The organism is Roseococcus sp. SDR (assembly GCF_019083995.1).
GTDB lineage: Bacteria > Pseudomonadota > Alphaproteobacteria > Acetobacterales > Acetobacteraceae > Roseococcus.
In genome coordinates, this window is the sequence record NZ_JAHRCU010000007.1 from 1 (window position 1) to 54,047 (window position 54,047).

General features: G+C 69.2%; 55 protein-coding genes and 1 tRNA gene (1 of these 56 running past the window's edge). 18 read left to right on the plus strand and 38 right to left on the minus strand.

Going from position 1 to position 54,047, the window contains the following annotated elements; genetic code table 11:
- Positions 1-292: 292 nt before the first annotated feature.
- From ctaD to KTR66_RS09415, 3 genes are all read right to left on the minus strand, one after another.
- Positions 293-1,879, minus strand: a complete 1,587-nt coding sequence (gene ctaD / locus KTR66_RS09405) for a cytochrome c oxidase subunit I (RefSeq protein ID WP_213612335.1) — start codon at positions 1,877-1,879, stop codon at positions 293-295.
- 36 nt (positions 1,880-1,915) lie between these two features.
- On the minus strand, positions 1,916-2,767 hold the full coding sequence (gene coxB / locus KTR66_RS09410; protein ID WP_213612336.1) for a cytochrome c oxidase subunit II: 852 nt from the start codon (positions 2,765-2,767) through the stop codon (positions 1,916-1,918).
- A 253-nt stretch (positions 2,768-3,020) separates the two neighbouring features.
- A complete protein-coding gene (locus KTR66_RS09415) occupies positions 3,021-3,350 on the minus strand; it encodes a helix-turn-helix transcriptional regulator (protein WP_213612337.1) in 330 nt (109 codons plus the stop codon).
- Positions 3,351-3,476: 126 nt separating this feature from the next.
- Between KTR66_RS09415 and KTR66_RS09420 the strand changes: the two genes are divergently transcribed.
- The 9 genes from KTR66_RS09420 to KTR66_RS09460 all read left to right on the plus strand — a co-directional run bounded on the left by KTR66_RS09420 (position 3,477) and on the right by KTR66_RS09460 (position 15,777).
- Positions 3,477-4,436 (plus strand): metal ABC transporter solute-binding protein, Zn/Mn family, encoded by a 960-nt coding sequence (locus tag KTR66_RS09420; protein WP_371819073.1) that lies wholly within the window; start codon positions 3,477-3,479, stop codon positions 4,434-4,436.
- On the plus strand, positions 4,433-5,152 hold the full coding sequence (locus KTR66_RS09425; RefSeq protein ID WP_213612338.1) for a metal ABC transporter ATP-binding protein: 720 nt from the start codon (positions 4,433-4,435) through the stop codon (positions 5,150-5,152). Before KTR66_RS09420 ends, KTR66_RS09425 begins: the two co-directional genes overlap by 4 nt.
- Complete coding sequence (locus tag KTR66_RS09430) at positions 5,149-5,979, plus strand: metal ABC transporter permease (RefSeq protein WP_213612339.1); 831 nt, start codon at positions 5,149-5,151, stop codon at positions 5,977-5,979. Before KTR66_RS09425 ends, KTR66_RS09430 begins: the two co-directional genes overlap by 4 nt.
- Entirely contained in the window at positions 5,976-6,875 is a 900-nt protein-coding gene (locus KTR66_RS09435) for a metal ABC transporter permease (protein WP_213612340.1), read from the plus strand. Before KTR66_RS09430 ends, KTR66_RS09435 begins: the two co-directional genes overlap by 4 nt.
- A 75-nt stretch (positions 6,876-6,950) precedes the next feature.
- Positions 6,951-9,275, plus strand: a complete 2,325-nt coding sequence (locus KTR66_RS09440) for a xanthine dehydrogenase family protein molybdopterin-binding subunit (protein ID WP_213612341.1) — start codon at positions 6,951-6,953, stop codon at positions 9,273-9,275.
- 317 nt (positions 9,276-9,592) lie between these two features.
- Positions 9,593-11,200 (plus strand): ABC transporter substrate-binding protein, encoded by a 1,608-nt coding sequence (locus KTR66_RS09445; protein WP_213612342.1) that lies wholly within the window; start codon positions 9,593-9,595, stop codon positions 11,198-11,200.
- A gap of 93 nt (positions 11,201-11,293) precedes the next feature.
- The gene (locus KTR66_RS09450; protein ID WP_213612343.1) at positions 11,294-13,378 is read left to right on the plus strand and encodes a 3-hydroxyacyl-CoA dehydrogenase NAD-binding domain-containing protein; all 2,085 of its coding nucleotides are present in this window, start codon (positions 11,294-11,296) and stop codon (positions 13,376-13,378) included.
- A gap of 11 nt (positions 13,379-13,389) precedes the next feature.
- Entirely contained in the window at positions 13,390-14,592 is a 1,203-nt protein-coding gene (locus tag KTR66_RS09455; RefSeq protein ID WP_213612344.1) for an acyl-CoA dehydrogenase family protein, read from the plus strand.
- A gap of 39 nt (positions 14,593-14,631) precedes the next feature.
- Positions 14,632-15,777, plus strand: a complete 1,146-nt coding sequence (locus KTR66_RS09460; RefSeq protein WP_213612345.1) for an acyl-CoA dehydrogenase family protein — start codon at positions 14,632-14,634, stop codon at positions 15,775-15,777.
- 18 nt (positions 15,778-15,795) lie between these two features.
- Here the strand turns inward: KTR66_RS09460 and KTR66_RS09465 are convergent, their stop codons facing one another.
- The 3 genes from KTR66_RS09465 to KTR66_RS09475 are packed head-to-tail and all read right to left on the minus strand — an operon-like array spanning position 15,796 to position 20,676.
- Entirely contained in the window at positions 15,796-16,143 is a 348-nt protein-coding gene (locus tag KTR66_RS09465) for a hypothetical protein (RefSeq protein WP_213612346.1), read from the minus strand.
- A 50-nt stretch (positions 16,144-16,193) separates the two neighbouring features.
- A complete protein-coding gene (locus KTR66_RS09470) occupies positions 16,194-17,330 on the minus strand; it encodes an acyl-CoA dehydrogenase family protein (RefSeq protein WP_213612347.1) in 1,137 nt (378 codons plus the stop codon).
- Positions 17,323-20,676: an indolepyruvate ferredoxin oxidoreductase family protein gene (locus tag KTR66_RS09475; protein WP_213612348.1), complete on the minus strand. Its 3,354-nt coding sequence runs from the start codon at positions 20,674-20,676 to the stop codon at positions 17,323-17,325. The genes KTR66_RS09470 and KTR66_RS09475 overlap by 8 nt, the downstream gene beginning before the upstream one ends.
- Before the next feature lie 112 nt (positions 20,677-20,788).
- Here KTR66_RS09475 and KTR66_RS09480 point away from each other — a divergent pair, with 112 nt between their 5' ends.
- On the plus strand, positions 20,789-21,244 hold the full coding sequence (locus KTR66_RS09480) for an Lrp/AsnC family transcriptional regulator (protein ID WP_213612349.1): 456 nt from the start codon (positions 20,789-20,791) through the stop codon (positions 21,242-21,244).
- Between the two features lie 55 nt (positions 21,245-21,299).
- On the opposite strand, the gene KTR66_RS09485 is transcribed toward KTR66_RS09480, so the two are convergent.
- From KTR66_RS09485 to KTR66_RS09515, 7 genes are all read right to left on the minus strand, one after another.
- Complete coding sequence (locus KTR66_RS09485) at positions 21,300-21,974, minus strand: hypothetical protein (RefSeq protein ID WP_213612350.1); 675 nt, start codon at positions 21,972-21,974, stop codon at positions 21,300-21,302.
- A 15-nt stretch (positions 21,975-21,989) separates the two neighbouring features.
- On the minus strand, positions 21,990-23,084 hold the full coding sequence (locus KTR66_RS09490) for a malate/lactate/ureidoglycolate dehydrogenase (protein WP_213612351.1): 1,095 nt from the start codon (positions 23,082-23,084) through the stop codon (positions 21,990-21,992).
- A 75-nt stretch (positions 23,085-23,159) separates the two neighbouring features.
- Entirely contained in the window at positions 23,160-23,948 is a 789-nt protein-coding gene (locus KTR66_RS09495) for a DUF4239 domain-containing protein (RefSeq protein ID WP_213612352.1), read from the minus strand.
- 89 nt (positions 23,949-24,037) lie between these two features.
- Entirely contained in the window at positions 24,038-25,126 is a 1,089-nt protein-coding gene (locus KTR66_RS09500; protein ID WP_213612353.1) for an ABC transporter ATP-binding protein, read from the minus strand.
- 143 nt (positions 25,127-25,269) lie between these two features.
- The gene (locus KTR66_RS09505) at positions 25,270-26,163 is read right to left on the minus strand and encodes a carbohydrate ABC transporter permease (RefSeq protein ID WP_213612354.1); all 894 of its coding nucleotides are present in this window, start codon (positions 26,161-26,163) and stop codon (positions 25,270-25,272) included.
- A complete protein-coding gene (locus KTR66_RS09510; RefSeq protein WP_213612355.1) occupies positions 26,163-27,101 on the minus strand; it encodes a carbohydrate ABC transporter permease in 939 nt (312 codons plus the stop codon). Before KTR66_RS09510 ends, KTR66_RS09505 begins: the two co-directional genes overlap by 1 nt.
- A gap of 60 nt (positions 27,102-27,161) precedes the next feature.
- Positions 27,162-28,520: an ABC transporter substrate-binding protein gene (locus KTR66_RS09515; RefSeq protein ID WP_213612356.1), complete on the minus strand. Its 1,359-nt coding sequence runs from the start codon at positions 28,518-28,520 to the stop codon at positions 27,162-27,164.
- 119 nt (positions 28,521-28,639) lie between these two features.
- Here KTR66_RS09515 and KTR66_RS09520 point away from each other — a divergent pair, with 119 nt between their 5' ends.
- Genes KTR66_RS09520 through KTR66_RS09530 form a run of 3 tightly spaced genes read left to right on the plus strand, consistent with a single transcriptional unit; the run spans position 28,640 to position 31,343 of the window.
- Entirely contained in the window at positions 28,640-29,758 is a 1,119-nt protein-coding gene (locus tag KTR66_RS09520; protein ID WP_213612357.1) for an FAD-binding oxidoreductase, read from the plus strand.
- Entirely contained in the window at positions 29,755-30,726 is a 972-nt protein-coding gene (locus tag KTR66_RS09525; RefSeq protein WP_213612358.1) for a threonine/serine dehydratase, read from the plus strand. Before KTR66_RS09520 ends, KTR66_RS09525 begins: the two co-directional genes overlap by 4 nt.
- Positions 30,727-30,731: 5 nt before the next feature.
- Positions 30,732-31,343 (plus strand): DUF1345 domain-containing protein, encoded by a 612-nt coding sequence (locus tag KTR66_RS09530; RefSeq protein ID WP_213612359.1) that lies wholly within the window; start codon positions 30,732-30,734, stop codon positions 31,341-31,343.
- A 7-nt stretch (positions 31,344-31,350) separates the two neighbouring features.
- On the opposite strand, the gene KTR66_RS09535 is transcribed toward KTR66_RS09530, so the two are convergent.
- On the minus strand, positions 31,351-32,334 hold the full coding sequence (locus tag KTR66_RS09535) for a tripartite tricarboxylate transporter substrate binding protein (RefSeq protein WP_213612360.1): 984 nt from the start codon (positions 32,332-32,334) through the stop codon (positions 31,351-31,353).
- Positions 32,335-32,459: 125 nt separating this feature from the next.
- On the opposite strand from KTR66_RS09535, the gene KTR66_RS09540 reads away from it, so the two are divergent.
- From KTR66_RS09540 to KTR66_RS09550, 3 genes are read left to right on the plus strand one after another with little or no spacing between them, the layout of a single operon-like run.
- The gene (locus tag KTR66_RS09540) at positions 32,460-33,104 is read left to right on the plus strand and encodes a hypothetical protein (protein ID WP_213612361.1); all 645 of its coding nucleotides are present in this window, start codon (positions 32,460-32,462) and stop codon (positions 33,102-33,104) included.
- Positions 33,105-33,118: 14 nt separating this feature from the next.
- Positions 33,119-33,700, plus strand: coding sequence for a hypothetical protein (locus KTR66_RS09545; protein ID WP_213612362.1), 582 nt, complete (start codon positions 33,119-33,121; stop codon positions 33,698-33,700).
- Complete coding sequence (locus KTR66_RS09550; RefSeq protein ID WP_213612363.1) at positions 33,697-34,716, plus strand: hypothetical protein; 1,020 nt, start codon at positions 33,697-33,699, stop codon at positions 34,714-34,716. Before KTR66_RS09545 ends, KTR66_RS09550 begins: the two co-directional genes overlap by 4 nt.
- A gap of 153 nt (positions 34,717-34,869) precedes the next feature.
- Here KTR66_RS09550 and KTR66_RS09555 read toward each other — a convergent pair whose 3' ends face one another.
- Positions 34,870-35,985: an alginate O-acetyltransferase AlgX-related protein gene (locus tag KTR66_RS09555; RefSeq protein ID WP_213612364.1), complete on the minus strand. Its 1,116-nt coding sequence runs from the start codon at positions 35,983-35,985 to the stop codon at positions 34,870-34,872.
- 10 nt (positions 35,986-35,995) lie between these two features.
- Positions 35,996-37,417, minus strand: coding sequence for an MBOAT family protein (locus KTR66_RS09560; protein WP_213612365.1), 1,422 nt, complete (start codon positions 37,415-37,417; stop codon positions 35,996-35,998).
- A gap of 242 nt (positions 37,418-37,659) precedes the next feature.
- On the opposite strand from KTR66_RS09560, the gene bcsD reads away from it, so the two are divergent.
- Positions 37,660-38,136 (plus strand): cellulose biosynthesis protein BcsD, encoded by a 477-nt coding sequence (gene bcsD, locus KTR66_RS09565; RefSeq protein WP_213612366.1) that lies wholly within the window; start codon positions 37,660-37,662, stop codon positions 38,134-38,136.
- 1 nt (position 38,137) lies between these two features.
- On the opposite strand, the gene KTR66_RS09570 is transcribed toward bcsD, so the two are convergent.
- The 5 genes from KTR66_RS09570 to KTR66_RS09590 form a co-directional block, all read right to left on the minus strand.
- Positions 38,138-39,445 (minus strand): NtaA/DmoA family FMN-dependent monooxygenase, encoded by a 1,308-nt coding sequence (locus tag KTR66_RS09570; RefSeq protein WP_213612367.1) that lies wholly within the window; start codon positions 39,443-39,445, stop codon positions 38,138-38,140.
- Positions 39,442-40,185: a hypothetical protein gene (locus tag KTR66_RS09575; protein WP_213612368.1), complete on the minus strand. Its 744-nt coding sequence runs from the start codon at positions 40,183-40,185 to the stop codon at positions 39,442-39,444. Before KTR66_RS09575 ends, KTR66_RS09570 begins: the two co-directional genes overlap by 4 nt.
- Positions 40,186-40,187: 2 nt before the next feature.
- Positions 40,188-41,198: an ornithine cyclodeaminase family protein gene (locus tag KTR66_RS09580; RefSeq protein WP_213612369.1), complete on the minus strand. Its 1,011-nt coding sequence runs from the start codon at positions 41,196-41,198 to the stop codon at positions 40,188-40,190.
- Positions 41,199-41,203: 5 nt separating this feature from the next.
- Positions 41,204-42,172, minus strand: a complete 969-nt coding sequence (locus tag KTR66_RS09585) for a tripartite tricarboxylate transporter substrate binding protein (protein WP_213612370.1) — start codon at positions 42,170-42,172, stop codon at positions 41,204-41,206.
- A gap of 93 nt (positions 42,173-42,265) precedes the next feature.
- The gene (locus KTR66_RS09590; protein WP_213612371.1) at positions 42,266-45,043 is read right to left on the minus strand and encodes an ATP-dependent DNA helicase; all 2,778 of its coding nucleotides are present in this window, start codon (positions 45,041-45,043) and stop codon (positions 42,266-42,268) included.
- Between the two features lie 96 nt (positions 45,044-45,139).
- Here KTR66_RS09590 and KTR66_RS09595 point away from each other — a divergent pair.
- Positions 45,140-45,216 (plus strand) — tRNA-Arg (locus KTR66_RS09595).
- A gap of 156 nt (positions 45,217-45,372) precedes the next feature.
- Here the strand turns inward: KTR66_RS09595 and KTR66_RS09600 are convergent.
- The 17 genes from KTR66_RS09600 to KTR66_RS09680 form a co-directional block, all read right to left on the minus strand.
- Positions 45,373-45,987, minus strand: coding sequence for a hypothetical protein (locus KTR66_RS09600; protein ID WP_213612372.1), 615 nt, complete (start codon positions 45,985-45,987; stop codon positions 45,373-45,375).
- On the minus strand, positions 45,984-47,018 hold the full coding sequence (gene xerC, locus KTR66_RS09605) for a tyrosine recombinase XerC (RefSeq protein ID WP_213612373.1): 1,035 nt from the start codon (positions 47,016-47,018) through the stop codon (positions 45,984-45,986). The genes KTR66_RS09600 and xerC overlap by 4 nt, the downstream gene beginning before the upstream one ends.
- Positions 47,015-47,263, minus strand: coding sequence for an AlpA family transcriptional regulator (locus KTR66_RS09610; RefSeq protein ID WP_213612374.1), 249 nt, complete (start codon positions 47,261-47,263; stop codon positions 47,015-47,017). Before KTR66_RS09610 ends, xerC begins: the two co-directional genes overlap by 4 nt.
- Positions 47,256-48,164, minus strand: coding sequence for a DNA adenine methylase (locus tag KTR66_RS09615; RefSeq protein ID WP_256437551.1), 909 nt, complete (start codon positions 48,162-48,164; stop codon positions 47,256-47,258). The genes KTR66_RS09610 and KTR66_RS09615 overlap by 8 nt, the downstream gene beginning before the upstream one ends.
- A complete protein-coding gene (locus tag KTR66_RS09620; RefSeq protein ID WP_213612376.1) occupies positions 48,154-48,633 on the minus strand; it encodes a hypothetical protein in 480 nt (159 codons plus the stop codon). Before KTR66_RS09620 ends, KTR66_RS09615 begins: the two co-directional genes overlap by 11 nt.
- Complete coding sequence (locus KTR66_RS09625) at positions 48,630-49,055, minus strand: hypothetical protein (protein WP_213612377.1); 426 nt, start codon at positions 49,053-49,055, stop codon at positions 48,630-48,632. The genes KTR66_RS09620 and KTR66_RS09625 overlap by 4 nt, the downstream gene beginning before the upstream one ends.
- Positions 49,052-49,708 carry a DUF1653 domain-containing protein gene (locus KTR66_RS09630; RefSeq protein ID WP_213612378.1) on the minus strand — a complete coding sequence of 219 codons (657 nt, stop codon included), beginning with the start codon at positions 49,706-49,708 and terminating at the stop codon, positions 49,052-49,054. The genes KTR66_RS09625 and KTR66_RS09630 overlap by 4 nt, the downstream gene beginning before the upstream one ends.
- On the minus strand, positions 49,705-49,908 hold the full coding sequence (locus KTR66_RS09635) for a hypothetical protein (protein ID WP_213612379.1): 204 nt from the start codon (positions 49,906-49,908) through the stop codon (positions 49,705-49,707). The genes KTR66_RS09630 and KTR66_RS09635 overlap by 4 nt, the downstream gene beginning before the upstream one ends.
- Positions 49,905-50,162, minus strand: coding sequence for a hypothetical protein (locus tag KTR66_RS09640; RefSeq protein ID WP_213612380.1), 258 nt, complete (start codon positions 50,160-50,162; stop codon positions 49,905-49,907). Before KTR66_RS09640 ends, KTR66_RS09635 begins: the two co-directional genes overlap by 4 nt.
- The gene (locus tag KTR66_RS09645) at positions 50,159-50,374 is read right to left on the minus strand and encodes a hypothetical protein (RefSeq protein ID WP_213612381.1); all 216 of its coding nucleotides are present in this window, start codon (positions 50,372-50,374) and stop codon (positions 50,159-50,161) included. Before KTR66_RS09645 ends, KTR66_RS09640 begins: the two co-directional genes overlap by 4 nt.
- Positions 50,358-50,600 carry a hypothetical protein gene (locus KTR66_RS09650; RefSeq protein ID WP_213612382.1) on the minus strand — a complete coding sequence of 81 codons (243 nt, stop codon included), beginning with the start codon at positions 50,598-50,600 and terminating at the stop codon, positions 50,358-50,360. Before KTR66_RS09650 ends, KTR66_RS09645 begins: the two co-directional genes overlap by 17 nt.
- Positions 50,597-51,052, minus strand: coding sequence for a hypothetical protein (locus KTR66_RS09655; protein ID WP_213612383.1), 456 nt, complete (start codon positions 51,050-51,052; stop codon positions 50,597-50,599). The genes KTR66_RS09650 and KTR66_RS09655 overlap by 4 nt, the downstream gene beginning before the upstream one ends.
- On the minus strand, positions 51,052-51,699 hold the full coding sequence (locus KTR66_RS09660) for a hypothetical protein (RefSeq protein ID WP_213612384.1): 648 nt from the start codon (positions 51,697-51,699) through the stop codon (positions 51,052-51,054). The genes KTR66_RS09655 and KTR66_RS09660 overlap by 1 nt, the downstream gene beginning before the upstream one ends.
- Positions 51,700-52,223: 524 nt before the next feature.
- Positions 52,224-53,078 (minus strand): hypothetical protein, encoded by an 855-nt coding sequence (locus KTR66_RS09665; RefSeq protein ID WP_213612385.1) that lies wholly within the window; start codon positions 53,076-53,078, stop codon positions 52,224-52,226.
- Entirely contained in the window at positions 53,065-53,457 is a 393-nt protein-coding gene (locus KTR66_RS09670; RefSeq protein WP_213612386.1) for a DUF4326 domain-containing protein, read from the minus strand. The genes KTR66_RS09665 and KTR66_RS09670 overlap by 14 nt, the downstream gene beginning before the upstream one ends.
- Positions 53,454-53,624 carry a hypothetical protein gene (locus KTR66_RS25275; RefSeq protein WP_213612387.1) on the minus strand — a complete coding sequence of 57 codons (171 nt, stop codon included), beginning with the start codon at positions 53,622-53,624 and terminating at the stop codon, positions 53,454-53,456. The genes KTR66_RS09670 and KTR66_RS25275 overlap by 4 nt, the downstream gene beginning before the upstream one ends.
- A gap of 2 nt (positions 53,625-53,626) precedes the next feature.
- Positions 53,627-54,047: the final stretch of a DUF2303 family protein gene (locus KTR66_RS09680; protein WP_213612388.1), read on the minus strand. The gene runs 494 nt beyond the window's last position; the window shows 421 of its 915 coding nt (coding positions 495-915); the start codon falls outside the window, past its right edge; it ends in the stop codon at positions 53,627-53,629.

A 54,047-nucleotide genomic window follows, 5' to 3' on the forward strand; every position in this document is an offset into this window, starting at 1 on the left:
ATGGTCCAGCACTGATAACGCCTTCCAGGGCATCGCCTCTCTCCCGAGAAACCACGCCCAAAAGCGTCAACCATCTCTCCGAACATCCGTCAGGGATGTGTCCGGTCTGAACAAGGCCCCAGACCCCGTTCCTTGGCGCCGGGCTTGCAAGGTTGCGCGGTGAAGGGGTCTGGGGCCAATGGCCCCAGCCGCCGGAGGCTATTTTTCTCTTCTTGCCTGCCTGCACAGCAAAAAAGCCCTGCCAGCGTCCTGGCAGGGCTTTCTCGTTGCAGGCCCGCGGGGCGTGGGCCCCTCAGCGGATCTTCGGCAGCTCGTCGAAGCTGTGGAAGGGCGGCGGGCTGCTGATCTGCCACTCCAGCGTGGTCGCACCCTCGCCCCAGTAGTTGGCGGGCACGGTCGCGCCGCGCTTGAAGGTCACGTACATCACGTAGAAGAAGAAGATGAAGCCGGCGACCGAGATATAGGCGCCCAGCGAGGCCACCAGGTTCCAGCCCCAGAAGGCGTCCGGATAGTCCGGATAGCGACGCGGCATGCCCTGGTTGCCCAGGAAGTGCATCGGGAAGAAGGTCAGGTTCACGCCGACGAAGGTGAGCCAGAAATGGATCTTGCCCAGCTTCTCGGGGTACTGGCGGCCCGACATCTTGCCGATCCAGTAGTAGATGCCGGCGTAGATGCCGAACACCGCGCCCAGGCTCAGCACGTAGTGGAAGTGGGCCACCACGTAGTAGGTGTTGTGCAGGATCTGCGTGATGCCGGCATTGGCCAGCACGACGCCCGTCACGCCACCCATGGTGAAGAGGAAGATGAAGCCGATGGCGAAGAGCATCGGCGTGTCGAACTTCATCGAGCCGCCCCACATGGTGGCGATCCAGGAGAAGATCTTCACGCCGGTCGGCACGGCGATGACCATGGTGGCGGCCATGAAGTAGGCGCGCGTGTCCACGTCCATGCCGGAGGTGTACATGTGGTGCGCCCAGACCACGAAGCCCACCACGCCAATGGCGACCATCGCGTAGGCCATGCCCAGGTAGCCGAAGACCGGCTTCTTGGAGAAGGTCGAGATCACGTGGCTGATGATGCCGAAGGCCGGCAGGATCATGATGTACACTTCGGGGTGGCCGAAGAACCAGAAGAGGTGCTGGAACAGCACCGGGTCACCGCCGCCGGCGGGGTCGAAGAAGGCCGTGCCGAAATTGCGGTCCGTGATCAGCATGGTGATGGCGCCACCCAGCACCGGCACCGCCAGCAGCAGCAGGAAGGCGGTGACGAGCATGGACCAGACGAAGAGCGGCATCTTGTGCAGCGTCATGCCCGGGGCGCGCATGTTGAAGATGGTGGTGATGAAGTTGGCCGCACCCAGGATCGAGGAGGCGCCGGCCAGGTGAAGGGCGAAGAGCGCCATGTCCATGGCGGGGCCCGACTGGTAGGTGTCGTCCGAGAGCGGCGGATAGATCGTCCAGCCCGCGCCCGCGCCGCCGCCCACGAAGAGCGAGGCGCCGAGCAGGATGAAGGCCGGCACCAGCAGCCAGAAGGAGATGTTGTTCAGGCGCGGGAAGGCCATGTCCGGCGCGCCGATCATGATGGGCACGAACCAGTTGCCGAAGCCGCCGATCAGCGCCGGCATGATCACGAAGAACACCATGATCAGGCCATGGGCCGAGACATAGGCGTTCCACATCTGGCCATCGGCGAAGATCTGCAGGCCAGGCTGCTGCAGCTCGAGGCGCATCAGCACGGAGAGGCCGATGCCGATGATCGCCGCGAACAGCGAGAAGATGATGTAGAGGGTGCCGATATCCTTGTGGTTCGTGCTGAACAGCCAGCGGCTCACGAAGCCTGGCTTGTGGTCGTCATGCCCATGCGCATCCGCGTGTGCCATGTCCCGGTGCCTTTCCTTAACCCTGCGCGGCCGGCGTCACTGACGCGCCGCAGCGATTCGAATGGTGTCGCCCGCGGCTTCCGCAAGGGCGGGGGCCTGCTCGTCCTGGCGGGCGAAGCGCGTGCGGGCGCTGGCCACCCAGGCGTCGAACTCGGCCTGCGGCACGGCCTTCACCACGATCGGCATGAACCAGTGGTTCACCCCGCAGATCTGGTTGCACTGGCCGTAGAAGGTGCCCACGCGGTCGGCGCGCATCCAGGTCTCCAGCGTACGGCCGGGAATGGTGTAGCGCTGCACGCCGAGGCTCGGCACGAAGAAGCTGTGGATCACGTCCACGCCCTGGGTCATGACGCGGACGGTGCGGCCGACCGGGATCAGCAGCGGCTCATCCACTTCCAGGCTGCGCATCTGGCCGGCCTTGATGTCCTCGTCCTGGATCGGGCGGCTGTCGAAGGCGAAGTTGCCGTGGTCGGGGAAGCGGTAGTTCCAGTACCACTGATGGCCGGTCACGTTGATCGTGAGGTCGGCGTCACGCGCGCGGTCCTGGTAGTAGATGAGGCGGAAGGACGGCACCGCGATGACCAGCAGGATCAGCACCGGGATGACGGTCCAGGCGATCTCGAGCGGAGTGTTGTGGCTGTTCTGCGAGGGGACGGGATTCGCCTTCTCGTTGTAGCGCCACATCACCCAGGCCAGCAGGATCGCCACGAAGATCGTGATGACCACGATGATCCAGAAGACCAGCTCGTTGAAGCTGGAGATGGCGTCCTTGATGGGACCGCCCGAGGCCTGAAGCCCCATGCCCCAGGGGATGGGCGCACCCACCATCGGCGCCTGGTCCTGCGCGACGGCCATGCCGCCCGCGGCCACCAGGCCCAGGAATGCCATTCCGAGAATTCGTCCGATACGCCCGATCACGCGCCGCACCTTGCCTCAAAACCTGAAGCGACGGCCCTGGGCCATCGCCCGGCGGCCCCATCGGCCACCTGCGGGCGCAGCATGGCATGCCCTCTTCGAGGGGCCGGCCCGGCGCCGCGCGCGGACCATAGGCGGCGGGCGGCGGGCCGACAAGCCTCGCGGCGCTGCAACAATGGGGTTTTTTGCCCCCCGGGGAGCGACAAGGGGAGGGTGCGGGAGGCGATCAGCCGCCCTCGATGATCTCGCTCTCTCCGCCCTCGGCCACGTGGTCCACCATGTCGGTCAGCATCGAGCGGATATGCGGGTCGCCCACCACGTAGAAGACCTGGCGACCCCGCCGGTCGGCCATCAGGAGCCGCGCGGCGCGCAGCAGGCGCAGATGGTGGGAGACGAGGCTGGGCGAGATGGCCAGCATCTCGGCCGTGGCACCGACCGAGACCGGCTGGTCGAGGCAGGCCAGGATGATCTTGAGGCGCGTCGGGTCGCTCATCAGGCGGAACATCTCCGCCAGCTCGAACACCTCGTCCTCGTTGATGCGCACGCCGGTTGCCATCGTTGCAGCTTCGGCCGGGCCGGAGCGCAACACAAGAGATGATGTGCGGGCGTGACGCCTTGACGTCGCCCGAAGCCGGGACAAGGTTGTGGGACAAGTCCCTGATTTAACTGGATGAATGAACAGGTGAACAGCTATTCACGCATCCCCCGCCGGGCGCTGCTGGCCCTGCCGGCGCTGGCTGGCGCCAGCCCCATGCATGCGCGGGCGCAAGCCGCACGACCCACCGCGCTGGCCACCACCGGCATGATCGCCGACCTTGTGCGCGGCGTCGGTGGCACCGCCATCACCACCGAGACGCTGATCGGCGAGGGCGTGGACCCGCACCTGTTCCGCCCGACGCGCAACGACATCGCCCGCATCCTTCGCGCCGACGCCCTTTTCTACAACGGCCACCGCCTGGAAGGCCGGATGCATGAGGTGCTGGACCGCGCCGCCGCCCAGGGCAAGCCCTCGCTGGCCGTCGCGGAGGCCATCCCGCGCTCCCGCCTGCGCCAACATGACGATTATCCGGACGCGGCGGACCCCCATGTCTGGATGGACCCCATGCTCTGGGCCGAGGCGCTGCCCGCCATCGCCGCCACGCTGGGCCGCCTGCCGCGCCTGCCCAGTCTGGACGCCGGCGTCGCCAGCACCCGGGCGCAGCTGCACCGCCTGGATGCCTATGCGCGGGATGTGCTGGCGCCGATCCCGGCCGAGCGCCGCGTGCTGGTCACGGCGCATGACGCCTTCGCCTATTTCGGGCTGCGCTATCAGTTCCAGGTCGAATCCATCCAGGGCCTCTCGACCGAGGCGGAGGCGAGCCTCGCGCGCATCGAGGCCATGGTCCGCCTCATCGTCGAGCGGCGAATCCCCGCCATCTTCACCGAAAGCTCCGTGCCCGATCGCGCGGTGCGGGCGCTCATCCAGGGTGTCGCGGCACGCGGCCACCAGGTGCGGCTGGGCGGCACGCTCTTCTCCGACTCGATGGGGCGGCCGGGCACCTACCGGGGCACCTATGAGGGGATGATGGACCACAACATCACCACCATCGCCCGCGCGCTGGGCGGTTCGGCGCCCGAGCGCGGCATGAACGGGCGGCTGTGACCCCACCCTTCTCCGTCACCGGGCTGAATGTGAGCTATGCCGGGCGCCCCGCGCTGCGGGACGTGACCTGGCAGGCCGCCCCCGGCCTCACCGCCATCCTCGGCCCCAATGGCGCGGGGAAATCCACCCTGCTGAAGGCGGCGCTGGGCCTGATCCCGGCCGATTCGGGGGAGGCGCGCTTCCTCGGCCTGCCGCTCGATCAGGCCCGCGCCCGCGTCGCCTATCTGCCGCAGCGGGCCAGCGTGGACTGGGATTTCCCGGCGAGCGCGCTTGATATCGTCGCCATGGCGCGGGTGCCGCACATGCGCTGGTGGGGGCCGGTGCCGCGCGCCGAGCGCGAGGCGGCGCGGGCGGCACTGGCTGCCGTGGGCCTCGCCGATTTCGCCGAGCGCCAGATCGGCCGCCTCTCCGGCGGGCAGCAGCAGCGCGTCTTTCTGGCCCGCGCGCTGGCCCAGGGCGCCGACCTCTTCCTGATGGACGAGCCCATGGCCGCGGTGGATGCGGTGACGGAGCAGACCATCCTCGCCGTGCTGCATGGCCTCGCGCGCGAGGGGAAGTCGGTGCTGATGGTGCATCACGACCTCTCCCTCATCACCGCGCATTTCGACCAGGTGCTGATCCTGGCCGGCGAGGTGGTGGCGGCCGGGCCGGTCGCCACCGCCTTCACCGATGCGGCCATCGCCCGCGCCTTCGGCGGGCTGCCGGGCCGTACATGATCGGCCACAACACCTTGATCGTGCTGCTGGGCTGCGCGGCGCTGGGCGCGGCTTCGGGCGTGGTGGGCAGCTTCGCGCTGCTGCGCGGGCGGGCGCTGCTGGCGGATGCGATCGGCCATGCGGCGCTGCCGGGCGTGGTCGCGGCCTCCTTGCTCATGGCGGCGCTGGGCGGGCCGGCGCGCAGCCTGGCGCCGCTGCTGCTGGGCGCCGCGATTTCCGCCTGGCTGGGGCTGCTGGCGCTGCGCGCGCTGACCGCGAGCGGCCGCATCCGGCAGGATGCCGCGATCGGCGTGGTCCTCTCGGCCTTCTATGCGCTGGGCACGGTGGGGCTTTCCATCGCCCAGGCCATGCCGGAGGCGGCGCAGGCCGGCCTCTCCCATTTCATCCTGGGCCAGGCGGCGACGATGACGGAGGGCGATGCCCTGCTGGCGGGCGGCTTGGCACTTTCCTGCATCGCCGTCATCGCGGCATTGTTCCAGCCGCTGCGCGCGCTCTGCTTCGACGAGGGCTTCGCCCGCAGCCAGGGCCTGCCGGTGCGCGCGCTGGACCTGGCTCTGCTGGGCCTGCTGCTCGCGGTCTGCGTGGCCGGACTGCCGGCGGTGGGGCTGCTGCTGGTGGTGGCGCTGCTGATCGTGCCCGCCGCCGCCGCGCGGCTCGTCACGCGCGGGCTGCCTTCCATGGTGGCGCTGGCCGGCGCGCTCGGCGCCGCCGCCGGAGCGAGCGGCGCGCTGATCTCGACGCGCTTCGACCACATCCCGACCGGCGCCGCCGTGGTGCTGGCGGGCCTGCTCGGCTTCGCCGCCGCCGTGGCCTTCCGGCGCCGATGACCGAGTTCCTCCAGCTCGACCTGCCGCCCTTGCTCGCCGCGATCCTGGCCGGCGGCACCTGCGGGCTGCTGGGCAGCTTCCTGGTGCTGCGGCGGGAGAGCCTGCTGGGCGATGCGCTCTCCCACGCCGTGCTGCCCGGCATCGTGGTGGGCTTCGCGCTGACCGGGCTGCGCAGCGCCGGGCCGATGCTGCTGGGCGCGCTGGTGGCGGCGCTGCTGGCGACACTCGCCATCGGCTGGGTACGGCGCGCCGCCCGGCTGGAGGGTGGCGCCGCGACGGGCCTGGTCTTCACCGGCTTCTTCGCGCTCGGCCTCGTGCTGCTGGAACTCACGGGCGCGCGCAGCGCCGATCTCGACGTGGATTGCGTGCTGTTCGGCCAGCTCGAGACGCTGGTCTGGCTGGAGGCGCAGGGCTGGGCCTCCTTCTTCGATCCGGCGGCGCTGGCCGGCATGCCACGGCAATTGGGGCTGCTCGCCGCCGTCGCGCTGGTGGCGGGGCTGGCGGTGGCGCTGTTCTGGCGGCCCTTGCAGCTCATCGCCTTCGACCCGGCCTTTGCCGCCTCGCTCGGGCTGCGCGTCGGCCGCTGGGAGATGGGGCTGAACCTGCTGATCGCGGCGGCCGCCGTCGCCGCCTTCGAATCGGTGGGCAGCATCCTGGTGGTGGCCATGCTGGTCTGCCCCGCCGTGGCGCTGCGGCTGATGACGGATCGTTACGCAATGCAGGTGCTGGGCGGCGCCGCTTTGGGCGCGGGGCTGGGCGCGGCCGGCGTGCTGCTGGCCGGGCCGTTGCCGGCGGCGCTGGGCCTCGCCGTCTCGCTCAACGCGGCGGGGCTGATCGGCACGCTGGCGGGGCTGGTGGTGGCGGGGTGCCTGGTCGCGCGCAGCCGCATGGCCTGATTCGCCACATCCCCCTTCCCCTTTCCCCCCGCATCGTCAGATGATGCCGGGAACACATTCTGAGGGAGATGACCCATGGCGAAGTTCGGCCTGAGCCAATCGGTGCGGCGCGTGGAAGACCCCCGGCTGCTGCTGGGCAACGGGCGCTACACCGACGACATCGCCCTCGAAGGCCAGGCGCATGGCTATGTGCTGCGCAGCCCGCACGCCCATGCGAAGATCGCCTCGGTGGATGCCAGCGCCGCGAAGGCCATGCCGGGCGTGCTGGCGGTGCTGACCGGCGCTGACCTGCTGGCGATGGGCGTGGGCGAGCTGCCCTGCGCCATCCCCATGAAGAACGCCGACGGCTCGGACCGCGCCAATACGCTTCACATGCCGCTGGCGACCGACGCCGTGCGCCATGTGGGCGACCCGGTCGCCTTCATCATCGCCGAGACCCAGGGCCAGGCGCGCGACGCGGCCGAGGCGGTCGAGGTGGATTACGAGGTCCTGCCCTCCGTCACCGACCTCGCCGTGGCGCATGAGGCCGGGCAGCCGCAGATCTGGCCCGAGGCGAAGAACAACACCCTCTTCGACTGGGAGGTGGGCGACAAGGCGAAGACCGACGCCCTCTTCGCCCAGGCCGCGCATGTGACGCGGCTGACGGTGGTGAACAACCGCGTCGTCGTCGCCTCGATGGAAGGCCGCGCCTGCGCCGCGCAATATGACGCGGCGACCGGCCATTTCACGCTGCATGCCGGCACCCAGGGCTCCTGGCTGGTGAAGAACCTGCTCGCCTCCTCCGTGCTGAAGGTCAGCCCCGACCTGGTGCGGGTGGTGACGCCGGATGTGGGCGGCGGCTTCGGCATGAAGCTGTTCCTTTATGCCGAGTACGCCCTCTGCGCGATCGGCGCGCGGGCCGTCGGCCGCCCGGTGAAATGGGCCGCCGAGCGCACCGAGGCCTTCCTCTCCGACACGCATGGGCGTGACAACATCACGCTGGGCGAGCTGGCGCTGGATGCGAATGGCAAATTCCTGGCGCTGCGGACGCGCAATGTCGCGAATATGGGCGCCTATCTCTCCACCTTCGCGCCCTTCATCCCGACCGGCGCGGGCACCAAGGTGCTGGCCAGCGTCTATGGCTTCGAGGCGATCCATGCCCGCGTGCTCGGCATGGCGACCAACACCGTGCCGGTGGACGCCTATCGCGGCGCCGGCCGCCCCGAGAGCAACTATCTCGTCGAGCGCCTGATCGACCAGGCGGCGCGCGACCTGAAGCTCGACCGCATCGAGCTGCGCCGCCGCAACATGGTGGCGCAGGCGGCCATGCCCTACGTCACCGCCATGGCGCAGCGCTATGACAGCGGCGATTTCGCCCGCGTGATGGATGCGGCGCTGGCCAAGATTGATTGGGCCGGTTTCCCGGCCCGCCGGGCCGAGGCCGCCAAGCGCGGCAAGAAGCGCGGCATCGGCCTCGCCTACTACCTCGAGGCGACCGGCGGCGGGCCGACCGAGAATGCCTCGGTGAAGTTCGCGGATGATGGCTTCGTGGATGTCTATGTCGGCACGCAGAGCACCGGCCAGGGCCATGAGACGGCCTATGCCATGCTGACGAGCCATGAGCTGGGCATCCCCATCGACAAGATCCGCGTCCGCCAGGGCGATTCCGACAGCCTGCCCTCGGGCGGCGGCACGGGCGGCGCGCGCAGCCTCTATTCCGAGGGCCAGGCCATCCTCGTCACCGCGGCCAGCGTGATCGAAAAGGGCAAGCAGGCGGCCTCCGAGATGCTGGAAGCGGCCGTGGTGGATATCGAGTTCAACCCCAAGGCCGGGCAGTTCGGCGTGGTCGGCACCGATCGCGGCGTGGACATCCTGAGCCTCGCCGCGCGGCAGCGGCAGCGCGTGGCGGCGGGCGAGGACACCATCCTGCTCGACGCGCTGGAGACGGCGAAGATCGAGTTCCACACCTTCCCCAATGGCTGCCACGTGGCCGAAGTCGAGGTGGACCCGGAGACGGGCATGATCGCCATCCCGCGCTACATCGTGGTGGATGATGTGGGCCATGCGCTGAACCCGCTGATCGTGCGCGGGCAGGTGCATGGCGGGGTGGCGCAGGGCATCGGCCAGGCCTTCCATGAGCGCACCGCCTATGACCCGGAGAGCGGCCAGCTGCTCTCGGCCAGCTTCATGGACTACGCCCTGCCCCGCGCCGGTGATTTGCCGGAGATCGAGGTGGATCTGATCGAGGTGGTCTGCGAGACCAACCCGCTCGGCGTGAAGGGCGCGGGCGAGGCGGGCGCCGTGGGCTCGCCGCCCGCGGTGGTGAATGCGCTGGTGGATGCGCTGGCGGAGTCCGGCGTCAAGACGATCGACATGCCGGCGACGCCGGAGGTGGTGTGGAAGGCGCTGCACGCGGCGTGACCCGGAACGCGGGAGGGGCCGGGCCTCTCCCGCAATTCCTGGACTTTTACGGTATTTTTTCCTAGTATCCGCGGCTGTTGTTTGACAGCCGCATCCGCCGCTCAACCCGCCCCCAATCCGGGCCGGGCATTTGTCCGAAACCTGCATTTGCCGCGAATAGGCCGCGCGCCAAGCCGCCGCCGCCGCTTTCGGCATCGCCCCGGATTTCTGCCCACCCTGGCGGCAATCCCGGCCTGCTGGGCATTTTTTGCAAGAATTTTCAGCAGTCAGCGGCGCGCCAGCCCGGCAAGCTCCCGTCACCCAAACGGAGCCTGCCCATGAACGCCACCCGCCGCGCCCTGCTCGCCGCACCGCTCGCCGCCGCCCTGCCCTGGGATGTCACCCAGGCCCAGACGCAATCCGGCACGCTGCGCGTGGGCATGACCGCCTCCGCCGTGCCGCTCTCCAATGGCGTGCCGGACCAGGGGGCGGAGGGCCACCGCTTCATGGGCATCACCCTCTACGATCAGCTCGCCATGTGGGACCTCAGCAAGTCCGACGTGCCGGTCACCATCCGCCCCGGCCTCGCCACCGCCTGGACGGTGGACCCGGCCGACCCCAAGCGCTGGATCATCACGCTCCGCGAGGGCGTCCGCTTCCATGACGGCAAGGTGATGACGGCCGAGGATGTCGTCTTCTCCTATGACCGCGCCTTCAAGCAGGACGCCCCCTGGTTCGACCCGCGCGCCGCCGCCCAGGCGCGCATCCGCATGCCCACCATCGCGAGCTGGCGGGCGGAAGGCCCGCTCACCTTCATCATCGAGACGCGCACGCCGGACAGCCTGGTGCCCTTCGGCCTCACCTGGGTCGGCATCACGCATCAGGGCGCCTGGGAAGCCGCGGGCCGCGACTGGGACCGCTACCTGGACCGCGCCGTCGGCACCGGCCCCTATCGCCTCGAGACATTCGCGGTGCGCGAGCGCTGCGTGATGCTGCGCAATTCCAACTACTGGGACGCCGCCCGCATCCCCCGGCATGAGCGCCTGATCCTGCTGCCGCTGCCCGAGGCGAATACGCGCGTGGCGGCCCTCCGCTCCAACCAGGTGGATTTCATCGAGGCGCCGCCGCCCGACGCCATCCCGGCCCTACGCGCGGCGGGGATGAACATCGTCTCCAACACCTATCCGCACAACTGGACCTGGCATCTGAACATGTCCGAGGGCTCGCCCTGGCGGGACATCCGGGTGCGCAAGGCCGCCAACCTCGCCATTGATCGCGCCGGCATGCGCTCCATGCTGGGTGACATGATGGTGCCCGGCGCCGGCCTGCTACCCCCGGGCCACCCCTGGCACGGCACGCCGCGCGAGCCGATCCGCACCGACGTCGCCGCCGCCCGCCGCCTGATGGCGGAGGCCGGCTTCTCCCGGCAGAACCCGATCCGCACGCGCGTGGGCATCTCGCCCTCGGGCTCCGGCCAGATGCAGCCTTTGCCGATGAACGAGGCGGTGCAGCAGAACCTGCGCGACATCGGCATCGAGGTGACCTTCGAGGTGCTGGAGTGGAACGCCCTGCTCGGCATCTGGCGCGACGGGGCGCGGGCGCCGTCCAACCGCGGCATCAGCGCCATCAACATCAGCTATGCGGCGCTCGATCCCTTCACCGCGCTGGTGCGCTTCCTGAAGAGCGACCTGGTGCCGCCCGCCGCCAACAACTGGGGCTATTTCAGCGACCCCTGGTATGACGACATCATCACGCGCGTCTACAATGAGTTCGACCCCGCGCGGCAGGCCGCCTTGCTGTCCGAGCTGCATGCCCGCGTGGTGGATGACGCGCTCTTCCTCTTCGTCGCGCATGACCTGAACCCGCGCGCCACCAGCCGCCGCGTGCAGGGCTTCGTCCAGGCGCAGAGCTGGTTCCAGGACCTGACGCCGATCCGCATCACGTAACGCGGGGGCGCCCCGCGCCCTCACCCCGTTGACATCCATGCGGCCCGCGCCGGACACTCGCGGGCAACGAGGATCAACGGGGAAACAAAGTTCATGGCAGAAGAGCGCTTCGTCGAGCATGACCGCGACGGCGACATTCATATCCTGCGCATTGCCAATCCGCCGGTGAACACGCTGCGCACCGGCGTGCGCGCCGGGCTGCATGAAGGCATCGCGGCCGCAGTCAAGGAAGGGGCGCGGGCCATCGTGCTGATGGGCACGGGCCGCATGTTCTGCGCCGGCGCCGAGATGACCGAGTTCAACAAGCCGCGCCAGCCGCCCAGCCTGCCCGAGGTCTTCGACGCCATCGAGAATTGCAAGGTGCCGGTCGTCGCCGCCATTCATGGCTCGGCGCTCGGCGGGGGCCTCGAACTGGCGCTGGCCTGCCATGCGCGCGTCGCCGTCGCCACCGCGCAGGTCGGCCTGCCCGAGGTGAAGCGCGGCTTCGTCCCCGGCGCCGGCGGCACGCAGCGCCTGCCCCGCCTGATCGGCCCCGAGGCCGCGCTGAAGATCATCGTGACGGGCGAGCCGATCTCGGCCACCGAAGCGGCCAAGCTCGGCGTCATCAACGCCGTGGTGGATGCGCCGCTGGAGGCCTCGGCCGTCGCCTGGGCGCGCGCGCATGCGGGGGATAGCTTCACCCTGGCCCGCAAGCGCGAGGACAAGATCAAGGGCGCCGACCTCGCCGCCTTCGACGCCGCCGCCGCCGCCCTGCTGAAGCGCACGCGCGGGCAGGAGAGCCCGAAGGGGTGCGTGACCGCCGTCCGTGCCTCCATCACCCATTCCTTCGAGGATGGGCTGAACATCGAGCGCGAGCAGTTCCAGAAGCTCGTCGCCGGCGAGCAGAGCTTCGCGCTGCGCCACATCTTCTTCGGCGAGCGCGAGGCGGTGCGCGTCCCCGGCCTGCCCGAGGATGTGCAGGGCACGCCGGTCAAGAACGCCGTCGTCATCGGCGGCGGCACCATGGGTGGCGGCATCGCGATGAATTTCGCGAATGTCGGCGTCCCCGTGACCATCGTCGAGACGAGCCAGGAGGCGCTGGACAAGGGCCTGGCGCGCTGCGAGGCGAATTGGCAGCGCTCCGTCACCTCGGGCCGCATGAGCCAGGCCGAGTATGAGAAGCGCCGCTCCTTCCTGAAGGGCAGCACGACCCTCGATGTGGTGAAGGAGGCCGACATCGTGATCGAGGCCGTCTTCGAGAACATGGAGGTGAAGAAGGAGCTCTTCGCCAAGCTGGACAAGCTGGCGCGGCCGGGCGTGGTGCTCGCCTCCAACACCTCGACGCTCTCGATCGATGAGATCGCATCCGCCACCTCGCGCCCCGAATGGGTGATCGGGATGCATTTCTTCTCGCCGGCGAATGTCATGCGCCTCTTGGAGAATGTGCGGGGTGCGAAGACCAACAACATCGCGATCGCGACGGCGACCGAAGTCGGCAAGCGCATCGGCAAGCTGCCTGTGCTGGTCGGCAATTGCGACGGCTTCGTCGGCAACCGCATGACCGGCAAGCGCACGCCGCAGGTCGAGAAGCTGCTGCTGGAAGGCTGCCTGCCGCAGGATATCGACCGCGTGATGGAGACCTACGGCATGGCCATGGGGCCCTGCGCGACGGGTGACCTCGCCGGCCTCGATATCGGCGCGGCCGTGCGCAAGGCGCGCGGCACGGTGGCCCCCATCGCCGATGCCGTCGTGGCGCGCGGCCGCTTCGGGCAGAAGACCGGCAAGGGCTGGTACATGTATGACGAGAAGCGCAACCGCCTGGTGGACCCGGAGGTGGAGGCGATCATCCTCGACGTGGCCGAGAAGATGCAGGTCCGGCGCCGCAAGATCGAGGATGCCGAGATCCTGGAGCGCCTGCTGCTGCCCATGGTGAATGAGGGTGCGCGCATCCTGGAAGAGGGCGTGGCCTCCCGCGCCATCGATATCGACGTGATCTTCTGCAACGGCTTCGGCTGGCCCGCCTGGCGCGGTGGCCCGATGTTCTGGGCCGACCGCATGGGGCTGAAGAATGTACGCGACAAGCTCGCGCATTACGCCGCCGCGACCAATGATCCCAACCTCAAGCCCGCCGCGCTGATCGAGCAGCTGGCCGCCTCCGGGGGCAGCTTCGCCTCCGGCGGGGCCAAGAGCGCCGCGTAAGGAACCCCGCCATGGAACTCCGTTTCACCGAGGCTGAACTGAACTTCCGGCAGGAGGTGCGCGATTTCCTCGCCGCCGAATGCCCGCCCGAGACGCGCGCCCACATGATCGCCGGCAAGTCGCCCACCAAGGCGATGGTCGTCGAGTGGCAGCGCAAGCTGAACGCCCGCGGCTGGGCCGCCCCCGAATGGCCGGTGGAACATGGCGGCCCGGGCTGGACGCCCGCGCAGAAATACATCTTCCGCGAGGAGCTGCAGATGTGGCCGGCGCCCTCGCCGCTCGGCTTCAACATCAACATGTGCGGCCCCGTGATCATCGAATTCGGCACGGAGGAGCAGAAGAAGCGCTTCCTGCCGCGCATGCGCAACCTGGATGACTGGTGGTGTCAGGGCTTCTCCGAGCCCGGCGCCGGCTCCGACCTCGCGGGCCTCAAGACGCGCGCGGTGCTGGAGAATGGCGAATGGGTGATCAACGGCCAGAAGACCTGGACCACGCTCGCCCAGCATGCCGACTGGATCTTCGTCCTCGCCCGCACCGATCCGGCGGCGAAGAAGCAGGAGGGCATCTCCTTTTTCCTGGTGGACATGAAGACGCCCGGCATCACCGTGCGCCCGATCATCACGATCGAGGGCGGGCATGAGGTGAACGAGGTCTTCTTCGACGATGTCCGCGTGCCGGCCGACCAGCTGGTGGGCGAGGTGAACAAGGGCTGGGATTGCGCGAAGTTCCTGCTGGGCAATGAGCGCTTCGGCCAGGCGCGCGTGGGCGCGAGCCGCGAGCGCATCCGCCGCCTGAAGATGATCGCGAAGGAGACGCTCGATGGCGGCCGTCCGCTCATCGAGGACCCCGAATTCCGCCGCCAGATGACGGAGATGGAGATCGAGCTGAAGGCGCTGGAGATGACGGTCATGCGCGTCATCGCCAATGAGACGAAGCGCGCGGGAACGGGCAAGCCCGACCCCGCGACGTCGGTGCTCAAGATCAAGGGCACCGAGATCCAGCAGGGCGTTTCCGAGCTGCTGATGAAGGCCGCCGGCCCCTATGCCTGGGTGGATGGCGACCCGGATGCCGAGGGCAGCAATGACTGGGATGTGGCGCCCGACTGGGCCTTCGGCCTTGCCGGGATCTACTTCAACTGGCGCAAGCAGAGCATCTATGGCGGGTCCAACGAGATCCAGCGCAACATCATGGCAAAAGCTTTTCTTGGGTTGTGAACGGGCGCGCGAGCGCGCCCTTGGGGGCTCTGAACCAACATGGATTTTGATCTGAACGAGTCGCAGTCGCTCCTGCAGGACAGCATCCGCAAGACGCTGACGGCGAAATACGGCTTCGAGAACCGCAAGGCCTACATGGCCAGCGAGACCGGCTGGAGCCGCGAGATGTGGGCGCAATACGCCGAGCTCGGGCTGCTCGGCCTGCCCTTCGCGGAGGAGGATGGCGGCTTCGGCGGCGGGCCGGAGGAAACCATGCTCGTCGCCGAGCAGATGGGCCGCCACATCACGCTGGAGCCCTGGTTCAGCACCGTCGTGCTGGGCGGCGGCTTCCTGCGCCATGGCGCCGAGACGGCGCTGCGGCAGGAGATGGTGGAGGGTGTCGCCGCCGGCGAAACCCTGCTCGCCTTCGCGCAGACCGAGCGGCAGTCCCGCTATGACCTCTTCGACGTGCAGACCACGGCGAAGAAGGATGGCGCGGGCTGGGTCATCACCGGCCGCAAGGGCATGGTGCTGCATGGCGACACGGCCGATCACTTCTTCGTGACCGCCCGCGTCTCCGGCGCCTCGCGCGACAAGGGCGGCATCGGCGTCTTCGTCGTGCCGGCCACGGCCGATGGCGTCTCGGTGCGCGGCTTCCGCACGGTGGATGGCCAGCGCGCGGCCGAGGTGGATTTCACCGGGGCGCGCGCGGCGCATGTGCTGGGCGATCCGGAGGGCGGCCTCGCCCTGGTGGACCGCGTGGTAGATGAGGCCATCGCGGTGCTGGCCGCCGAGGCGATCGGCGCGATGGACGTCGTCCATGCCATGACGCTCGACTACATGAAGACGCGCCAGCAATTCGGCCGCGCCATCGGCAGCTTCCAGGCGCTGCAGCACAAGGCGGCGGACATGCTGGTGGCGATCGAGCAGTCGCGCTCCATGGCCTATTTCGCCACCGTGGCGGCGCAGGCGAGCGATGCGGCGGAGCGGCGGCGCAACATGCATGCGGTGAAGGCGCAGATCGGCCGTTCGCAGCGGCTGGTGGGGCAGCAGAGCATCCAGCTGCATGGCGGCATCGCCATGACGATGGAATATGCCGCTGGCCACTACTTCAAGCGGCTGACGGTGAACGAGGCGATGTTCGGCGACACCGATCATCACCTGCGCGCGCTGGCGGATGCGGGCGGCCTGGTTCAGGCCGCCTGAGACCGCCTGGCCCGCGCCCTACCGGGTGCGGGCCGGCGCCGAAGTGCCGCTGGAACTGCTGTTGCCCGGGACGGTCCCGGCCAGCACGGCGGCGGCGATCAGCGGCAGCGCCACCAGGGCGGGTGCGGCGAGGCCCAGCCCGGCCGCGCTGCCACCGCCCGCTTCCAGCATGGGCCGCGTCATCGCCTGACCGGATGCGGGCTGGCCAGGCGGCGGAAGCCGCGGGCGCGGCGCCCGCACCAAGGCAGGGCCCTCCGCCCCGCGCGGCGGGATGACCACATCCACCCCGGCCGGCACCACCACCACGCGCTGCTGCGCCATCGCCGGCGCGGCGAGCGCGACAAGGGCGGCCAGGGCGAGGGGCATGCAACGCATGGTTGTTCGTAATCCCGCCCGCCCCGCCGGGGCAAGCGGATTCAGCGCGCGAGCAGCTGCCGGGCGATGATCACCCGCATGATCTCGTTCGTCCCCTCCAGGATGCGATGCACCCGAAGGTCACGGACGATCTTCTCGATGCCGTAATCGGCCAGGTAGCCATAGCCACCCAACAGCTGCAGCGCCTCATCCGCCACGCGATGCCCGACATCCGTCACGTGACGCTTGGCCATGGCGCAGAACAGCGTCGCGTCCGGCGCCTTCTCATCGAGCTTGGTGCAGGCGCGCCAGAGGAAGGTGCGCGCCACCTCCAGCTCCGTCGCCATGTCGGCCAGGCGGAACTGCGTGGCCTGGAAGTCGGAGATGGCCTTGCCGAAGGCGCGGCGCGTCTTCACGTAATCGAGGGCGATGTCGAGCGCCGCCTGCGCGCCGCCCAGCGAGCAGGCGGCGATGTTCAGCCGCCCGCCATCCAGCCCAGCCATGGCGTAGCGGAAGCCCTGGCCTTCCTCGCCCAGCAGCGCCTCGGACGGCACGCGCGTGGCCTCGAAGATCACCTGGCGCGTGGGCTGCGCGTTCCAGCCCATCTTCTTCTCATTGGCGCCGAAGCTCAGCCCCGGCGCCTCCTTCGGCACCAGCAGGGCCGAGACGCCATCCGCGCCCGGCCCACCCGTCCGCGCCATGGTCAGGTACAGGTCCGAGGCGCCGGCGCCGCTGATGAACTGCTTCACGCCGTCCATCACATAGCCTTCATTGTCGCGCTTGGCCCGCGTGGCGAGGGCGACGGCATCGCTGCCCGAACCGGGCTCGGTGAGGCAGTAGGAGGCGATCTTCTCCATCGTCAGCAGCGGCGGCAGCCATTGCGTACGCTGCGCCTCGCCGCCCCAGCGGTCGATCATCCAAGCGACCATGTTGTGGATGGAGAGGAAGGCGCTGATGGTGGGGCAGCCCCGCGCCAGCGCCTCAAACACCACCGCGGCGTCGAGCCGCGTAAGGCCGGAGCCGCCACTTTCCTCCCGCACATAAAGGCCGGCCATGCCGAGGCCCGCCGCCTCCCGGAACACATCCACCGGGAAGTGGCGCTCCTCATCCCAGCGCAGCGCATGGGGGGCGATGCGCTCGCGCGCGAAATCCAGCGCGGTGTCGCGCAGCGCCTTCGTGTCTTCGGGCAGGTCAAACATGCGCGGATTCCAGGGCGGCCCAGCGGGCGCGGGTGGCTTCGACATTGCGCCGCTTCACCGGGCCGAAGCCCTTGATGCCGGCCGCCGCCTCGGCCCATTCGCAGGCGCGGGCGTAGTTGGTGGGGTGCAGGCCGGCGAGCAGCTTCTCGATCCCGGCGCGATACTCGCCGATCAGCGCGCGCTCCATGCGGCGTTCCTCGGTATGGCCGAAGGGGTCGAGCGGCGTGCCGCGCAGCGCCTTGCCGTGACGCAGCCAGCCCATGGCGTTCAGCATCCAGGGGCCGAAGGTGATCTTGCGGATGCGGCCATCGCTGCCCGGTTTCGCCAGCAGGGGCGGCGCGAGATGCAGGTTGATGCGGGTGGTGCCGGTGAAGCCCTCCGCCAGCTTCGCCTGCCAGGCGGCGTCGGTATGAAGCCGCGCCACCTCATACTCATCCTTGTAGGCCATCAGGCGATACAGCTGCGTCGCCACTGCCCGCGTCAGCCGCGTCTCGCCCGGCAGCTCTGCCGCCTGCACACGCGCCACGAATTCGGCGTAGCGCGCGGCATAGCGCGCGGATTGATAGGCGGTGAGGTCCGCCACGCAGCGCCCGATCAGCGCCTCCAGCGTCTCGGGCGGCTTCGGCGCTGCCTCGGCGGCGAGGCGCCCGGCCTCGAAGGCGGCGAGGTTCTTCGGCACGGCGGCGCCGTTCAGCTCGATGGCGCGGCGCAGCGCCTCGCGCGACATCGGGATCAGGCCGCGCTGGAAGGCGGCGCCGAGCAGGTAGATGTTCAGGTAGATCAGCTCGCCGAAATCCTGCTCCACGCGGCGGGCGGCGGGCAGGGCCACCACCTCGCGCGTCACGGCGCGCACGCTCTCCAGCATCGCGGCGGGGTCGTCGCGCGTCTCGGGGTTCAGCACGAAGCGGCCAGTGGGCGAGACATCGGCGCTCAGCACCACGCGCGAGCGGCCGGGGCCGAGCAGCGGCCGCGCCATGCGGCCATGCGCGCCCACCAGGTCGGCCGCGATCATCGCATCCGTCTGGCCCTGGCCGATGCGCGGGCTGGTCACCACCTCACCCACGCGGCCGATACGCAGCTGCGCATAGACGCCGCCGCCCTTCTGCGCGAGACCGAGATTGTCGAGGGAGCGCACCGGCCGCCCTTCCAGATGCGCCGCCATGGCGAGGATGGCGGAGAGCGCCGTGACGCCCTGCCCGCCCACGCCGGCCAGCAGGATGTTCCAGGCGTCGCCCGGCGCGGCCTCGGGCAGCACGGGCAGCGGCGCCTCGGTGGCGATGACCGGCATCGGCGGCTTCGCGGGCTCCGCGCCCTCCAGCGTGAGGAAGGAGGGGCAGAAGCCTTCGACGCAGGAAAAATCCTGGTTGCAGCCGGATTGGTCGATGCGGCGCTTGCGGCCCCATTCCGTCTCGATCGGCTCGATCGCGATGCAGTTCGACGCGCGCGAGCAATCGCCGCAATCCTCGCAGACACGCGGGTTGATCACCGCGCGCTTCGTGGCCTTGGGTGCCAGATCGCGCTTGCGCTGGCGGCGCTTCTCCGTCGCGCATTGCTGGTCGTAGATCAGCACCGAGCAGCCGGGCACCTCGCGCAGCATGCGCTGAACCGCGTCCAGCTCACTGCGGGGGTAGAAGGCGACGCTGCGCGGGATCAGCGGATCACCCCGATGGCGGTCCGGGTCATCGCCCACGATGACGACCTTGGTCGCACCCTCGGCCACCATCTGCGCCGCGATGCGCGGCACGGTCATCTCGCCATCCAGCGGCTGCCCGCCGGTCATGGCGACCGCGGAATTCACCAGGATCTTATAGGTGATGTTCGCCTTGCTTGCGATCGCGGCGCGGATCGCCAGCACGCCGGAATGGCCATAGGTGCCATCGCCCATATTGGTGAAAACGTGCGGCGTCTCGGTGAAATGGTGCTGGCCGATCCAGGCGGCGCCCTCGCCGCCCATATGGCTGAATAGGTCGCTCTCGCGATTCATGTCCTTCGCCAGATAATGGCAGCCGATGCCGGCCAGCGCGTGACTGCCCTCCGGCACGCGGGTCGAGGTGTTGTGCGGGCAGCCCGGGCAGAAATAGGGCTGGCGGACATCCAGCGGCTCGGCCGCCGCCGCCGCCAACGCGTCCAGCTCCGCGATGCGCGTAGCCAGGCGCTCGGTGCGCAGCGCCTCGGGCAGGGTCTTGGCCAGGCCGCGGAGAATCTGCGCGGAGTCGAGTTCGGCGAGATCGCTCAGCACATCCTTGCCATGCAGGCGCGGGCGCTCCGGCTCGGCATAGAGCGCCTCGCGCAGCTGCATCTCGAGGAAGCTGCGGCGATCCTCCACCACCAGCACGCTCTCGAGGCCCCGGCAGAATTCGCGCGCGGCCTCGGCATCCAGCGGCCAGGCGAGGCCCACCTTCCAGATGCGCAGGCCGCCCATCCGCGCCAGCTCCGGCGTGATGCCCGCATCGGCCAGCGCCTGCTTCAGCGTGGACCATGCCTTGCCGCGCACCGCGATGCCGAAGCGTGCATTCGGCGCCTCCTGCACCACGCGGTTGAAGCCATTGAGCCGCGCGAAGGCCAATGCGGCCGGCAGCTTGAAATGCCGCACCCGCTCCTCGATGGGCAGCGCGGCATCCTTCAGGCGGATATGCAGCCCGCCCGGCGGCATCGCCACGCCATTGGGCGTCAGCGTCATCAGCGCGGCCGGGTCCACCGTCAGGCTCATGGTGGCGTCCATCGTCTCCGCGATGCACTTCATGCCGACCCAGAGGCCGGAGAAGCGCGAGAGGGCGATGGCCTTCACGCCATATTCCAGCACCTCGCCCACATCGGCCGGGTCAAGCATCGGGATCTCGAGATCGGCGAAGGCATATTCCGAACCGCTGGTGACGGTGGAGGATTTGGACGCCGGGTCATCGCCGGCCAGCGCCAGAACGCCCCCCAGCGGTGCCGTCCCCGCCCCATTGGCATGCCGCAGCACATCGCCGCTGCGGTCCACGCCCGGCCCCTTGCCGTACCAGATGGCGAAGACGCCCTGATGCTTCGCTTTCGGATAGAGGTTGAGCTGCTGCGTGCCCCAGCACGCCGTCGCCGCGAGATCCTCGTTCAGCCCCGGCTCGAAGACGATGCGGTGCTCCGCCAGGCGCTTCTTCTGCTTCCAGAGTTCGCGGTCATAGCCGCCGAGCGGCGAGCCGCGATAGCCGCTGATATAGGCCGCCGTATCCAGCCCCTCGGCATCGTCCAGCTCGCGCCGCAGCAGGGGGATGCGCACCAGCGCCTGCGTGCCGGTCAGCAGGGTTTCGCGCCCCGCGGCTTCCCAACGCTCCTCCAGGGAGATGTCGGCGCGGATGATGCTGTTCATGACGGTCTCCGGTCCCGGGCGGATTATGACTGTGGGAGACTGCGCTGGAAAGCGCCGGAGGTTTTGCCGCATTCTCTTGTGCAGCGCCGAAATGCCAGAAGGATCTTCCGCGATGGACGCCATTGACCGCCGGATCCTCCGTGCCCTGCACGGCGAGGCCCGCCTGACCAATGCGGAGCTCGCCGAACGCGCCGGCCTTTCCCCCTCGCCCTGCTGGGCGCGGGTGCGGCGGCTGGAGCAGGCCGGCGTGATCCGCGGCTACCGGGCCGAGCTGGACCAGGCGAAGCTGGGTTTGCCCGACACCGTCATCATCGAGGTGATGACCGAGAAGCACGACGCCGAGCAGCTGGCGCGCTTCGAGGAGGCCATCGCCGCCATGCCGGAGGTGATCGAGGCCTGGCTCGTCACCGGCGAATACGACTACATCCTGAAGGCGGCGGTGGGCGGCACGGCGGGGTATGAGCGGCTGCTGCGCGAGAAGATCTATCGCCTGCCCGGTGTGCGGCACACCCGCACTGCGTTTGGCATCCGCTGCCTGAAACAGGTCTTCACGCCGGTGCCGGCTTAGCTTTGCCGCGCGGCTGATTCACGCCCCTGGCGATGCCGCCAAAGGCGACCAGACGCTAGGCCGGCAAGGGCCCCAGCAGCCCATGCTCGAGCGCGGTGCGATAGACCCGCGCCGGGAAATCCTCGGCCGCCGCCGCCGCGCGCAGCACCGCCACATCCTCCGGCACCAGGGGCGTCAGCATCGGCAGGAAGCGCGGAATGGGCTGAACCGGCGCCGGGCGCCCGAGCAGCGATTCCACCACCTCATCCGTCACGGGCGCCAGCGCGCCGCAGGTCATCTCGAAACCCTCCAGCCGCATCAGCCGGCCGGCGAAGGCGACGCCCTGCGCCTCCTCCCGCGCCAGCATCTGGTCCTGGATGTGCAGAGCGGTGCCGCGCAGAAGATCCTCCGCCATGACACCGCCTTCCGGATGCGTGGCGCCCACACGGAACAGCGTGAAATGCGCGCGGGAGAGGGCGGCCAGAATGCGTGCCTCCTCGCTGCCATCCGGGTAGTCGCCGGCCTTGGCCTCTCGGTCGAGCGCACGGGAATGCCCACCCACCGGGCCGAAGACCGCGAGGTCGAGCACCAGCTGGAACTGCGCCTCGTTGCCGACGCGCACCTCCTTGTGGTGCCACACGCCCAGCGCCCGCGCCTGCGAGGCCGCGTTGGCCTGCGGGATGCGGCCCGCGGCCGCGCTCAGGATGCGCTCCCGGATCGCGCGATAGGCCTCGTAGACGGTGGTGCTCATTCCAGATCCCTCAGGTCAAACCCCGTCTGGGCCGTTGATCCCCAGCGAGGCGGCCGTGTCCAGGATGCCCTGCCATGCCTCGCGCGGCAGCGGAAGGCCCGTCACGCGGCGCTGGGCACGGCGCTCATTCTCGGGGTCGCCCGGGGCCATGATCGGCGCCTCGGGGTCCGCGGGGCGGCAGGACTTCACCCAGGCCACATAATCCTGCGCCGCCTGGTGGAAGGCCGCCTCATCGGCGAAATGCGCGGGCGAGAGGTAGATGGAGAGCATGCCGTTCGCGATGCGCCCGCGCTCCGTGATGGGTCCGGAGCAGCCGCCGCCCGTCAGCGCACCCGCCAGCAATTCGCAGATGAAGGCGAGGCCGGAGCCCTTGTGGTCGCCAAAGGCGCGAATCGCCCCCGTGCCGTTGGACGGGTTGCGCGGGCCCACCGGCGGGTAGTCGCCATAGAGCGTGTGCGGATCGCCCGACATCTTCCCATCGGCCGTGATCAGCGCGTTCTCCGGCAGCGCCTTGCCGCCATTGGAGGCGACCAGCACCTTGCCCTCCGCCACGAAGGAGGTGGCGAAATCGAGGATCACCGGCCCCTCGGGCAGCGGAACGCCGACGCAGAAGGGTGCCGTCGAGAAGCGCCGCTCCGCCCCGCCGAAGGGGGCGACGAGCACTGAGCCCGCGACATTCACGAAATGGATGGAGATCAGCCCCTCGGCCGTCGCCATCTCGGCATAGTCACCGGTGCGGCCGATATGGCCCGCATTGCGCAGCCCGACGATGCAGGCGCCCTGGGCGAGCGCGCGCTCGATGCCCAGGCGCGTGGCCTGCTCCGCCACCGTCTGGCCGAAGCCGAACTTGCCATCCAGCAGCACGAAGCTGCCGCCATCGGTGACGATCTCGACACTCTGCCCGGCCAGAACGTGACCCGCGCGCTGCCATTCGACATAGCGCGGCACGCGCACCACGCCGTGGCTGTCATGGCCCGCGAGATTGGCGCCGACGAGGTGGTTCGAGATCCGCGCGGCCTCATGGGGCGCGCAGCCCGATGCGGTGAAGATGCGGGTGACGAAGCCCTCCAGCTCGGCTTCGGGGATGTAGACGTAGTCAGGCTCGGCCATGGCGCATTCCTCCGGTTGGGAAGGAAACTGCCCGTGGCGGGGCATCGCGTCCAGACCGGGCAACCCGTGATTCGGCTAGCGGCGCGCCTGCATGCGCTCGATCGCGCGCTCCAGCGCATAGGGCGTCACGCTCGTCTCCCCGCGGAAGGGGCGGTCCAGCACCATGACCAGGGCGATCAGCGTGCCCAGGGTGCCCATCATCGCCACCTTCACCACCCGGGTGTAGAGTTGCGTGTCGGTCAGCGCATGCATCCAAAGCAGCAGCAGGCAGGGCATCAGGATCGCGTACCAGAACAGCTCCGGCAGGCGCTCGCGCGTGGCCTGGAAGCGGGCTTCGCGGACATCCGACTGCTGCTCCAGCATGCGCAGGATCTCGGTGTAGAGCGCCTGCTGCCGCGGCGAGCCGACATCGGTGGTCCGCACCACCATCTGAAGCTGGTTGAACAGCTGCTGCGCGGCTTCACTGCGCTGACCGCGCGCCATCAGCGGCCATTCCTCGGTGACCGTCACGCGCACATATTCCAGGAGCACCGGCCGCAATTGCTCGAACTCCGGCACACCGAGGCGAAGCAGCCCGCGATCCAGCTGGTTCACCACCGAAGCCTCGCGGGTGACCAGCTCGGACGCCTCGCGGAAGTTCACCAGCACCTGATTGAGCGAAAACCCCAGGATGAGGGCCAGCATGGTGCTCACGCCACGGATGCCGTCCAGCGTGAAGCGGTTCGCCGCGTCATCCGTGTCCTGCCCGCGCAGGGCACGCGCCAGCAGCGGCAATGTCAGCCCAAGGCCGATCAGGACCGCGGTGACGGTGACGAACACCACCCAATTGGGCACGGCATGGGCAAGATCGAGAAGCTGGAGCATGCACTCCAACCTCTACAACGTGACTACGACGCATGGAATGCCCGCGCGCGGCCAACCTGGCCCGGCGGGTGACGCCTCCGCCTGGGTGTCTACAGCACCTTCCCCGTCGCCTCGTCGAGCAGGTGCATGTTGTTCATGTCCACCGTCAGCGTGGTGGGCACATCGGGCGCGACCTGCACGGTGGGCTCGAACCGGGCGCAGCAATCGCGCGCATCGCCCAGATGGAAATGCACCATGGTCTCCATGCCCATGGGCTCGATCACCTCGGGCGTCACCACCAGGTCGCAGCGGTTCGGCAGATGCGGCCGATGATCCGTCAGATGCTCGGGCCGGATGCCGAACAGGAGCTTGCGCCCCGCCGCCCCCTCGTAGCGCGCGCGCCGCGCCTCCGGGATGGGCAGCACCGCGCCGCCCTGCAGGTGCACCGCCCCATTCTCGACATGGGCGGGGAGGAAGTTCATCGCCGGCGAACCAATGAAGCCGGCCACGAAGCGCGTCGCCGGGTTGTGATACAGCTCCTGCGGCGGGCCCACCTGCTCGATCACGCCATGGTTCATCACCACCACGCGGTCGGCGAGCGTCATCGCCTCCACCTGGTCATGCGTGACGTAGACCGTGGTGGTGCGCACCGTCTGGTGCACCTTCTTGATCTCGGTGCGCATCTGCACGCGCAGCTTGGCATCGAGGTTGGAGAGCGGCTCGTCGAAGAGGAAGACCTTGGGGTCGCGCACGATGGCGCGGCCCATGGCCACGCGCTGCCGCTGCCCGCCCGAGAGCGCCTTTGGCTTGCGGTCCAGGAGCGGCACGATATCGAGGATGCGTGCCGCATTGTCCACGCGGCGCTTGATCTCCTCGCGCGGGAATTTCCGCAGCAGCAGGCCGAAGGCCATGTTGTCGAAGACCGACATGTGCGGATAGAGCGCGTAGTTCTGGAACACCATGGCGATATCGCGGTCGCGCGGCGGAATGTCGTTCACCACCGTGCCGCCGATGGAAATCTCGCCACCGCTGATTTCCTCCAGCCCGGCGATCATGCGCAGCGTGGTGGATTTGCCGCAGCCCGAGGGGCCGACGAGGACGACGAACTCATGGTCCGCGATCTCGAGGTCGATCCCCTTCACGGCCTGCACGCCGCCCTCGTATTCCTTCACGACCTTGCGCAGCGAGAGTTCAGCCATGTCTCGTCCTTTTGCGTTCAGGGCCTTGAGGGGCTTTGCCCCTCAAACTCCCCAGCAAGAACCTCAGGTTCTTGCATCTCCGATCAAATATGGGTGCAGGGAACTCGTTCCCTGCTGGGGGAGTGTGAGGGGGCAAAGCCCCCTCACCCCTTCGTCGCGCCGGCGGTCAGGCCGGCGATGTAGTAGTCCATGAGGAAGGCGTAGACGACGACCGGCGGCAGCGCCGCCAGAAGCGCGCCCGCCATGAGCTGCCCCCAGGCGAAGGTGTCGCCACGGATCAGCTGGCTCACCACGCCGATGGTCAGCGGCATCTCATCCGGCCGGGTGATGAAGGCGGTGGGATAGACGAAGGCCGCCCAGCTCACGGTGAAGGCGAAGATGGTCGCGGCGATGATGCCGGGCAGCGCCACCGGGATGAAGATCTTCAGCAGCATCTGTGGCCAGGTCGCGCCGTCGATCAGCGCCGCCTCGTCCAGCTCCTTCGGGATGGAGGCGAAGTAGCCGATCATGATCCAGGTGCAGAAGGGCACGGTCAGCGTCGGATAGACCAGCACCAGCCCCCAGGTGGAGTTGAGCAGGCCAAGGCTGCCCACGATCTGGTAGAGCGGGATGAAGAGCAGCGTGTCCGGCACCAGGTAGGTCAGGAAGACGCCGGTCGCCAGCATCTGGCTGCCCCAGAAGCGCATCCGCGCCAGCGCGAAGGCCGCCAGCACCGAGATCACCATGGTGATGATCACCACCAGCACCGTGATCTTCACGCTGTTGTACATGAAGCCGCGGAACATCGGGTTGCCGATGATGGCGGCGTAGTTCTCCAGCGTGGGGTCGCGCACGATCCAGGGATTGGCGCCGAGATCGGCGATCTCCGCACTCGTCTTCAGGCTGGTGAGCAGCATGTAGAAGGGCGGCGCCAGCATGACGATGGCGGCGAAGATGAGCGAGGCATAGGCGGTCCAGAGCGCCCAGCGCCGCTCGGCGCGCAGGCTGCCGGCCTTGTGGTAGATGCCGGGAACGTCGCGGCTCGTGGCGGCGGACATCACGCCTCCTCCTTGTTGCGCTGGTTGATGCCGCGCAGCACGAAGAAGGCGATCACGGCGAGCAGCGGGAACATGAACAGGCTGACGGCCGCACCGCGCGGGATGTTCCCCGAGAGCACGCCCACCTGGAAGGCATAGCTGGCGAAGACATGCGTCAGGTCACGCGGGCCGCCATTGGTGAGCACGCGGACGATGTCGTAGTTGGCGAAGGTGACGATCAGGCTGAACAGCACGGTGATGGAGATGATGTTGCGCATCATCGGCAGCGTCACGTAGCGCAGCCGCTGCCAGCTCGTCGCGCCATCGATCGCCGCCGCCTCATAGAGCTGTTCCGGCACGGATTTCAGCGCGGCCAGGTACATGATCATGAAGAAGGGCGCGCCGTACCAGACATTGACGATGATGATGGAGATGCGCGCCCACCAGGGCTCGCCCAGCCAGGGCACGCCGGGCAGGCCAAACACATTGATCAGCCAGTTGATCGAGGAATAGGAGGGCTCGAACATCCACCACCAGCCAAGGGTGGAGAGTGCCGGCGGAATCACCCAGGGCACCAGCAGCATGCCGCGCCATTTGCGCTGCCCTTTGGTCGGGATGTGGTGCAGCATATGCGCCAGCCAGAAGCCGATCAGCGCCTTCAGCAGCACGGCGGTGATGGCGAAGAAGCAGCTCTGCCAGATCACCATCCGGAATGTCTCGGAATCCAGCAGGATGGCGAAGTTTTCGAGGCCGATGAAGCTCGTCATCCGCCGGTTCAGCGTGGCGAGGTACATCGCGTAGAAGGCCGGCCAGGCGACCAGCCCGCCGATCACCGCGATGAGCGGCAAGGTCATGATGAAGGCGATGGTCGAGCGCCGCCGCGCAAAGCGCTGCAACGTGTTGCCCGAACCGCGCGCATACGCCGCGGCCAGCCGGCCTTCGGTGGCGTCCAATGCCATCTCGCCCCCTTCCCGTCAGAAAAAAATGGGCGGGCGGGGCATCACCCCGCCCGCATTCGCTCAGCCGCCGCGGCGCATGTTGTTGATCTCGCGCTCGAGCCAGGTGAGCGCCTGCTCGATCGTCTCGCCACCCTGGGCGACGCGCGCGATGACCTTGGTGTTCAGCGCCTGGATGTACATCTGGCTGGCGAGTTCCGCCGGCGCCGGGGAGAAGGCGATATGCGCCTTCGCCTGGTGGTGCGGCTTGTTCGGGTAGTTGAACACGGTGCCGACCGGCGGGCCTTCCGTCTGCCAGATCCGGAAGTCGCTCATCGAATCGAAGGGCGGGATGTCGTAGCCGTTCGAGGTGTTGGTGGTGAGCTCCGCCGCCTCGCGCGTGCTGAGGAATTCCAGGAACTGCTTGGCCACGGCCTTGTTGCGGCCGAAGCTCCAGATGCCCGAGCTCCAGGGCAGATAGGCCAGGAAGCGGCCGCGCGGGCCGGCCGGCATCGGGATGGTCCAGCAGCGCTCGGCCACCTGCGGCGCGTCACGCTTCGCCACCGCCCAGGCGGAGGGCGGGTTGAAGATCAGCGCCGAGCGGCCGGAGATCAGCGCGCGGTTGTTCGCCGCGTCATCCCAGGCCCAGACGTCATTCGGCAGGAAGCGCGAGAGGCGGACGGCATAGTCCATCACCTGGCGCAGCTGCTGGTTGCCGCGGATCGTCGGGTTGCCGCGCTCATCGGTCACGCGCGCGCCATAGCTCTCGAAGAGCGCACCGACCCAGTCCACGGAATCGGTGAACTGGCCCATGGGCAGGCCGAAGGGGAAGCCGGCGCGATGGCAGGCCTCGGCGGCGCGCAGGAAGGTGTCCCAGTTCCAGGTGTCGGCCCCGGGGCCGGCGCGGTTCTCGGCCGGCCACATGGCACGGACATCGATGCCGGCATGCTCCTGCATCAGGTCGAAGCGGACGCAGGCGGGCTTGTTCTGCGTGCCGGAGGTCGCCGGCACCGCGCGCCAGGAGCCGCGATGCTTGGCGAGGAATTCCGCCGCCGGGTTCACCGCGCCATAGCGCTGGGTGAGGCGGCCCATCACGTCATCCACCGGCTCCAGCTGGTCGGCATAGGCGCCGATATCCCAGGGCGAGAGCGAGAGGATGTCATGCCCGCTGCGGGACTGCGCCTGGGCGGCGGCGGTCAGCTGCAGCTGGTTGCCCACGGTCGTGATGAAGTCGAGATTGACGTTGACGCGGTTGCGCTCGCCGAACTGCTGCGCGAGCTGACGCAGCGCGCCATTGCCGGTCGGCACCCAGTGGTCCCAGAAGGCGCAGCGCAGCGTGGTCGTCGGCTGGCCGAACACGGCCGGCGCGCTCAGCGTGCCGGCGGCGACGACGCCCGCACCCGCGCCGAGGGCGGCGCGACGGGACAGATCCTTGTTGGACATTCTTGAACTCCCTTGGATGTTTCCGCGCGGTCTCCGCCGCTGGTGGGAAGGTTAGGCATGCTCCGGCAGGCAGCGCAACCGATCTTGCCGCGCCGGGCGGGCGGGATGAGGATGCGGGGATGAACACCCATTCCTTCGACGCCCTGGTCATCGGGGCGGGCATCGCCGGTGCGACCGCCGGCGCGCATCTCTCCACGACGCATCGCGTGGCCCTGCTGGAGGCGGAGGATTCCGCCGGTTACCACACGACGGGCCGTTCGGCGGCCATCTGGATCCTCAGCTATGGCAGCGCCGATGCGCGGCTCTTGACCGGTGCCTCCCGCGCCTTCTTCGAATCGCCGCCGGAAGGTTTCACCGAAGCAAAGCTCGCGCATCACCGTCCCGTGCTGACGCTGGCCGATGCGGCGCAGGCGGCGGACCTCGCCGCCTCACTCGATGCCGGGCGCGTGGCGATCCCGCTCTCGGACGCGCGCGCCATCGTGCCCGCCATCCGGCCCGACTGGGCGGTGGCGGCCGCCATCGAGCAGGATGCCTTCGACATTGACGTGGCCGCCCTGCACCAGGGCTTCCTGGCGCAGCTCAGGCGCGCGGGCGGCGTGCTGGCGCTGCGCAACAAGGCGGGCCGCATCTGGCACGCGAAGGGCCTCTGGCACGCCGAAACCAGCACGGGCGATGTCTTCACCGCGCCCGCCATCGTCAACGCCGCCGGCGCCTGGGGCGACGTGGTGGCGGAGATCGCGGGGGTGGCGAAGATCGGCCTGCAGCCCAAGCGCCGCACCGCGCTGATCGTGGACCCCGGCCGTTATCAGAGCGCCGAGTGGCCGCTGGTGGGGGACATGCACCACTCCTGGTATGTGCGCCCCGAGGCGCGCGGCAAGCTCATGGTCAGCCCCGCCGACGAGACGGACAGCGCGCCCTGCGACGCGCAGCCGGATGAGCTCGACGTGGCCATCGCGGTGGATCGCATGCAGCAGGCGCTCGACATCCCGGTGCATCGCGTCGAGCACCGATGGGCGGGTCTGCGCAGCTTCACGCCCGATCGCGGCCTGGCGATCGGGCCCTGCGCGGCGCCTGGCTTCTTCTGGTTCTGCGGCCAGGGCGGCTATGGCATCCAGACCGCGCCCGCCGCCGGCCGCCTTCTGGCGCAACTCGTGCGCGGCGAGGCGCCCGATGCCGACGTGGCGGCCGCCATCCCCCTCACCGATCCCCAAAGATTCGCAGGAAGGTTTGCGGCATGACGCCGAGCTTCGATGACGTCCAGGCCGCGGCCCAACGGCTGAAGGGCCGCATCCGCCGCACGCCCATGCTGCGCCACCGCGCACTGGATGCGGCGGCCGGCGGCGTGGTGCTGGTGAAGCCCGAGCCCTTGCAGATCACCGGCAGCTTCAAGCTGCGTGGCGCCACCAATGCCGCCATGCTGCTGCCGCCCGAAGCACGGGCGCGCGGCGTGGTGACGCATTCCTCCGGCAATCACGGCCAGGCCGTGGCCGCCGCCTGCGCGGCCCTCGGCATGCCTGCGCTGATCGCCATGCCGCAGGACGCGCCCAGCGTGAAGGTGGAAGCGACGCGCGCCTGGGGGGCGGAGATCCACTTCTTCGACCGCCACGGCGTGGACCGCGACGCGCTGGCGCAGGAACTGGCAGCCCAGCGCGGCGCCACCGTGATCCCGCCCTTCGACCATGCGGATGTGATCGCCGGCCAGGGGACCGCGATCCTCGAATTGCTGGAGGATGCGCGGGCGGAGGGCTTCAAGCCGGACCAGATCGCCATCTGCACCGGCGGCGGCGGGTTGCTCGCGGGTTCCGCCCTCTCCGCCAAGGCGCTGGCGCCACAGGCGCGCATCTATGCGGTGGAGCCCGAGGGATGGGATGATTATGGCCGCTCGCTGCGCGCCGGCCAGCGCATCGCCAATGACGGTACGGGTGCCGGGTTGTGCGACGCGCTCCTCTCCAAGCAGCCGGGCCAGCTCACCTTCGCGGTGAACGCGCCGCGCGTGGCGGATGGGCTCGTGGTGACGCCGGAGGAGGTTTTCGCCGCCATGCGCTTCGCCTTCACCCATCTGAAGCTGGTGGTGGAGCCGGGCGGCGCAGTGGCGCTGGCGGCCGTGCTGGCTGGCAAGCTCGCGACGCGCGATGCGGTGACGGGCATCATCCTCAGCGGCGGCAATGTGGATCGGGGCGTCTTCGCGCAGGCCATGGCGGCCTGAGGCGCATGCAGCTGCCAGCCATCCTGCGGCGCGGCTTCACCCTTCCGGCACTGGGCGTGGGCCTGGCGGTGTTTCTCCTCCTCACAGCCATGCCACTCACCGTCGAGACGGCGGCGATGCTCGGCTGGTCGGCGCATGTCCTCACGCATGCGTCACTGCTGCTGTATCGCCTGGGCAAGGCCACGCCGGAGACGATGCGCAGCCGGGCGCGGGAGGTGGTAGAGGGCCGCCGGGTGGTCTCCATCCTCTCCGTGGTCGCGGCCGCTGCCTCGCTGCTCTTCCTGGTGTTCCGCTGGGATGGGCTCGGCGGCGGCGTCGCCATCCCGGCCATCATCCTCTCCTGGTTCTACGTCCACCTGCTCTTCGCGCAGGACTACGCGCACGAATATTGGATGCACGAGTACGGGATCGAGTTTCCCGGCGGCGACGGCACGCCGGAATTCAGCGAGTTTCTCTATTTCGCCTTCACCATCGGCATGACCTTCCAGGTGAGCGACGTGACGACCAGCAGCCCGGCCATGCGCCGGCTGGTGCTGACGCATGGTCTCGTCGCCTTCGGCTTCAATGCCGTCATCCTCGCCGCCGCGGTCAACATCGTGGCCGGCGGATCGAACTGAGCCGGCGTCAATCCACCTTGGCGCCGGAGGCGCGGATCAGTGGCGCGAAGCTGGCTTCGTTCGCCGCGCGGAAGGTCGCGAAATCCTCCGGCGTCGTGTACCAGGTGGAGGCGCCATTCTCCTCGAAGCGGCGCTTCAGATCTGCGCTTTCCAGCGATTCCTTCGTGAGCTGGTTCAGCCGATGGATGATGGCACGCGGCATGCCGGCCGGCCCCATCACGCCACCCCAGGAGGTGATCTCGAAGCCCGGCAGGAATTCCGCCATGGCTGGAATCTCGGGCGCCTGCGGGCTGCGCGTGGCGCCGGTGACGGCGAGCGCACGCAGCCGCCCCTCGCGCGCCAGCGCCAGGCCCTGCGGGATGTTGTCGAAGATCATGTGCACACGGCCGGCCTGAAGGTCCACATGCGCGGGCGCCGCGCCGCGATAGGGCACATGCAGCATGTCCACGCCGGCCATGGATTTGAACATCTCGCCCGAGAGATGCACCGTGGTGCCCGAGCCGGAGGAGGCATAGGCGTAGCGCCCCGGATTGGCCTTCAGCAGCGCGATCAGCTCCGGCACAGAACGTGCAGGCACGTCGTTGTTCACCACCAGCAGATTGGGCAATTGCCACAGGCCCGAGACCAGCGAGAAATCCTGCGCCGGGTTGAAGGGCAGCCGCCCGTAGAGCGTGGGCCCGATGGCGAGCGGCGCCACGCTGGCGAGCCCGATGGTCATCCCGTCCGGCGCCGCGCGCGCGATCGCCTCCGTACCGACATTGCCGCCGGAGCCCGAGCGGTTCTCGACCACGAATTGCTGCCCCGTCATCTCGGCCATCTTCAGGCACCAGATCCGCGAGAGGATGTCGGTGCCGCCGCCGGGGGGAAACAGCCCGATGAAGCGGATGGAGGATGTGGGCCAGGCCTGGCCCTGCGCCTGGGCCAGGGCGGGCGCGGCCAACAGGCCAAGGGCAGAGCGCCGGCTCAGGCCGGCCGTGTTCGCGTTTTTCATGCATCCTCCCCGGGGCTTGCCGCCCCAACCATGATCGGCGCGCGGATGGCCGCCCAAGGTCAAGAAAATTCGACCTGGAGGGTGATCTGCTTGCCGCCGCCGCCCTTTGCCGGGATGCTGCGGCCGTGTTGCCCCGCCGGTTCCTGCCCCTGATGCTGCTGCCCGCCTGCACGCTGCCGCTGAACAGCGCGCTGCGCGACTGGGCGCGCCAGGCGAGCTTCGCCGTGGCCCGTGCCGCGCCCGGTGAGGACGCGCCACAGCGCGAGGCCCGCGGCGCGCTCGCCGCCTATTTCTACGCGCTCGGCGTTCTGTGGGATGGCGCGCCCCTGAACTTCCAGCCCGCCGCCTTCGCCCCGGGCGCGACCGAGCCCGCCATCGCCGCCCTCTCCAGCGCCCTCTCCGCCGCCAGCGCCGACACGCCGCCGCGCTGGGCGACGAACGAGGTGACGTCCTCCCGCCCCACCTATGAGGATCGCCGCCTCGCGCGCCTGATCCGCGCAGCCGATGCGCCGGTGCAGCAGCTCCTGCTCCAGCTGAAGACTGGCGCGCCGCCGGGCGAGGGCGCTGTGCTGAGCCGCATCGGCGAGGGACACGGTGTGCTGCTGGCAAATGCCGCCCGCCTCTCGCAGCGCGAGACCGAGCGCCAGATCATGGCCGCGCGGGACGCGCTCTCGCGCGAGATGCGCCGCCTGCCACCCCCCGCGCCGCAGCTCGCCGGTGCGAATGACGGCCCGGTCCCCGCCAGCCTCGCCGCGATCTTCCCGCCATGACCCGGACCCCCGCCATGCGCCTTCCCCTGCTGGCCCTGCTGGCGCTGACCGGCTGCGGCGCGCCCGACTACACGCCCGTGCGCGACTGGGCTTCCACCGCGAGCCTGGCGCTGGACGAGCCGGATCTCGGCCAGACCGGCAGCCTCGCCATGCAGCAGGCTCTCGTCACCTACCTGCAGGCCGTCTCGGTGCTCGCCTCGGACGGCGTGCTGCCCTATCGGGAGAGCCCCTTTTCCGCCATGGCGATCACCGCCAGCCAGGCGTCGGAGCGCGGCGGACAGGCCGTGGCGTCCCTCGGCCTGCTGCTCCGCCATGCCAACCGCACCAATGCCCAGGCGCCGCAGCTGCGCGACAATATCGTGGCGGCCGACCCGCATGTGCAGGCGCTGGTGGAATCGCTGGCCACGACCGTGGAGCGCGAGGGCACGGACAGCCCGGCGCGGCGCCAATATCTCTTCGTGCTGACGCAGGTCGGCCAGGGCCATGCGCTGCTCAAGGCCCAGGCCTCCCGCATCACGCAGGAGGAGGCGGTGCAGCGCATCCGCGCCGCCGAGGACCAGCTGCGCCGCAGCGCCGCAAGGAGCTGGCCCGGATGAAGCGCTTCCTTCTCTGCGCGGCCCTGCTGGCGGCGCTCCCCATGCCGCAGCGCCTGCGCGCGCAGACGGTGGACAACATCCTGCGCGACGCCCTGACCTCCCAGATCAGCGAGCGGCTCGCCGCCCAGCGTGCGCTGCAGCAATCACGCCGGGGCGGCGTGCTCGGCCTCTTCGGCTACAACGCGATTCCCGACGGCTCGACCAACGCGGTCGAGGTCACGCGCGGCCAGGCCGGCTCCTCCAACATCTCGCCCACGCTGCAACTGGGCCAGCTCGGCTTCGGCTTCACCGTCTCCGAGGCGTTTCCACTCTTCCTGGAGAGCTATATCGGCTACGCGCGCTACGATCCGCGCGCCTATATCGCCGGCGGGGACGAGACGCGCAGCCTGCCGACGCGGTGGAACAACGTCATCGGCACCATCGGCGTCGGCTATGACATCCGCCTCGCCGAATATCTCTGGCTCAGACCGATCATCAACGGTTCGCTCGGCTATGCGGCGTCCGACGCCTCGCTCCTCGGCGCCTTCATCAACTGGCGGCGGGAGCGGGACATCTCCTTCCTCACCGACAAGCACATGAACGTCTATGGCCTCGGCGGGGCGCTGATGCTCGCCTATTACGACTACACGCCGGCGCGGGACATCGATGTGGAGCTGCGCTACACGCAGATGCAACTGCAGACCTTCGGCGATACGCCCGAGGCCGTGCGCGGCAATTCCACCGCCCGCACCCTGGGCCTCTGGACGCGCTATCGCTGGCCCACCGGCCTCGAGGCCTTCGGGCGGCCGGTGCGCTGGGTGCTGGACGGATCGGGCTCGCTCTACCTGGGCGACCAGCGGGATTCGATCGGCTTCGGCTGGGCGGTGAAGGTGGGTGGCGGCATCGAATTCGACGTGGGACGCTACGAGTTCGGCGCGGCAGGGATCAACCTGAGCCGCATCCGGCTCATCGCGCGATATTTCTATGGCGATGGCGGCGTCACCGGCACCAGCGTCGGCATCGGGATGAGTTTTTAGGAGCATTTGCGCCCTCAGGCGCCGGGCGCGCGCTCCGCGCGCTTGGTTTCGCCGCGCGGCTTTTGCGGAGGGCCCATCGCTCAGTTGGGCGGCGCCGGCCGCTGTGCGGCCGGATGATTCTGTGCACGGCACGCTCCCGGCGCCGGGTGGCGCCTACTGCCGCAGGAAGGCGCGCTCCTCCTCGCCGACCGGCTGGGCCATGGCGCGTTCCAGCACCTCCCAGATGATCACGCGCGGCGGGGCCTCGCGGAAGGTGGCGCCGGCGAAGTAGGTGCGCGCCGCCCCCGCGAAGCCGCCGCCGGCCTGGGCCAGGTTGGTCACGGAAGCGCCCAGCGCCTCCTGCAGGAAGCCATGGAAATTCGCGTTGAGCGAGTAGGAGGAGCCGATCAGCGCCACCTGCGGCTGCGCGTCGTCATCCAGCAGACCGCCACCGCCGCCCGCTGGCGCGGCCGCCGTGGTGGTGGCCAGGTGCTGGCGGTCGGGCGCGGGGCGCCAGCCATCGGGCATGATGTCGAGGCCCATGAGGCGCAGCAGATCGCCCGGTCCGTTCGTCTCCTCCGCGGCGAAGCGGGTGGTGAAGCCGCCGGGGCGGTCGATGTTCAAGCCGCGCGCGGCGGTGGCGATCTGCCGGGCGGCCAGGGCCGCGCCGTCCTGGTTCCAATGCGTGTCGGTGCGCCAATAGGCAGGCTTCTCCCGCGCCAGGGCGCGCAGCGGCTCCAGCAGTGGAATCGGCGTGATGCCGCGCGCGGCGAAGGTGGAAACCAGCTCGGCATAACGACCCTCGGCCTGGGTCGAGAGCGGCGCACCGCAGAGCTGCTCGCGATGGACGCGCGCCTTGTCGGGCACGATCGTCACCAGCAGCGTGATGTTCTGCGCGGCCAGGCGGTCGCGGATGCGGGCCAGGCCCTCCACGCGCTCGCGCATGGCGGGGCCGGGGTCGGGCCAGGGGCGCAGCTCCTCGGTCAGGAAGAGCCAGTCGTTGCAGCCCACACGCACCTGCGGCCCGCCGGAATCGAAGAAGCGCCAGCGGAAGAAGCCGCCCGCCGCGCGGACATAGGGGTCCACCGGCAGGTTATGCGCCATCACGTAGTTCACGGCGGCCGCGAAGCGCCCGGCCAGGAAGGCGTCGAGGTTCAGCGTGGGTGCCAGGCGCCGCTGCGCGGGCTCCGACCGGATGGCCTCCACACCCTGCCAGGCGCCCCAGCCCAGGATGGCGATGATCACCGCCGCCTGCAGGGTCGCCATCCGCTTGATCCAGCTCTCGATCATGGCGTGCTCCTCAGAACTGGAAGTAGAGGAAGGGAACCGCGGCGCGGCTGTAGAGCAGGATCATCCCCAGGATGAACCCCGCCGTCGGCGCCCAGAACCAACAGAGGCGCCAGAAGCCGCCCATCGCCTCCACCGGCCGCTGCCAGGGCAGGCGCGTGCCGAACAACGGCAGATAGACCAGCACGATGCCGATCAGCACGCACCACCACTGGTCGGGCGTGACCTGCCAGGCCAGCGCGTCCGAAAGACCGACGCTGGAGGGGAAGAACATCGCGCCATACATGGCGAAGGCGCTGGTCACATCATGCGCCCGGAACGCGACCCAGCCGAGGATCACCGCCAGCATCAGCAGCGCATTGCCCAGGATGAAGGGCATCGGCCCATTGCCCGCCGCCCGCCAATAGCGGTGCAGGGCGAGCAGCCCGCCATGCCAGAAGCCCCAGATGATGAAGGTCCAGTTGGCGCCATGCCAGAAGCCGCCGATCACCATGGTCATCAGCAGGTTCACATAGGTACGGACCGGCCCTTTCCGGTTGCCGCCCAGCGAGATGTAGAGGTAGTCGCGCAGGAAGCGGCTGAGCGTCATGTGCCAGCGCTGCCAGAATTCCTGGATATTGCCGGCGAGATAGGGGTGGTTGAAGTTCTCCGGGAAGCGGAAGGCGCACATCTGCGCCAGCCCGATGGCCATGGCCGAATAGCCGGCGAAGTCGAAGAACAACTGCAGCGTGTAGCCGATGGCCCCCGCCCAGGCGTCGGCCATGGAGGGGTTGGGCAGCGCATAGACCACGTCCACCATGGGCGCGATCGTATCCGCGATCAGCACCTTCATGCAGAAGCCGATCATGAAGCGGCGCGCGCCGAGCCCGAACTTCTCCCAGGTGTGGACGCGGTGCTTCAGGTCATGCTCGATCTCGGCATAGCGCACGATCGGCCCGGCGATGAGCTGGCTGAAGATGGCCTTGTAGGCGGCATAGGCGATGAAATTGCGGCTGACCGGCACGTCCTTCCGCCACACGTCGATCAGGTAGCTGACCGATTGCAGAACATAGAAGCTCAAGCCGATGGGGAGGATGATCTCGTGCCAGGGTGTGGGGGCGAAGCCCATCGCCGTCACCACCTGGTTGAAACTCTGCACGCCGAAATTCGCGTATTTGAAATAGGCCAGCACGCCGAGATTGCCGACGAGGCCCACCATCATCCAGCGGAAGCGGGTGTCCGAGGCCTCTTCCGCCGCATCCACGCGCTGCGCCACGAAGAAGGTGAAGACGGTGACGCCCGCCAGCAGCGCCAGGAAATCCACCCGCCACCAGGCATAGAAGGCCCAGGAAAGGATCAGGATCGTCCAGTTCCGCAACCGCGCGGGCGTCAGGAAATAGAGGACGAAGAAAAGCGGCAGGAAGAGAAACAGGAACTCGAAGGAAGCGAAGATCATGCGCTCACGCCTTTCGGGATGCGCGGATTCCGGGCCTGGGCCGGCCGGGCGAGGCTGCGGGACGGCGCACGGCCCATGTCACTTCCCCCGATCTGTCCAAAAATGGTGATTCCGCTTACCATTGCGCGAATTGGTTTCGCAATGGTCCACCTCGGAAGATCGAGGCCATCGCGCAACGGACCGGATTTCCGGCAGGCCCCGCCTGCGCTATAGGCTCACTTCTCTTTTCTCAAGGCATACGCGTGCAGGACCAGATCACCGATCCCGATGCCCTGACCTACATCGCCCGGCGCGGTGTGGCGCCGCAGTGGCGTCTCTTCCTGCGCGCGATGATGGAAACTTTGGAAACCCATCTGGACCACGGCGCGCGTGAGGGGCTGCTGCGGATGGTCGGCGCCCGCATGGCCGCCCTGATGCCGCTGCCCGCCTGCAACACGCTGGGCGAGCTTGAGGCGCGGATGAACGACACGCTGGCCGCGGCCGATTGGGGCTATGTGCGGCTCAGCTTCGACCAGGCCAGCAACACGATCATGCTGCGCCACATCGCGGCCCCTCTGGTCGGCACCCATGCGGACCTCACCGGCGGCTGGCTGGGTTCGGTGCTGGAGGGTCTCTACGGCACCTGGTTCAGCCATCAGCCGGGCGCGGAGCCGGGCATCCATGTCCGCCGCTGGGGCGGGGATGGCGGGGCCATTCTGCTGCGTTACGCACGCGGGTAGCTCACCCGGGATTTCGCAGGTTCTCGCGCAGCGTCCGCCCGGCATAGTCGCGGCGGAACAAGCCGCGCCGCTGCAACTCGGGCACCACCATCCGGCCGAACTCCTCGAAGGTGGTGGGGAAGATGGTGGGCGGCAGGATGAAGCCGTCACAGGCGCCGGAGGTGAACCAGTCCTCCATGATGTCGGCAATCATGGCGGGCGTGCCGGCGACCAGCGCGCGCGGCTGGCGCACCGCCTCGGCGAAGGTGATGCCCTTCTGTCGCGCGACCTGCATCATCCGGTCCCGGTGGCCCTGGACGCCCTGATTGGTGTCCGCCGCCGCCATCGCCTCGGGGGTCTCCACCTGGCTGAGATCCGCCGCGACGGACCATGAGCTGGAGGCGATGACCAGTTCCGGGTCCACCAGCGATTCCAGATGCGCGGCCTTCTCACGCGCGATGCTTTCCGTCTCACCCACCACCACGGTCATCGAGGGCAGCACCGCGCATTCATCCGGATCGCGGCCGATCGCTTCCATGCGCGCGCGGATATCCATGCGGTAGGCGAGGGAGTCGGCCTTGGTCGCGGGGGTCGCGAAGATCATCTCCGCCCAACGGGCGGCGAAGGCGCGGCCGCGGGGCGAGGCGCCTGCCTGCATGATGCCCGGCCGCACCTGCGGGCTGCGTGGGATGGAGAGCGGGCCGCGCGTGCTGATGTATTTCCCCTGGTAGTTGGCATAGCGGACCTTGGCGGGGTCGGCGAAGACGCCGCTCTCGCGGTCCAGCACCAGGGCGTCCTCGTCCCAGCCATGCCAGAGCGCGTCACAGGCCTCCATCACCTCATCGGCCATGTCGTAGCGCTCCTCCTTGGGAGGCAGGCCCGGCATGCCGCAATTCTGCGCCTCGAAATCGCGGCCGGTGGTGACGACGTTCCAGGCCGCGCGCCCCTGGCTGATGAGATCGAGCGAGCCGAGATAGCGCGCAATCACGTAGGGCGCGATGAAGCTGGTGGAGAGGGTCACGCCGATGCCCAGATGCTCCGTCACCCGCGCCATCATGGGCGCGATCACCATCGGATCGAGCAGGCTGAGCTGGCCGCCGCGGCCGAGAAAATCGTCGTAGCGACCCTTGTAGAGGTCGGGGATGCCAAGGCCGTCGGCGAAGAAGCAGGCGTCGAAGCGCGCGGCCTCCAGCAGCCGGGCGCATTGCTCCCATCGGCGCGGATCGAAGAGGTCATCCAGCGCGGCAGACGGGTGGCGCCAGCTGCTGGGGTAACTGAAATTCGGGCCGGACTTCAGATAGGCCACCAGGTGCATCTTCCGGTGGGTCATGCCAGGATTTCCTCGGAAACGGAGCGCAGATCCACCTCGAAGGCCAGGCCGGTGACGGGTGGATGCGCGGGCACCAGCGTCAGCCCGCCCCAGGCGAGCGGCAGCCGGCCGGTGACGATCTCCAGCACCGGCTCCAGCGGATGGATGGTGTAGGCCTGCGCGCCCGTCACGCGGCCTTCCTCGACGCCAAGCTCCGCCATGCGCGCGCGCAGCTCGCCCATCACATATTCGGCCTTCAGCCGCAGCCCGGCGGGCGAGACATCGGCGCCGCCCACGATGCCTTCCTCGAAGCTCGGCGCGGCGCGGTTCTCGGGCTTGCCGGAAATGAAGAAATCCACGCCGCCCGCATCCTGGGCCGGCACGGTGAAAGTGACGGCGAAGAGCACCACCTCGGCCGGCGGCGCCAGGATGGGGGTGAGGTTGCTGCGCCCGATCGGATACGGCGCCTCCGCCGTGAAGCCCTGGGCACGGAGGGCCGCCAGGTAGGTCTCGTTGAAGGCGATGAACTCCGCGATGGGCAGCGGGCGTGGCGAGCGCAGCTCGCAGGCCGCCAGCGCCTCGGGCGGGCGCCCGGCCGCGTCCAGGATCGCCCGCGCGGCGGCGAGGCCCTGCGCCAGCGGCAGCGGCTTCCGAAAGCGCACGCGGCGCAGCGCGAAGCCGGGCTCGGCCGCGATGCCGCCGGAGAATTGCCGGCCCGGCGTGAAGCGATAGCCGCCAGCGGCGAAGGAGGTCGCGGTCATGGTCAGAAGAACCTCAGGCGCTGGCCGATGCCCTGCGCCTTCGCCTTGCTCCAGATGGCGTGGCCCAGCGCGATGTCACTCAGCGAGAGGCCGCGATGCCAGAGCAGGATGGTCTCCTCATCGCTCTCGCGCCCCGGCTTCAGGCCGGCCACCACCTGGCCGAGTTCCGCATGCAGCGTCTGCTCCGAGAGCTTGCGGGCATCCACATGCTGCCGCATGGCGCCGAGCTTGCCCGAGCGCGCCTGCCCCCAGTCATCCATCAGCATCTTGTCCATGATGTCGGTGAGGCTGAGCTCCAGCGCGCTCATCGTGCCATAGGGCATGACGAGCGCGCCCTTCTTCACCCATTCCGTCTTGAAGAGCGGCGTGGGCTGGCTGAGGCGCGAGGCCTCGACGACGATGTCCGCGCCGCGGATCACGCTCTCCCAATCGGTGCAGCGGGTGATCTTCTTGCCGAGATCGCGCTCCAGCTTCTGCGCGAAGGCCTCCTGGCTTTCCGGCCTTCGCGAATGCACGCGGATCTCGTCGAAGTCGAACAGCCGGTCCAGCAGCCGGACATTCCAATAGGCCGTGCCGCGCGCGCCGATATGGCCCAGCACCTTGGAGGATTTCTTCGCCAGGTATTTCGCGCCGATGGCGCTCACCGCGCCGGTGCGCATGTCCGTGATGTGGGAGGCATCGAGGATCGCGACCGGCATGCCGTTGGTCGGATTGAGCAGCAGCAGCGTGGCGAGTTCGCTCGGCAGGTTCTCCTTGTAGTTGTCCACGAAGTCGCCCACGACCTTCACGCCGGAAAGCCCGATCTCCTCGCCCACATAGCCGCGCAGCACGTTGAAATGCCCGTTGGCGACGCCGGGCATGTGGTGCAGCCGCGGGTCCACCACCGTGTGCCCGCGGCCCTGCGCGGCCAGGCTCTTCTCGATGGCGGCGAGGATCTCGTCATCGGTCAGCGCGAGACGCTCGATGTCGGGGCCATTGATGAAATCGATATGGACCTGTTCGTATCCGGCCATCTCTCTCACTCCACGCGGATATTGGCGGCGCGCACGATGCCGCCGAACAGCGCACGCTCGCGCGTGACCAGGGCCTGGAGCTGCGCCGGGCCGAGCACCTCCGGCGTCAGGCCGAGTGCCTCCAGTGCCGCGCGCAAGCCGGGATCCTGCTGCCCGGCCGCGACATCGGCCGCGATCTTTTCCAGGATCTCGGGCGGTGTGCGCGCCGGCGCGAAGAGCGCGAACCAGGGCACGGCCACCACGCCGGGCAGCCCAGCCTCGGCGGTGGTGGGCACTTCCGGCAGGGCGGCGCTGCGCCGCGGCGCGGTGACGGCGAGCGCCTTGAGCCGCCCGTCCCGCACCAGGGGCAGGGCGCCGGGCTGGTTCTCGAACATCACGTCGATGCGCCCGGCGGCCAGATCCACCAGCGCCGGCGCGCTGCCGCGATAGGGCACATGCGTGCCGGCGATGTTCGCCTCGCGCAGGAAGAGCTCGGCCGAGAGATGCACGAGGCTCCCCGCCCCCGGCGAGCCATAGAGGATGGGTCGCCCCGCCGCGCGCATCGCGGCCAGGAATTCCGCCACGCTGTTGGCCGCGGTGCTCGTCGGCACCACCATGACATTGGGCAGGCTGCCCAGCATGGCGACGGGCGTCAGGTCGTTCTCGATCGAGAAGGCGAGGCTGGGATAGAGCGAGGGATTGACGGTCATCAGCCCGGTGGGCGCCACCAGCAGCGTCAGCCCATCCGGCGCCGCACGGGCCACGAATTCCGCGCCGATATTGCCCGCCGCCCCCGTGCGGTTCTCCACCACCACCGATTGCCCCCAGCGCGCCTCCAGGAAGCGCGCGAAAAGGCGTGAGGTCGCGTCCAGGCTGGCCCCCGCGGCGAAGGGCGCGACCAGGCGCACCGGGCGTTGCGGGAAGGGCTGCGCCATCGCCGGCAGCGCGGCGAGGGCGGGAAGCGCGAGGACCGCGCGGCGGGTCATCCGGAGCATGGAGGGGATGCTGCGCCAATCCACGCGCGATGCAAGACGGTTTTCGCGGTCGATCTCCCGCCCGCGCCGCATCTGCCCGCTTCGCGGGCAGCGTCAGGGCGAGAGCAGTTCCCGCGTCCGCGCCACCGCTTCCGCCAGCCGCACGCGCTCCGGCGTGACGCCTTCGGGCAGGCCGGCCAGGATACGCGAGGGGCAGGCGCGGTCGAGCAGCACGAAGACGCCCTTGTCATCCGCGCGGCGCACCAGGCGGCCGAAGGCCTGCCGCAGCTTGTGCCGCGCATGCGTGTCGTCATGCATTTGCGGCGCGCCCTCGCCCAGATGCAGCCGTCGTTCGCGGTGCAGGATGGTGCGGCGCGGCCAGGGCACGCGGTCGAAGACCAACAGGCGCAGCGCGCGTCCGGGCACATCCACGCCATCGCGCATCGCATCCGTGCCCAGCAGGCAGGAGTTTTCCTCCGCGCGGAAGATGTCCACCAGCGTGGCATTGTCCATCGCGTCCACATGCTGGGCATAGAGCGGGATGCCGCGCGCCTCCAAGGCGGGCGCGATCCGATGCGCCACCTCGCGCAGGCGGCGGATGGCGGTGAAGAGGCCAAGCGCGCCGCCGCCCGAGGCAAGAAACAATTGCTGCATGGCGCTGGCCACCGGGCCCGATTGCCGCGCATCCACATCGGTGACGATGAAGGTGCGGGTGTTGGCCGCATAGTCGAAGGGCGAAGGGAGTGCTGCGCGGATCGCCGGCAGCGGCAGATGCGCAGCCCCGGTGCGCGCCTCGGCCTCGCGCCAGGCCGCCTCGGGGTCATTGCGCTTCGCCGCATCGGTCAGCGTGGCGGAGGTGACGAGCAGCCCATGCGCGGGCGCCGCCACCACCTGCGCGAAGGGGATGGTCGGGTCCAGCCAATGGCGGTGCAGCCCGGCATCCACGTCGCGCCCCTCGCGCCGGTCGAGCTGGAGCCAATCCACCATCACCGGGCGCATGCCGGGCTCGGGCTGCGGCGCGCTGAGCTGCCCCAGCATGCCGCGCCAGGCACCCAGCGGCATCAGCGCGCGGCGCTCGATGCCACGCATCGCCGTCTCGAGCCGGATGCGCTCGCCCACCTCCGGCTCCTCCTCACCCTCGGGCGTCTCGAGCTTGGCGGCCAGCGCATCGCGCAGGCGGGTCAGCGGCTGCTCCAGCGCGTGCAGCGCGGCGGCGAGGGCGGCGCCGGTCTCCAGCACCGCCTCGCTCACCGGATGGAGGTCCACCTCCAGCGTGTAGATGCCGTCATCCTCCACCGCGCGCGCCAGGATCTGCTGGCGGGCGGCGTGCAGGAAGGCCTCGGTGGCATTGCCGTCGGGGGGCGGCACTCCGTCGCCCATACGGGCATACCAGCCGCCGCCGGGGAGGCAGCGGGCGGCGTGCAGCGCCTCCTCCATCGGCGCGATCAGCTGCGGGATGTCGCCGGCCAATTCCTGGATGCGGGCGCGCAGCCCCTTGGCGCGGGAACGGCCGCCCTCGGCGCCCAGCAGCCAGCGCCGCAGCTCCGCCGCCTCGACGCCGGTCAGCGCGGCGGAGAAGGCGCTGTCCGCCGCGTCGAAGAGATGATGCCCTTCGTCGAAGACATAGCGCGTGGGCTTGCCATCCTCGCCACCGCCCAGCGCCGCCTGCACCATCACCAGCGCGTGATTGGCGACGACGAGGCGTGCCGTCCGCGCGCGGCGGATGGAGTGCTCCACGAAGCATTTCTTGTAATGCGCGCAGGCCGAGCGGATGCATTCGCCGCGGCGATCCGCGAGGCCGGTCAGCGAACCCGGCGGGAAGAGCTCGCCGATCCAACCTGGGAAATCGCCGCCCTGGATGTCGCCATCGCGCGTGGCGCCAGCCCAGCGGGCCACCAGCGCCAGCGGCAGCGCCATCTGGCGCATGGCGGATTGCCCCAGCGCCTCCTCCAGGTTCAGCAGGCAAAGGTAGTTCTCCCGCCCCTTGCGCACGGCGACGCGCGCCCGCCGCTCCTCCGGATCGGGGAAGAGCTGCATCAGCTCCTGATCGATCTGCCGCTGGAGGTTGCGCGTGTAGGTGCTGAGCCAGACGGGCGCGCCGTTGCGCTCGGCCCAGAGGCTGGCGGGCGCGATGTAGCCCAGCGTCTTGCCCGTGCCGGTGCCGGCCTCGGCCAGGATCATGTGCGGCGCGCCCTCGGCCTCGCGGGGCGCGAAGGCGCCGGCGGCGGCGGAGGCGAAATCGGCCTGCTGCGGGCGCTGCTCGGCGCCGCCGCCCAGCATCTCGGCGAGACGGCGGCGCGCCTCGGCGCCGCTCACCTCGTGGCTCGCGGGCGGCATGGGGGGCGCCGTCTCCTCCCATTCGGGCAGGCGGCGCCAGGTCTTGAAGGCGTTGCGGTCGGGCTTGGCGTCAGGCTGGCCGAGGGCCGCCAGCACGCTCGGCACCCAGGGCCATTGCGCGGCGCCGGCGAGCTGCGCCGCCATGCCCGCGGCCTCCTTGCCGGAGGGAGCGCGGGCCTCATCCGCCAGGGCGCGCAGCAGGCGGGAGGCGATCTCGGGCAGCAGCGCGGCGGCAGCCTCGTCATCCTCGGGCGGCGGCAAATCCAGCACGAGTGCGAGGCCGCGCGGCGTGGGCGGGGCGCTGCGGCCCGGCAGGGCGAAGGCGAAGAGCTCCAGCAGGTCGAAGCAATCGAGGAAGCGCGGCAGGTCGAGGCGCTTCGCGGTGGAGGGCGCATGGACCAGCATCGGCGGCGGATATTCGGCGAGCGCCTGGGCGATATGGCCGCCGGTCAGCATCAGCACCTCGCCATCAGGGGTGAGGAGCGTGGCGCGGCCATGCGCGGCGACGAGGGCCGGCACATCGGGCAGGAGAAGACGGGGAGAGGCGACGGCCATGGGCGCCTGCTTATGCGCCAGGGGGCGCGGCGCGCCAACCGTGATACGGGCGGCGCGCTTCCGGTCGGGCCGGCGGGCGTGCTATCCTAGCCCGGCGTCTCCGTAGCTCAGCAGGATAGAGCACCAGATTCCTAATCTGGGGGCCGTGGGTTCGAATCCCGCCGGGGACACCACCCCGCAATTCACGGTTCGTCTTTTCAAATACTTAGCGTCCGGTTTGCCAATCCGGGGAAAGCCGTTTGCCAAAGCCGTTCACGCTCCGCCCCCGATCCGCCGGCCGCTGCGCTCCGGGTTTTGCGGAAGGCTGTCCCACACCGGGCGCGCCATGGTCAGGGCTTCTGTTTGGCGACGGAGCGCACCGCGCGCTTCGTCTCGAGATGCTCAACAAATTCGATTAGCTGCCAGCCTGTCACCCTGTAGCTGACCGCCTCCTGGGGGCCGCGCTCAGTTGCCCGCAAGAGGCGCGACCACTCCACGGCCCCCAAATCGCCGGCCAAAATGAGGGTTCGCACGGCCTGTTCCGAGATGCTCAGCACCCTTGCAACCTGTGAAAGCGTGTAAAGCGGAGCGAATTCAACAATACGTCGAATAATCTCCTGCTTGGCGTCATCTCCGCGTGTCTCTGGCAGCTCATCGGCTGCCTCCTGGTGCATGATGTTGTGAAGCGGCTTCTCGCTCTTGATTGCGGCCCGTTCTGCCGCGAGCGCCTGATCGCGAGTGTCGAACTTCTGGACATCCACGCGAGCGATCTGTGTCGCCCATTGTGAAAGATCGCGATGCTGGGCCAGTCGCACGACCGCGCTCAACGACACGCCGACGTAGAGCAGCCGCCCATTTGCGTCGTAGTGCCGATAGAGGTCGGTTTTCAGCAACTTCCCGCAACCCCTTTCGTTCTTCGGGTCTCGGAGAATGTGGACGTCACGGTTGGGCTCGGTCGCCTTCACGCTCCGCCCCCGATCCGCGCCATGGCCGCCTTCGCCAGCCCCTCCTGCTCGACCGCGATCGTGTACCGCTGAACCTCCGCCAGCGTCTTGTGCCCCGTCACCGCCGCGATCTGGTGCGCGCTGCACCCCGCCTCGGCCAGCCGCCGTGCCGCCGCCTTCCGCAGCCCATGCGGCGACCGTCCCGCGGGCACCCCAGCCTCCGCCGACCACTCCTTGAACCGCTGCGCGAAGCCGGCCGGCGTGAAAGCCTTGCCGTGCCCGGTCAGCAGGAAGGTCAGCTGGTCCTCGCGCACCGCCGACAGCGCCGCCCGCAGAGCCGGGTGGACCGGGATCACCAGCCGCGCCCCGGTCTTCACCTGCCTGACCTCGATCGCGTCGCCGCGCAGGTGCTGCCGGCCCATCCTGACCACGTCGCTCCGCCGCTGCCCCGTGTAGAGCAGCAGCGCCAGCGCCAGCCGCTCCCGCGTCCCCACCGGCCACTTCGCCTCGAACGCGGCGATGTCCTCCTCCGACCACGTGGGGATGCCGTCGCCCTTCTCCTTCAGCCGCCGCACGTCCCTGGTCGGGTCGTCCTGCCGCCAGCCCTCCTGGACCGCGAACCGCATGATCAGCCGCATGATGCGAAGCACGTGGTTCGCGGCCGCGGGCGTCTCCGCCTTCTCCGCGACGAAGCCGCGGACGTGCCTGGGTTCCAGAAGCCGGATGGGCTTCGTGCCGTGCTTGCCCCTGATCCGGTCGAGGATGCCGCGGTAGACCTTCTGCGTGGACGGCCCCAGCTGCCGGAACTCGGCGCTCCGGTACCAAGCCACCGCCAGGGCATCGAGGCTCCCCGGCACCGTCCGCGCCTCGCCCGGCTCCCCCTTCGCCGGCAGCGCGGCGATCGCCATCGTGTAGGCCTGCATAAACTCGGGCGACCCGGGCTTGCCCGGCAGCGGGACCCGCTTCGGTGCCCCCGGCGCCCGAAGGTAGTGCCGCAGGGTCCCGGTCCTGTCCCGGAAGCGATGAATGTACTTCAGCCGGATCGACGTCATGGAGCATCCCAAGGATTGGCGGTGACGCCCTGTGTTCCCTCCTTACCCGCCTTCAAGTCGAGCCAACGGTCGAGGTCCTCGCGCAGCCATGCGACGCGCTTCCCGGTGAGATGGATTGGTGGGACATCGGGCGCCACGATCTCGCGGAAGGTCGTCTCGCCGAGACCGACATAAGCCGCGGCGAGGTCGGCGCGCAGGGCGCGCGGCCAATAAGGTAACCGGAGGCGCTCGCCGCCATCAGGCATAGGCCTCTCCGATTAGCAGCCGCTGCGCCAACCCGGCATCGGCGACCGGATTGATCCACAGCGCCTCGATCCGGTCGCGCGCGCCATCGGCGTGAGCCGCGCGCGTGACGCGTCGCCAGCCGCGCAGCGCATCGTCGTAGAGCGCGTGCGGATAGCCCGACAGCACCACCGCGCCGCGCAGCCCCTGGATGGCCTGAAGCATCGCGAAATGATCGGCCTCGGTCATCTCGTGCGTGTAGGCGTGATACTTCGCGCCGCCTCGGCGGCTCTTCATGCTGCGGGTGTCGGGCATGTACGGCGGGTCGAGGTAGTGCAGGGTCTCCGGGCTGTCGTGCTGCGCGCAGATGTCCATCGCGTGCCGGCTTTCGATCACCACGCCCTGCATGCGTTGCACGATCGCCCGCAGGGCAGCTGGCAGGTTCGCCCAGTCATGAGCCGGTGTGGTGCCGCTGCGGTTGCTAGAAGCCCGGAAGCCGGTGCGCTGCCGAGGATTGTGCCCATCCGATCCGAATCCCTGGAAGCTGCGCACCACCAGCCGCCGCGCGGCCTCAATCGGGTCATCGGTGGGCAGGTAGGATTCTTCGAAGCAGCTGCGCGCGAAGGGCGTCAGTTCGAGGGCACGCAGCAGCTCGGCCGCGCGATCGGAGCGCAGCACGCGGAACAAGTTCACCACCCCATCATCCAGGTCGTTGTAGATCTCTGCGTAGCTACGGGGCTTGCGCAGCAGCACGGATGCCGCGCCGCCATAAGGCTCGACATAGATGCGGTGCGGCGGGAAGTGCTGGATGACCCAGGTCGCCAAGCGCCATTTACCGCCGTGCCAGCGCAGGGCCGGACGGCTCGGACCGCCGTAGTGGCGCACAGCGCCCTGCGAAGCCGGAGCAGGCTCATCACGCGCCATGGCCGGCCGTCGCGCGAAGCAGCGCGATCATGATCGATGTGCCAATGAGATTCCCGACGACCGCGCAGACGATGCACAGCGCGGTGCCTGCCAGAAGGTCCCGCCATCCGAGCCGGTCGCCTGGGGTCTGCGGACGGTCCTGCTCCGCTTTTTCGAGCAGCCAGAGGACCAACCGTCCCCGGTCCGGCAGCACCAGAGCGCTTCCAGGATGCGCTGCGCGCCATGCGTTGATCGCGCGCTGCTCAGCCTTCCACTGAAGCTCGAAGATTTTGGAAAGCTCGGCTGCCTCCTCCTCCGCGCGATCAACCCGGTCCACCATTTCCCGCAGCGTCGTGGCAGTGCCGCGAAGGGCAATCGACAGATCGGTCTCGCCGAATCCCTCTCGCTCGGATGCTGTACAGTCCAGGGTGTGGGCCAGCGCCAGGATTTCCGCGGGCGACGACGGCGGGAACTGCTCGACGTCCGTCATTCGCCTCCCTCCTTCAGGTCGTAGGGCCACGCTGCGCCGGGCGGCAGCACCCACAGGTGGTAGGCATCCGCACCATCGACGACGCGCCGCTGCGGCGGAAAGCACTCGACCGCCCACCGCGCCCCGAACAGCTGATTCTTGATCCGCTGCTTCTCCGCCCACGATGGCGGCGGCGTCCCGTTCAGCGTGCAGACCATCGCGTGCTCCGCGCCATCCGGAAGCGGACGCACGAGGACGGAGAATATGCTGTTCGCGGCAACACGCCGGACCTCCTGCCCCCAGCCCCGCGCGTTCGGCACGCCGTCGGGCAGATCGTGCCATCGCCACGTCGGCCAGCGCCCCAGGACACGAAGCCGCTCAGCGCGCCGGAGCAGCGCGGGAGGCGCGAGGTCCATGTTCTCCCAATGCAGTGCGTGCATCATCGGGCGATGCCTGCGATAGCCGTGAACCGGCCGTCGTCGAACTCCGCGGCAGGCCGGATCCAGACCGTGCCCTCCGCATCGTCGTAGACCACCGCGGGCGTGAGATCGGCCTCGACGCTTCCGCGTGCGATCACGCGATACAGCCCGCCTTTCCGGTGCTGGTGTGTCGGCCGCCAGCAGACCGGCAACTCGCTGAGCACCAGCTTCGAGATCGCCTTGCGTGCCGCCTCTGCACCTGCGCTCGCAGCGTGGTTTCCGGAATCGCACAGCGCATCGGCAATCCCGCGCGCGGTATCGACTGCCGCCCATCGCATCGCCTCGGAACCTGCGAAGCACACTATGCGCGCTGCATGCTGAACTTCGCCGGGTTCATCGATGCGAATGCCCAGGACCGCACGTTCCTGCGCGTCATCGAGCCGCAGCCCCATAGCGAGCACGAGGTCGGCCGCCGCTTCTGCCTCCAGCGATGCGCATTCACCACGGCAACAGAACTCGCACTCGCTGGCGCCATGGGCTTCGCGCATGACACCGCACAGCGCGATACGGAGACCTGCGCGATCGCGCGGCCGGCCTTCCACCGTGCATCGGTTCAGGATGCCCCAGGTGGCCAGCCGATCGTATTCGGGCTGAACCCCTTGTTCATCGGTGCTCATCGGCCAACCCTCCGGTTTCCAGCGGTGCTGACGCAGGCGGCGATGAAGGCGACGCGATCCTGGCCGAGCGCAGCCTCGATCATCGCGACACCCTGACCGCAGGTGTCGGCCGCGAACTCGCGCGCGCGGCAGTCCAAGAGGCGCTGGCTCTCGGCGGGGAACATGCAGACGTAGGCGATCAGGACGAAGGCGGGGGTCATGACGCGCCTCGGCCGGCGTTCGGCATGGCCGCTGCGAAAAACTCACGCATGATCGCTCGCAGAAGCTCGGCCTGCGCCCGCTGGCGCTCGGCCTTTATGTCGGCGGCTGCGGCCAGCGCGATGAAGAACGGCAGCGCCACAGACAATGCGAGCATGACGCTGTTGAGCACGATGGCGATGCAGAACAGATAGACAGAGGCAGTGAGGGACGCGACGAACGCGCGCCATGTCAGGTCGAGATCGCGGTCGCTCATGGCACCGGCTCGACCCGCTGCCGGGCTTCTCGGGCCTTCCTGCTCTTCCGGACAGCATCCGCGATGGACAAGCCGATCGCCGCGACCATCGCGACGCCAGCGCCCACCATGAGAGCGCCGACCGTCAACTCGGCGCCGAGCATCCAGACCACCGCTCCGATCAGGAAGGCATGGAGCGCCAGCGCTGCGCAGGAATCAGCGAGCAGCTTCATTGGTGCCTCCCTGGGGCATGTGGAAGCGCGCGATCCTGACCTTGATGTACGTGAGGCGCGGCCCTTGTCCGTGCGGATCGATGTCCTGCTGCAGCGCCAGGAACGCCTTCGCTTCCTCCTCCATCCAGAACGCAATTTTCGGCTGATCGAACGCGCTTGCTGAATGGTCGGGGTGCCTCGCTGCGATGACGTAGAGGCACTCGGGGGGGTGGAGATGGAGAGTCATGACGCACCGTCCGCGGGCTGCACGCCCGGTGCGAGCGCGTCCAGCATGGCAGCGATCTTCGGGACCAGTTCCGCATGGCGCCGGTACCGGCTGACAACGCGCTCGATGTCGGCGCGCATCTGCCGAAGGAGCAACTCGGCGGTGTCCTCGCGCTCCAGCACAACCGCAGTCGCCGTGAACGCCGATCGGGTTGCATCGAAGGCATAGGCGCGCACCGGCACTAGACTGCCGGAGGGCGTGGGCAGAAAGGTCACCGCCGCACGGATGACCTGCTTCGCCTGGATGATGCGATACTTGGCTGCAGCCTCACCGTCGTCCCAGGTGAATGCCCTGTGCAGCGCCGTGTTTGCGCTGCGTGCGAAGTCGACGATCGCGTCAGGAGAGAGATCGCCCCCGGCGTCCTGGCGGAGCAATTCAAGCTCCGCCATCTGGTCCTTGGTGAGAGAGCGCATCACGCGCGCTCCACTTCGAAGGTGCCGAAGCCCATGCCGGCACTCTGCTTCGAGTCCGGACGGCCTTCGCCGATGCCGACCTGCATGCCCACCCGGGCAAGGAGGTTCATCACGTCGGTGGCGCTGAACTGGTCCGCGTCGTAGCGGATGTTCAGGACCGCCGCCCACTCCCGCCACATTGGCCGGGTGCGAACATCCATCACGCCGGTCGCGTTCCGGACCGGCATGTCTGTCCGCTCAGGCTCGCCGCCGATGATGCGGATCAGCGGAGTGCCGTCGTCTGCGCTGAAGCCGTCCGCGATCACGAACACGCTGAGCTTGGCCAGGGTCATCTTGAACCCGACCAGCCGGCAGGCGCTGATCATCGCGTTGCGGATCGCCCCAGCCGCGAAGCCGTCCCAGCCCTCAGTGGAGATGTGCCGGGCCTGCTGAAAAGCTTCGTCGAAGTCCTTGGCCGCGCGCTTCGATCCCTTCTTCGCAACCGACCCGGCGGCCTGCTTCTCCATCATCGCGTTCTTCGCCTTGGTTGCGAACTTGCAGACCATCAGCGGCGCGGTGCCGATGATCTTCATCTGCAGGACCCGCAGGTCGGGCGGCGAAATCGCGATCGACTGCTTGACGCCTTCGATTGGAGTGACAGCATTCATGGTGCTACCTCATGGGTGGTGACGTCCGCGCAGCCCATCTGCGCGGGTAGTGCGGCGGATGGGGTTGCAGCCCCATCCGCCGATTGCGTGCCTGCGATGCGTATCCGTGCCCCGCCTTGCCGAGGCACGCCTCGCCTGCGGTGCAGCGCCTTGCCTGCTGTGCCTCGCGCGGCCCGGCACTGCCTTGCCTCGCGCTGCCTGCGGTGTCGGTCCGGACCCCGCCCCGCCTATCCGGGCCCTGCCTTTCGTCGCCTGCCGTGCCGGGCTTCGCCCGACCACGCCTATCCAGCCCTCGCCACGCCTCGCCTGCCATGTCTGGCCAGTCCTGGCGGTGCCAGACCCAGCCGCGCGATGGGATGCCTCGCCTGCCGAGCCGGTCCGTGCCTTGCCCTTCCCCGCCACGCCTCGCCTGCCGAGCCGTGCCATGCGCGTCGATGCCGCGGCACGCCGGGCCGAGCCTGTCGTGCCGTGCTGCGCCACTCCCGTCGAAAGCGCGCCCCGCCTTGCCTGCGATGCTGCGGTCATCACTCGCCGCAACCCCGTGTTCCGCCGCCCGGCAGGGCTTCCTCGAAGGTCTGCCAAGGGACGAAGGTCTCGCCGCACCAGAACCCCCAATCCCGGACGCGCGCGCCGGTGGCGAACAGCGTCCATGCGGGCTGGGGTCTGCCGTCCGGCCCAGTGAAAAGCTGGACTCGATGGCGGTCTGTCGCGCGACGCGGGATCACGTCGCCGGGCAGCCTTATCTGCGGTGCTGCGGTGTCCGTGTGCTCGATGTACCCGCCTGCGAGGATGATCCCGACGCTGTCGTAGGGATGGTCGTGCAGTGCGCGGTCCTCGTCGGAGCGGAGGAACTCGTGCAGGTAGCAGGAGGCGTCCGCGCTCCGCGGCAGGATGTACCATCGGCGCATGTAGGGATCGGCTTCGCCGCCGATGATCTTGTCCGGCGGCCGGCAATCCGAAATGTTCTGCCGCAGCACCCGGAGCATCGCTGCCACCAGGAAGTCGGGCAGACGCGTGGCGCTGAAGGGTGGCGGTTCGGGCTCGAGGGGCCCCGGCTGCGGCCGGACGAAGAGCGGCTGCAGGAAGGCGTCCAGTATCTCTGCTGCGTAGCGCAGACCGTCGCGCGCATCGCCCGCATATTCGGCGCGCGGGTTGGCGGCGTGATTCCGGAGGATGGTCGGCAGCTGGGGCAGGAACGAGCCGTAGGCGATGGCGCGCCCGTCGAGGACCGCGGCAGCCGCGGGCTGCGCTTCCCGAAGGGCTCGGTAGACCGCCAGCGCGACATCCGCGTCAGTGCAGCCACCATCACCCCAGGTGTCCTGCGCATCGCGCACGGCGGTCTCAAGGGTCTTCAGGAGTGCGGGATCAGGGGCACGCATTGCTGCTCTCCGGCAGGTTGGCGAGATGGAGGAGGACGTCCGCGTGACAGAGGAACGCGCCGTCAGGTGCCCGCCCGCAGGGGCACCAGCAGGCCAGGGTGCGTCCCCGCAGCGGGGTGGGGTCGGGCGGAATGGCTGGCGCCAGATGCGTGTCCAGCTTCCAGGTCATCCAGTCGTGGAAGAGGGCAGCGGCCCCCCGGCGCAGCGCGACGGGATCGGCGGGATCCATGCCGAGCCGCAGGACGCGCTGCCTCACGGTCTCGCTGCCGGCGGCGAATGGGTTCCCCCACTTCGTCGGCCGCGCGACCACCACCGCGCCCTCGGGCAGACGCCACCCTGGGGCGCGACTGAGGCGGATGCGGGAGGGCGCCGCGGTCACCAGCCCCTCCCGGCGGCGAAGCCCGCCAGGAAGCCGACCAGGGCGCCGGAGAGCGCCATGGCGAGCATCCCTACGAGGACGCAGCCTGCGCAACCCTTCTCCTCCGGCACTTCCGTGCCGGGGAGCGCCGGGATGGTCGGCCTTGGAGGCGGGTTCGCCACGCGCACCGTCAGGCCGCCTTCTCAGGCTGGCCGATGAACACCGGGAGGCCCGTCTCCTGCTTCACCCTGGCGACGGCGCGGTCGAAGGCGTCGAAGAACACCACGTCCGGGCGGTAGCGCTTGAAGGTCCAGAGGATGCGGCCTTCGTCGCGGCGATAGGTCAGCCGGATCGGCAGCCGATAAGCCGCGTCGCCGTCGAAGACCGGGATCCCGATGACAAAGAGGTTAGGCACCTTGAGGGGCTGCTTCTTGTCGTCGGTGTGGGTCGTGCGGAACACGATCTCGACTTCGCCGGTGGCGAGGTTCTGCGCGTTGGCAACCTCCGCGGTTTCCGTCATGCGGAGCCCGCGCGAGATTTCCAGGAGCTTGGAGGGGCCGGCGATCTCGCCGCCAAGCATGGCGAGCATGTCATTCGCCAGGGAGCCGGCA

Bases quoted from the DNA above. Each gene is read 5' to 3' on its own strand.
- ctaD (WP_213612335.1), bottom strand. From the start codon at position 1,879: ATGGCACACGCGGATGCGCATGGGCATGACGACCACAAGCCAGGCTTC.
- coxB (WP_213612336.1), bottom strand. From the start codon at position 2,767: ATGGCATTCCTGGGCCTGGTGGCCGCGGGCGGCATGGCCGTCGCGCAG.
- KTR66_RS09415 (WP_213612337.1), bottom strand. From the start codon at position 3,350: ATGGCAACCGGCGTGCGCATCAACGAGGACGAGGTGTTCGAGCTGGCG.
- KTR66_RS09430 (WP_213612339.1), top strand. From the start codon at position 5,149: ATGATCGGCCACAACACCTTGATCGTGCTGCTGGGCTGCGCGGCGCTG.
- KTR66_RS09435 (WP_213612340.1), top strand. From the start codon at position 5,976: ATGACCGAGTTCCTCCAGCTCGACCTGCCGCCCTTGCTCGCCGCGATC.
- KTR66_RS09440 (WP_213612341.1), top strand. From the start codon at position 6,951: ATGGCGAAGTTCGGCCTGAGCCAATCGGTGCGGCGCGTGGAAGACCCC.
- KTR66_RS09445 (WP_213612342.1), top strand. From the start codon at position 9,593: ATGAACGCCACCCGCCGCGCCCTGCTCGCCGCACCGCTCGCCGCCGCC.
- KTR66_RS09450 (WP_213612343.1), top strand. From the start codon at position 11,294: ATGGCAGAAGAGCGCTTCGTCGAGCATGACCGCGACGGCGACATTCAT.
- KTR66_RS09455 (WP_213612344.1), top strand. From the start codon at position 13,390: ATGGAACTCCGTTTCACCGAGGCTGAACTGAACTTCCGGCAGGAGGTG.
- KTR66_RS09460 (WP_213612345.1), top strand. From the start codon at position 14,632: ATGGATTTTGATCTGAACGAGTCGCAGTCGCTCCTGCAGGACAGCATC.
- KTR66_RS09465 (WP_213612346.1), bottom strand. From the start codon at position 16,143: ATGCCCCTCGCCCTGGCCGCCCTTGTCGCGCTCGCCGCGCCGGCGATG.
- KTR66_RS09470 (WP_213612347.1), bottom strand. From the start codon at position 17,330: ATGTTTGACCTGCCCGAAGACACGAAGGCGCTGCGCGACACCGCGCTG.
- KTR66_RS09475 (WP_213612348.1), bottom strand. From the start codon at position 20,676: ATGAACAGCATCATCCGCGCCGACATCTCCCTGGAGGAGCGTTGGGAA.
- KTR66_RS09480 (WP_213612349.1), top strand. From the start codon at position 20,789: ATGGACGCCATTGACCGCCGGATCCTCCGTGCCCTGCACGGCGAGGCC.
- KTR66_RS09485 (WP_213612350.1), bottom strand. From the start codon at position 21,974: ATGAGCACCACCGTCTACGAGGCCTATCGCGCGATCCGGGAGCGCATC.
- KTR66_RS09490 (WP_213612351.1), bottom strand. From the start codon at position 23,084: ATGGCCGAGCCTGACTACGTCTACATCCCCGAAGCCGAGCTGGAGGGC.
- KTR66_RS09495 (WP_213612352.1), bottom strand. From the start codon at position 23,948: ATGCTCCAGCTTCTCGATCTTGCCCATGCCGTGCCCAATTGGGTGGTG.
- KTR66_RS09500 (WP_213612353.1), bottom strand. From the start codon at position 25,126: ATGGCTGAACTCTCGCTGCGCAAGGTCGTGAAGGAATACGAGGGCGGC.
- KTR66_RS09505 (WP_213612354.1), bottom strand. From the start codon at position 26,163: ATGTCCGCCGCCACGAGCCGCGACGTTCCCGGCATCTACCACAAGGCC.
- KTR66_RS09510 (WP_213612355.1), bottom strand. From the start codon at position 27,101: ATGGCATTGGACGCCACCGAAGGCCGGCTGGCCGCGGCGTATGCGCGC.
- KTR66_RS09515 (WP_213612356.1), bottom strand. From the start codon at position 28,520: ATGTCCAACAAGGATCTGTCCCGTCGCGCCGCCCTCGGCGCGGGTGCG.
- KTR66_RS09520 (WP_213612357.1), top strand. From the start codon at position 28,640: ATGAACACCCATTCCTTCGACGCCCTGGTCATCGGGGCGGGCATCGCC.
- KTR66_RS09525 (WP_213612358.1), top strand. From the start codon at position 29,755: ATGACGCCGAGCTTCGATGACGTCCAGGCCGCGGCCCAACGGCTGAAG.
- KTR66_RS09530 (WP_213612359.1), top strand. From the start codon at position 30,732: ATGCAGCTGCCAGCCATCCTGCGGCGCGGCTTCACCCTTCCGGCACTG.
- KTR66_RS09535 (WP_213612360.1), bottom strand. From the start codon at position 32,334: ATGAAAAACGCGAACACGGCCGGCCTGAGCCGGCGCTCTGCCCTTGGC.
- KTR66_RS09545 (WP_213612362.1), top strand. From the start codon at position 33,119: ATGCGCCTTCCCCTGCTGGCCCTGCTGGCGCTGACCGGCTGCGGCGCG.
- KTR66_RS09550 (WP_213612363.1), top strand. From the start codon at position 33,697: ATGAAGCGCTTCCTTCTCTGCGCGGCCCTGCTGGCGGCGCTCCCCATG.
- KTR66_RS09555 (WP_213612364.1), bottom strand. From the start codon at position 35,985: ATGATCGAGAGCTGGATCAAGCGGATGGCGACCCTGCAGGCGGCGGTG.
- KTR66_RS09560 (WP_213612365.1), bottom strand. From the start codon at position 37,417: ATGATCTTCGCTTCCTTCGAGTTCCTGTTTCTCTTCCTGCCGCTTTTC.
- KTR66_RS09570 (WP_213612367.1), bottom strand. From the start codon at position 39,445: ATGACCCACCGGAAGATGCACCTGGTGGCCTATCTGAAGTCCGGCCCG.
- KTR66_RS09575 (WP_213612368.1), bottom strand. From the start codon at position 40,185: ATGACCGCGACCTCCTTCGCCGCTGGCGGCTATCGCTTCACGCCGGGC.
- KTR66_RS09580 (WP_213612369.1), bottom strand. From the start codon at position 41,198: ATGGCCGGATACGAACAGGTCCATATCGATTTCATCAATGGCCCCGAC.
- KTR66_RS09585 (WP_213612370.1), bottom strand. From the start codon at position 42,172: ATGCTCCGGATGACCCGCCGCGCGGTCCTCGCGCTTCCCGCCCTCGCC.
- KTR66_RS09590 (WP_213612371.1), bottom strand. From the start codon at position 45,043: ATGGCCGTCGCCTCTCCCCGTCTTCTCCTGCCCGATGTGCCGGCCCTC.
- xerC (WP_213612373.1), bottom strand. From the start codon at position 47,018: ATGACGTCGATCCGGCTGAAGTACATTCATCGCTTCCGGGACAGGACC.
- KTR66_RS09610 (WP_213612374.1), bottom strand. From the start codon at position 47,263: ATGCCTGATGGCGGCGAGCGCCTCCGGTTACCTTATTGGCCGCGCGCC.
- KTR66_RS09615 (WP_256437551.1), bottom strand. From the start codon at position 48,164: ATGGCGCGTGATGAGCCTGCTCCGGCTTCGCAGGGCGCTGTGCGCCAC.
- KTR66_RS09620 (WP_213612376.1), bottom strand. From the start codon at position 48,633: ATGACGGACGTCGAGCAGTTCCCGCCGTCGTCGCCCGCGGAAATCCTG.
- KTR66_RS09625 (WP_213612377.1), bottom strand. From the start codon at position 49,055: ATGATGCACGCACTGCATTGGGAGAACATGGACCTCGCGCCTCCCGCG.
- KTR66_RS09630 (WP_213612378.1), bottom strand. From the start codon at position 49,708: ATGAGCACCGATGAACAAGGGGTTCAGCCCGAATACGATCGGCTGGCC.
- KTR66_RS09635 (WP_213612379.1), bottom strand. From the start codon at position 49,908: ATGACCCCCGCCTTCGTCCTGATCGCCTACGTCTGCATGTTCCCCGCC.
- KTR66_RS09640 (WP_213612380.1), bottom strand. From the start codon at position 50,162: ATGAGCGACCGCGATCTCGACCTGACATGGCGCGCGTTCGTCGCGTCC.
- KTR66_RS09645 (WP_213612381.1), bottom strand. From the start codon at position 50,374: ATGAAGCTGCTCGCTGATTCCTGCGCAGCGCTGGCGCTCCATGCCTTC.
- KTR66_RS09650 (WP_213612382.1), bottom strand. From the start codon at position 50,600: ATGACTCTCCATCTCCACCCCCCCGAGTGCCTCTACGTCATCGCAGCG.
- KTR66_RS09655 (WP_213612383.1), bottom strand. From the start codon at position 51,052: ATGCGCTCTCTCACCAAGGACCAGATGGCGGAGCTTGAATTGCTCCGC.
- KTR66_RS09660 (WP_213612384.1), bottom strand. From the start codon at position 51,699: ATGAATGCTGTCACTCCAATCGAAGGCGTCAAGCAGTCGATCGCGATT.
- KTR66_RS09665 (WP_213612385.1), bottom strand. From the start codon at position 53,078: ATGCGTGCCCCTGATCCCGCACTCCTGAAGACCCTTGAGACCGCCGTG.